We start from the raw sequence: 56005 nt of genomic DNA on the forward strand, positions 1-56005 counted from the left end.
TTTGCTCATGAGTGACGCGTAATTCACCAAAAGAGTATTGATCAGCCAGATCAGCAATGGCAAGCATCTGCGCAGTGGTCGCGTCACCTGGGGCAACAGTGCCATGGGGCTTGAGCGATAAAATCACGCTAGCATAGCCAGGTACTTGATGGGGTTTGACATTGCGCTCTAACCATCTTGCAAAGGCTGTTTTATCTGCTTCACTTGCAATGTTGATCACTTGCTCATTGGTGAGGGCGGTCAAGCTCTTATACGCAGGCTTAGTAAAGTGTTTGGCAACGCGATCCCATTCCGCTTGGGTGAAATTGTCATCACCATTTTTGATGTGCAACCACTCACCTTCAACCTGGCGCGCAAATTCTTCAGGGCCTAAAGCCTTCACTAAAATCTTGATACGGGCTTTGTAGAGATTGTCTCTGCGGCCAAAGCGGTTGTAGACGCGAAGTAGGGCAGTAAGATAGCTTGGCAATAACTGCCACGGCAAATCAGTCTGAATCAGAGACCCCAAAATCGGGGTGCGGCCCATGCCACCGCCGGCATAGATATCAGCCGTGAGCTCACCATTATTAACAGCTTTGTTTTTCTTCAGTTCAATGCCTACGTCATGACATAGCAATACTGTGCGGTCTTCTTTGGCGCCATTGACGGCAAACTTAAATTTGCGTGGAAGATGTGCAAACTCTGGATGAAGAGTAGACCATTGACGGAGTAATTCACAAACAGGGCGAGGATCGACGTATTCATCACCGGCAACCCCAGCAAAAGCATCACTTGTAATATTACGAATACAGTTGCCTGAGGTCTGAATGGCATGCATTTCAACTTTGGCGAGCTCGGCCAAAATATCGGGAGTGTCTTCTAAGGTGACCCAGTTGTATTGAATATTTTGACGGGTAGTGAAGTGGCCATAACCGCGGTCATATTTTTCGGCAATGAGTGCCATGGTGCGCAGTTGCTTGGAATTAAATAAGCCATAAGGGATGGCAACCCGCAGCATATAAGCATGGCGCTGGTGGTAAAGCCCATTTTGCAGACGGAGGGGGCGAAACTCTTCTTCGGCTAAGGTGCCATTGAGACGTCGGGCAACTTGGTCCCTAAATTGGGCAACCCGTTGATCTACCAGGGTTTGGTCAATATGGTCATATTTATACATAACGGACGATTGTCATGGATTTTCAATATTGCTACAAATACTCAAAAGTCTGCGCTATATAACTATATTGATATATAGATGCAATTTATACCCTGGATCTTCTGTTAAGTTTTTAGATCAAGATCTATAGGACATCGACCATATTTTGCGCTACCTCAAAGAAAAGTAACCGCTTACCTCTTTAAAGCCCAAATTCCCGATAGTGCCTATACAGATTGGCAATTGAGGCAAAGCCCAGGGCAACAATCAGAATAGCAAAGACGTAATCGATCGTCAGATAAGTAAAGACCCCCAATTGAATGAGGATTGCTGCCCCAACAAAGCTAGCAATCGAACCAAAGGCAACTAACTTAAAGTTCGGAATAAACGCCCCCAAGGTGATCGCAATAAACACGATATAGAGATCAGAGACGAGTTGATCCGCTGTCACAAAAACCGTGTTTGTAAATTCTGGTTTGATCAATTTCCCCAAAACAGCAAACAGCAAAATGGCTGCGAGAATTGCAAAGTTCAGCTTTGCTTTATCTAAGATGGCTTTGAGTTGATCGTTCATGCTGCTCGATAGTTTCTTACAATGCGTTTTTTATGAAGCCGCACTGCCGTTGAATACGAGACTCATACCAATCCATAGCAGTACAAATGCAACTAAGATCGTTGAGCCAATTTTCTTGAGAAAGTATTCAAGGGTATCCATATAGGCTTCATCTCCCCTGCCAAAGTATTGGTCAAAGCGTTTCCAGACAAGTCGACCCACAACAACGGGTAGGAGTATGGCAACAATGCCAAGAATGACGGTAAGCGTGTTATCCATGAGGGGTGTCTTTCTAAATTCAATACCCAATGCTATTGGTGTATTTGCTCATTTGTGAAGGGTAAAGAATACCCTTTTTTCTAGTAATCCCTATTGGCAGTTTCTATGAAGGCTGATTTGTCTGTTGAAACCCGGATTCGGCCATTGATAGGGGGTTTATTGATACAGTAGAGGCTTCTAAGCAAATTCACCCTCTAGAGAGCCCCAATATGACTGAACTCGATGCCGCACAAATCAATGAAATTCGTAGCAAGGTATTGGGGGCTGCAGCTAAAGTTCCTGGCGCCCTCATTGGTTTGGGTATTTTATTGATCATACTGGGGATGATTGGCATTGCAGGCCAGACACTATTTTCTTTTGTCTCAGTGAATGTACTCGGTATTTTTCTATTTGCTGGTGGTGTACTCCAAGGAGTTCATGCATTTCAATCGAGCGGCTGGAAAAGCCTTGCCGTTCAGATTGTTTTTGCTATTTTGTACATAGCAGCAGCACTTTATGTTTGGGCATTCCCTATTCCAGCGCTTGAGGCAATTACTTTATGGCTCGCAGCAATCTTTTTTGTCACTGGTGTATTGCGTTTAATTTCTGCATTCCAGCATCGTCATTTCAGTGAGTGGATTTGGATGGTACTTTCTTCTGCGCTCTCCATTTTAATGGGCGCCCTCATCCTGAATGGCTATCCAGAGTCTAGTTTGTGGTTACCAGGTTTATTGATTGCGATTGAACTGCTCTTACAAGGTTGGTCTTTGCTCTTCTTGGGTTTAGCAGCACGTTCGCTAACTAAGTAAACAGCCGCATAGGCACTCAGCGCGGAGAGCTCTTCTGATGACAATGAAAAAAACCGACCTGTACAAAAACTTAGCCTTGGCTACTGCGCAACGGATGAAAAATGCTACCAAAACCCCAAAGTTAACGGCAGCTGATAAGGCTAAATCTAAAAAAGAGTTGGCAGAGGCAAACCCTTTATTGGCTTCTTTAATGGGTAAGAAAAAAGCGAAGTAGTGCAGTCAAAAAACCATTTTCTTCTTGTCGATTTCTTAAAAACCTTTGCTGCTGTAGCGATCATTCTGCATCATCTATCAAATTATGGTCAGATTGCTGAGGATGCTCGGCAACTTCTACCAGGCATCATGGATTTCTTGTTTGAGTATGGTCGCTACGCTGTGCAAATCTTTTTGGTGATGGGTGGATATTTAGCCGCTCAATCTTTGACTCGCTCTGAAAAACTAAAAAACTCCAGAGATGTCCTAAAGATAATTATTAACCGCTACTTAAGACTTTTTGCTCCCTATGTCGTTGCGCTACTAGTAACCATTGCATGCGCTTGGGTAGCACGCTTTTGGATCCAAGATGAATTTGTGGGTGAATCAGAAACACTGAGTCAGTTCTTGGCGCATCTGTTTTTCTTCCAGGGCTTTTTGGGCTTGGATGCGATTTCTGCAGGAGTTTGGTACGTTGCTATTGATTGGCAGTTGTACGCTATCTTGGCTTTATTGCTCGGCATGTTTCCAGGCTTTAGATCCTTAGTCTGGATATTGACGATATTGTCTGTGGCATCTTTGCTGTATTTCAATCGACTGACTGCTTACGAAAATTATTTTATTTATTTTATTGGCGCATATGGCCTGGGCGCACTTGCCCAGCTTTGTAAAAATTACCCAGATCAATTGGTAAATCGTATTGCCGTGATATGTATCGTACTAGCCGGCCTAGCCATCGCTGTTGCTAGCTTTCATCAATTCTGGCCACGCAATCTCTTGGCTTATGTAGTTGCTGTCACACTCATCTTTTTTGGCGATTTGGCATATAAAGATCAGGTACGGGTGCACAAACATATCCAGCCACATAAACTTGTCAATGCCATTTTATGGAGCAGTAGAAGATCTTATTGCGCCTTCTTATTGCATTTTTCTTGCATCTTGTTGGCTAACAGTCTTTATGTTGGCTGGGGTATGAGTCACTTGCATGATGGCGCTCTGGCGCTAGCACTTATGTTGATGGCCTTTGTTGCGAGTTGGGGCGCTGCCAACTACCTGTATCGCTGGGTTGAAGTGCCCTCTAGAAGAATAAAGCTTTAAAGCCCCATATCCTTTAACACACGGAAGATCTCGCGATAAGCCTTCGGTGGTTTATTTTGCTCTTTCTCTCTACGCGCATTGCGAATGAGGGTGCGCATATTCTGAATATCCATATCAGGATATTGTTCAATCATCTTGGTGAAGGCCTCATCATTGTTCACTAGCCTATCGCGATAACTTTCTAAAAAATGCAGCTTAGCTGTTTCAGCTTTGCTTACCCCCTGAATGGCATCTAAACGCTTTTGAATGGCATCAAGTTCTTCTTCATCTAAAAAGCGCATGAGTTTGCCAAGATATTGTTTATGGCGCCGAATTGCTTCAAAACTTTTGATCTTGTTGGTTTCTGCAATCGCTACTTTGATGGCTTCATCTAGAGGGATGGTTTTGAGGGCATCGCTGCTCAACGCTGCTAAGACTTCTGCCAATTTCTGGCGTTCTGTCATTTGGCGCTTAAGCTCAGACTTGCTGGGGCCTTCATCAACCTCGACTAGCTTAGGAGTGCGATTCTTCTCATTAATGTGCATGTCCTCATTTTAGACGGGTATTAGGCTATTCTGAGTAGATGCCGATTTTCTAGCTTTAGTAAATAATAGACAATCAGGTGAATACCGCCTTATCTGAAGCAAAAAACATGACACAAGCAAACACCTACGACTACATCATTATTGGGGCAGGCAGCGCCGGTTGTATGTTGGCCAAGCGTTTGACAGAAAATCCTGCAAAAAAGGTGTTGCTAATCGAGGCTGGTAAGAGTGATCACTACATCTGGATTCACATTCCGGTGGGTTACCTGTACTGCATTGATAACCCTAGGGCGGATTGGCGTTTTAAGACTGTTGCAGAAAAAGGCCTGAATGGCCGTTCTTTGCTTTATCCGCGCGGCCGTGTTTTGGGTGGCTGTTCTTCGATTAACGGCATGATCTATATGCGTGGTCAAGCGGGAGATTATGAGTCCTGGGTGCAGGCAACTGGTGACGATGCATGGTCTTGGGAAAATGCCCTAGCTCGCTACAAAAAGTTTGAGGATTATCACGGGCCCGCCAATGAATGGCATGGCAAAGGCGGTGAGTGGACTGTCTCTCGGCAACGCTTACGCTGGCCCATCATGGATAAGTTTAGAGAGGCTGCTGTGCAGGCAGGGATTCCGGCATCAGATGACTTTAATCGTGGCGATAACTTTGGCGTAGGCTACTTTGATGTCAGTCAGCGTGCCGGTTGGAGATTAAATACTTCTAAGGCATTTTTAAGAGATGCAGTCAAGCGCAGTAATCTCACGGTGATTACTGAGGCAGTAGTGACAAAACTCAATATTGATCCTGCGACCAAAAATTGCTACGGGGTGGAGTATTTAAAAGACGGCCTTGCTAATGAAGCTTTATGTGCACATGATCAAGGCGGCGAAGTTTTACTTTGTGCCGGCGCTATTGGTAGCGTACAAATTTTGGAGCGATCTGGTATTGGTGCTGCCGCCCATCTCAATCGATTAGGTATTCCCGTGATGGCTGACTTACCTGGCGTTGGTGAGAATCTCCAAGACCACCTACAGTTACGGATGGTCTATAAAGTAAATGGTATTAAGACTCTAAATACTAAAGCGAATTCTTGGTTTGGCAAGATGATGATTGGCCTCGAGTATCTCTTTAAGCGCTCCGGCCCTATGTCCATGGCGCCTTCTCAGTTGGGGGCATTTGCTTATAGCTCACCAGAGCAGAAAAGTGCGAATGTGGAATATCACGTGCAACCGCTCTCATTAGAAAAGTTTGGCGAAGACTTGCATGCTTTTAATGCCTTCACTGCAAGTGTTTGTAATCTCCGCCCAACATCGCGTGGCAGCATCCATATCCATTCTATCGATCCTGAAGCGCCACCAGTTATTCATCCAAATTATTTGTCGACCGCGCAAGATCGCAAGATTGCCATCGAGTCATTAAAACTAACGCGCCAGATTGTGCAAAGCCCAGCGCTTGCGCCGTATTCCCCCGAGGAATATAAACCGGGCGCGCAGTATCAAACTGAGGAAGACTTAGTGAAAGCTGCAGGCGATATTGGTACAACCATCTTTCATCCGGTGGGTACCTGCAAGATGGGGCGTGCTGATGATCCAATGGCAGTGCTAGATTCACAATTACGGGTGAGAGGTATTCATTATTTGCGCGTAGTGGATGCTTCAGCTATGCCCGCGATCACCTCAGGCAATACTGCCGCGCCTACGATGATGATTGCAGAGCGCGTTGCGGAGTTAATCACTAGTGCATAGTCCCCACAAAAGCAATCAACTGCCTGCAAGTCATCTTCTGCTAGCCTTAGCGATTGTGGCGGTGTGGGGCACCAACTTTGTGGTGATCAAGCTTTGTTTGGCTTCGTTTCCACCATTTTTATTTGCAGCACTTCGTTACACCTTTGCATTTTTACCTTTGGTATTTTTCATCCCAAGACCTAAAGTCCCCTGGAGCAATCTTTGCACCTATGGTGTAGCAATTGGAGTTGGGCAATTCGGTATTTTGTATTTCGCTATTGATGGCCGCATCTCTCCGGGTTTGGCTTCCTTAGTCATTCAGACGCAAGTTTTCTTCACAATTGGCTTTGCAATGTTCTTTGCTAAAGAGCGCTTAAGACTTTACCAAGTGGTTGCGGTTTCAGTAGCGATGACTGGTCTAGCAATCATTGCGCTCCATACCGATGCAAACACCTCATTTTTGGGGTTGGCTTTAGTAGTCTTTGCAGGTCTGTCATGGGGTGTGGCGAATACTGTTAGCCGGCGCGCTGGCTCAATCAATATGTTGTCATACGTTGTTTGGGCAAGTGTATTTTCACTTCCACCCCTCTTTCTAATTTCTTGGATTTTTGAGGGCGGCTGGGAGCATATCAGCGCTTCTCTTAGTTCCGCCCCTCTCGGTGCGTGGGCAGGAGTGCTTTGGCAATCTTGGGGCAATACACTATTTGGTTATGCCGCCTGGGCCTGGTTGCTATCTAAGCATCCCGCTGCGGCTGTAGCGCCTGCACCATTATTAGTCCCAATCTTTGGCATGGGGGCCTCGGCTTATTTCTTGAGTGAGTCTTTACCTTTGTGGAAAATTCTGGCAGCAGGCCTCGTGATTGCTGGTCTAATCGTCAACCTATTCTGGCCAAGTCTAGAAAAGTGGCTCAGAAAGGGAAGCGGATAAGCATTTTTTAGTCTCACAAGCTAGCCTAGGGGCTAATGTAAACCCTAAGGAGAGCGTGTTTTTTGCTACTGCAATCATAGTAAGATTACGCTTCGTTATCTGTAGTGCCTATAAAAAGTATTTATTTCATTAGTAATTTTTAGTCATGGAGACTTTATGAATATTCGTCGTCATATTTTTGCAGTAGCTGCCGCTGCAATGCTTACAACCGGTGCTTACGCTGCCGATATTAAAGTGGGCGTTATTGGCCCATTCACAGGTGGCTCATCCTCAATGGGTGTCAGCATGCGTGATGGCGTTCGTCTTGCTGCAAAAGAAATTAATGCTGCTGGCGGTGTTAATGGCAATAAGCTCGTATTGATTGAGCGTGATGATGAAGCTAAAAACGAGCGCGGCGTACAAATTGCGCAAGAATTTATTAATAATGAGAAAGTCGTTGCTACTCTCGGTTACATCAACACTGGTGTTGCATTGGCTTCACAGCGTTTCTATCAAGAAGCTAAGATTCCAGTCATTAATAACGTTGCTACCGGTTCATTGATTACTCATCAATTCCCAAATGCAGCAGAAAACTATGTTTTCCGTACCGCTGCTGCTGACAATATTCAAGCCCCGATGATTGCTAAAGAGGCAGTTGAAAAACGTGGTTTGAAAAAAGTGGCTATTTTGGCTGACTCAACAAACTACGGTCAATTGGGTCGCGAAGACTTGGAAAAGGCTCTGAAGTCTTATGGCGTAACCCCTGTAGCGGTTGAGAAGTTCAATCTCGGCGACGTTGATATGACTTCACAATTACTTAAAGCAAAGAATGCTGGTGCTGAAGTAATTTTGACTTATGCCATCGGACCAGAGTTGGCGCAGATTGCTAACGGCATGGGTAAATTGGGTTGGAAGAAGCCAATGATCGGTAGCTGGACATTGTCTATGGCTAGCTTTATTGATACCGCCGGTAAGAACGGTGATGGCGCAACAATGCCTGAAACTTATATTCAATCTCCATCTACAACTGCTAAGCGCAAGGCTTTCCAAGAAGCTTACCTAAAAGAGTTCAAGCCAAAAAATAACAATATCGCTTCTCCGGTTTCTGCTGCCCAAGGCTACGATTCTGTGTACCTATTGGCTGCGGCGCTCAAGCAAGCAAATAGCACTGATGGCCCAAAGATTTTGGCTGCATTGCAAGACCTCAAAACTCCAGTAGATGGCGTTGTAATGACTTATAACAAGCCATACACAGCAACTGACCATGAGGCAGTTAAAGCAAAAGACGTTGTCATGGGTGTGGTTGAGGGTGGCCGTGTTCAGTTCTTGAATGCTGAGGATGCAACTCCGAAGAAGAAGTAATTTACCTCAATGGTGGGCGGGCTCTAGAATTATCCCGCACTGCAACATTGGTATCCCCAAAACGCCGCCCCCAAAGCGGCGTTTTGCTTACAATGGCGGATTCGTCAATTAAACAGTTTTAAGTATATTTAGGTCAACACAATGGAAATGCTTGCACAAATCCTCTCGAGCGGTATAGCAGTGGGGATGATCTATGCTGTTATCGCCTTTGGATTTCAGCTTACTTTTGCCACTTCTGGCACTCTAAACTTTGGTCAGGGCGAGGCCCTCATGTTAGGCGCTCTCGTCGGATTGACCTGCGTAGATACCTTTGGTATGAACTACTGGATGATGATTCCAGTGGTCTGTATTTTTGGCATGATCCAAGGTAGCTTCGTTGAGCTCATCGGTGTGCGACCAGCAATCAAAATCAAATCTGAGTTTGGTTGGATTATGTCCACTATCGCTCTTGGAATTATTTTTAAGAACGTTGCCGAAAATATCTGGGGTCGTGATGCATTACCATTCCCATCCCCTTTGCCGATGGAGCCAATGAGCTTCTTAGGTGCCAATATTCTGCCAATGGAAATCTTGGTGGTCGTTGGCGCACTTGTCATGATGTTGTTAGTGGAGTTCTTTAACCGTAAAACTATTTACGGTAAAGCAGTTGTAGCGACTGCAAACGATCGCGACGCGGCTGGCTTAATGGGCATCAATACCAGCGTAGTCATTACCTTCTCTTATGCTTTGTCATCATTGACTGCTGCATTTGCTGGTGTATTGATTGCGCCTCTCACATTAACTGGCGCAACGATGGGCGGCGCTTTAGGCTTGAAGGCTTTCGCGGTGGCCATTATTGGCGGCTTATCGAGCGGTCTCGGAATTATTGTTGGCGGCTTGATCCTTGGCATCGTAGAAACAGCAACGGGTTTCTATATCTCTACAGGATATAAAGATGTCCCCGGTCTGATCTTGTTATTGCTGGTATTGGCATACAAGCCATCTGGTCTCTTCGGCAAATCTGCAATTAAGAAAGTTTAATGATGAAATTGAAGTCTCTATTACCTCTATTAATTGCAATCCTAGGGTTATTTTGTTTACCCCTATTTATTCATAACCCTTATTACATTCACTTAGCTGAAACAATTCTGATCTACACCATCTTGTTGTTTGGTTTGGATATCGTAGTTGGCTATGTAGGACAGGTATCTTTGGGTCATGCTGCTTTATTTGGTATTGGCTCTTACACCGCAGGTATTTTATTTTTCCACCTCGGCTTGCCAATTTGGGTAACGATTCCAGCTGCTATTGTGGTGACAGCAATTTTCGGCGGCATTTTGGCCTTGCCGGCTTTAAAAGTGATCGGACCATATTTGGCGATGGTGACCTTGGCGTTTGGAACCATTGCACAGATTCTGATTAATGAAATGACTTGGTTAACTGAAGGCCCATTGGGAATTAAGTTAACTCGCCCAGAACTCATGGGTGTGCCAATGACTAAGGCTGAGTATTTCTGGTTAGTTTCTGCAATAACTATCCTTGCCCTGATTGTTGTAGACCGCTTTGTTAAATCCCAAATGGGTCGTGCTTTTGAGGCTTTGCGTGATAGCCCGGTGGCTTGTGACTGTATGGGTGTTTCTGTGTATCGCTTTAAGGTGATCGCATTTGTCATTAGTGCAGGCTTTGCTGGTTTAGCTGGTGCCTTATACGCTTATTCAGAGCAATACATTTCACCAAACACGTATAACAACGAATTAGCGGTTCTATTTTTGCTCGGCATCATTATGGGTGGACGCAAGTCGCGCTTGGGTGCTGTGATTGGTGCAGCAATTATTGTGTTGTTGCCAAAACTATTGGACGATATTCATTTATTCCGTATCGTAGCTTCATTGATTGCCATCGTAGTGGTGGTGGGTGCAGGCTTGGCTTTGTCCAAGCAAGTAACTACTCCAAAACGTGTAGCTATTCCTGTTGCTGGTGTAGTGGGCTTAGCGGCCTTCTCATTCTGGCTTGATAGTATTTCTGACTGGCGCTTGAGTATTTTTGGCTTCATGATTTTGCTAGTGGTGTACTACTTGCAAAACGGTATCGTTGGATTTGCTAAGAGCTTTTATCAATCGATAGCTGGCAAAGCAAAAACCACTCGCGGTGAAGAAGCTGAAGTAGTGGATGACTCGATTAGCTTTATTAGCACTGTTGCCAACCAAAATGCTGGTACTGAGCTGTTGAAAGTTGACTCTGTATTGATGCAGTTTGGTGGCTTAAAAGCGTTGAACAATGTTGATCTGAGCATCAAGCGTGGCACCATTCATGGCTTGATTGGTCCTAATGGTTCCGGTAAGAGCACCATGATGAACGTGTTAACCGGTATTTATGTGCCTACCGCTGGTAATGTTTTATATGCTGGTGAGAGCGTAGTTGGCAAGACTTCATCCGACATTGCCTTGTCAGGCATTGCGCGAACATTCCAAAACGTGCAACTCTTTGGTGAGATGACTGCCATCCAGAATATTTTGGTTGGTTTGCATCACACCTTTAAATCCAATATGGTTGAGATTGCCTTGCATCTGCCACGCTACAAAAAGGAAGAGGCTGAGGCACATGCTCGTGCATTGGCGCTTCTCAAATTTGTTGGCTTGGATGACTTAGCAAATGAAGAGGCGCGTAACTTGCCATACGGTAAGCAGCGTCTCCTGGAAATCGCCCGTGCCTTGGCGCTGGACCCTGAGTTGCTGTTGTTGGATGAGCCGGCAGCGGGTTTAACAGCTCCTGATATTAAAGAACTCTTGCGCATTATTCGTAAGATCCGCGATAGTGGCATTACCTTCATTCTCATTGAGCATCACATGGACGTGGTGATGTCAGTTTGCGATACCGTCTCTGTATTGGACTTTGGTCAGAAGATTGCAGAAGGTAAGCCGGCTGAAGTTCAGGCAGACGAGAAGGTGATTCATGCCTACTTGGGTACTTAATCACTAGAACATATTGAATCGGTAAATACCATGTTATCTATTAAAAATCTTGAAGCCGGTTACGGCAAAGTTAAAGTCCTTCATGGCATCAATATTGATGTTCCTAAAGGGCAAGTGATCACCTTGATTGGCTCTAACGGTGCAGGTAAAACGACCACGATGCGCGCTATCACTGGCATGATTAAGCCAACTGCTGGTGAAGTGACGCTTGGTGGTGAAAAAATTGATGGCTACGATTCTCATAAGATCGCCCGCCTTGGCTTGGCCCACAGCCCCGAAGGTCGTCGCGTTTTTACGACTATGTCTGTGACTGACAATTTATTGCTTGGCGCATTCCCTCGTTTTACGGGTAGCCGCCCTAAGGGCGATATCAAGAGCGATCTTGAAAAGTCTTTAGAAATGTTCCCGCGCCTTAAAGAGCGCCGCAATCAATTAGCGGGTACTTTATCTGGTGGCGAACAGCAAATGTTGGCAATGGCTCGTGCAGTGATGTTAAATCCAGAAATCATTCTTTTAGATGAGCCATCAATGGGCTTGGCGCCGATCTTGGTTGAAGAAGTCTTTAAGATTATTTCCAATCTCAAGTCACAGGGCGTCACGATGTTATTGGTGGAGCAGTTCGCAGCCGCAGCTTTGAATGTCGCTGACTATGGCTACGTGCTTGAGAACGGCAAGATTGCTACTCATGGACCAGCTGCAAAACTTAAAGATGATCCAGCCGTGAAGGCTGCTTACTTGGGCGGTGCTGGTGGGCACTAACTATCAAGCTTGCCGCAAAAGAAAAAGCCCTTAGCAGTAAGGGCTTTTTTCATATGGTGCTCAGACCTTTGATAATCAGGCCAATAGCGACGACAAATACGAGTACAGAGAAAATCTGCTGCAATCTGGGCCCACTGAGCTTCTTGCCAAACTCCCTACCAATAAGCAGGCCAACTAAGGCTCCCAGAGAGTAAGGTGCAGCAACCAATACATTCATATTGCCTGAGGCAATTGAGAATAGGGCGCTCCCACTAGCAATTATTGCAAGTACTCCTAGAGAAGTTGCCACGATCGACTGTGCGGATAGATCGGTATAGCGCTTTAGAAAGGGCACAATCACAAAGCCACCACCAACCCCTAGAAGCCCAGATAAAAAGCCTGCTAAGCCCCCTGAAAACATCAATGCTCTTGCGCAGGGGATATTCCAGTCTAACTTGCCTTTATCTGGATTGATGAGGCAAGGCGGCGGCTTTCTTTCGACTGACGGCATTCCAAGGATTTCTCTTCCGGCTCGAATAAACAGAGTGATTGAGACATAAAACAGAGTGCAGCTAAAGAGAATTAATAACGGTGCATTGGGGATTCGTTGAGCTAGCCAGAGTCCAACGGGTGAAAGTAACAAACCAAAAATTGCCATAAAGCCAGATGCTTTGTAGCGCAGAATTTTATTCTTTAAGCCTAAGATAGCTCCGACTGAAGAGGCGATTGCAATCGCCAAGAGTGAAATAGGTGCTGCCTCGGCCACACTAAAGTGCATCACAAAAATTAACAGGGGGACAGATAGAATTCCGCCACCGGCACCAGTTAAGCCCATGAGGATTCCAACAAGAATCCCCAAGGAGGGGCTGATTAATATTGAGTAGTCCATGGAGCCATTTTATGGGGCAAGTACCGAATTCAGTCAGTGTACCCCTCGGCTAGCTCATGGGCTCGAATATTGTATTTTTCTTAGTCCGTGTAATAAAAAGATTGCAAAGAATATCAGTCCAACCATCCAATGAGTGCTCACAACACGATCTCGAATTTCTTCTGGACCGTAATACAGTAGGACTCCTGAAATTAATAAGATCGCTAGAAAGCTCAGTTGGCTAAACCCGCTAATCCATTTCTTTTTGGATTTAATACCTGCTTTTAAATGAAAGGGTAGTACTGACCCTAGGGCTAAAGTGGCCAAGATTGCTGCAACTCCGTGAGCAGCCAAAATAGAATGAGTTCCCAAGGTTGTTCGTTGAATATGAAACTCATGGCCAAGCAGATACAAGCTCCCGCTAATGGAGCAAGCAAGCATGCCGCTAAGTACAAATAATCTTTGCCAGCTAGGCATTTTTCCCAAACGGCTCATGCAGCAATCCGAATGGCTTGTGCTGAGAAGTGGCGAAAGCATGGGTGATCATGCCTGCCTGAGAGCGCAAGTACCTTAGTAAGAGCATCTGCGTAGACGCATTCATGGGCCAGAATGGAATAAGAGTCCGGGACATTCACATGCGCTTCAGAGGCATCTTGCGCCAAAGGATTAATGATGTGACTGAGATGCTGATCTCTATTGGCAAAGTACAAGCCACTTGTCGCGATAGCCCCGTTTTGTAATGAGCCGATATCAATTAATTGTCTGGGTTTATTTGGATTCCGAATTTGGACTGATCGGGGGTTATCGCCAAATACTCGAAGATCGCCTCCCGCATTTACGCAGCCAGATTGGACTCCGCTGACCATTAAGCTTTCCACCGCTTTATCCACCGCGAAGCCTTTAGCAATTCCGCCAAGGTCTAAGCAGATGGGTTTAGTGGAGGTGATGACCTGTGGCTCTATAAATTGGATGTCTTGAATGCCACCAAACTCATATTGAGATAGGTCAATATGAATGGGTAATAATCCAGCAGCCACTAGTCGATTGCCAATGCCGCAATTAAATAAACCATTCGATTGCTCATAAACATTGATGGCAATTTGGAGGATTTGCGCAGTCCAGGGATGAACTTCCATAGCCACTAGATGCGCCCATCGATTCATTTGAGTGAGCTCACTTAAAGGGTTGTGAAAGCTCATTAGATTCTGAACCTGTTTTACTGTACTAAATGCACTACCTATCGCCTGTTCATCATCTTGATCAATTGAGATTTCAATAAATGTTCCCAGAAGAGCTTTGCAGCGCGTCGTCATTTTGTTTTAAGTGCTAAATCATGTAAGACTGCCACTCTCTTCACGCCATCAGTAATGTGCTTGCAAGAAAGTGTGGCGCCACCAATGTTCTGAATATCTTGATTCAGTTTGATGGGGTCCTTTGCAGTCTTGCCAACAAACTGTTTACGCCACTGCGCTTCTTCTACTTCATAGCCATAAGACTCGACATATTCCAAAATCTCAATACCTAAAATGCTGCCATTGGGTGCAATCCCGACAGCATAGGTAATCATTTCGTGTTTGCCGACTACCTCATCGATGACAAGCCAGCCGCCATCGGTAGTCTTCCAGATGCGGTCTCCTTGAAAAGGGTGACGAATGCTAGATGCCGCCCGCATTTTTTCTTGTAAATCGTCAGTAATGATGATGGGTGCTCTTGTGAGCTGCTTATTAGGAAAGAGAATTTTCTGTGCTTGCTCGGTAGTGGCATATATTTTTGCGTGAGCAATGATGGGTGAACTCACCATTGCCAGCCCAACAATCGCAAAGGGATTAGGTTTCCAGTTCATTTAATTTCTTGCTCCTTAGTTCAGTGGAAAGCCAACTTTGACAATGAATTCATTGATGGTATGACTATCCCAAACACGAGCGTTCGAACATTCAGCTTCACCGCCACCCATGCAGTTGCCACCTGCTAATTGATAGCGCCAGGCCCCAGTTACCCACCAGTCCTTAGCGGCATAGTGCATGTTGGGACCAACAAAGGTGGCGCGTTGTACTTGGTTGCGTAGATTTAATTCTGAATAATCGTTGTGAAAGCGAGCCTCTACTCCTGCAGACCATTTTGGAGCAAAGCGATAACTAGCGCCCACTAAAAAATCGAGCATAGACTCAGGGACATTGCCATTCTCAATAAATTTCAAGCGTTCATTTGCCACTACGACGTTGCCAGCAAGCACTAAGCGATCGTCAATGAAATTGGATTGCAATAAAAGCCTTGCTTCAAGCTCATCTTTATTTCTGCCCCAGGTAGGTTCGAGATAGAAACCAACTCCAACAGGAGATGTCACTGGATTGGTGAGTCGATAAATGGCTTCGAGTGAGCCACCTTCAATGCCGCTCTTTCGGTATGGGGTGGCAGGATCATGCGAGGAGGGTACCGCATAGCCACCGGTACAAGTGGGCTCTTCTCCGCATGCCTCAGGGTTGGTGTAGTTCTGATTGGCATTGGTGTAATAAGAATTGATATAGCCCGCAATTTGCAAATCATTCGTAAGGCCATATTCCAATTCGGATCTAGCAGTCCATGCTTCATATGTGCCCGCTGCCTGCTGTTGATTTAACTGCAGGCGTTGTTCAAATTCCAACTTGCCTTTAGGTTGAAGATCAAGCGTATAGATCCAACCAAACACTCCTTCGCCTGCATGGGCAAAAGAGAAATGAAGGGCGGTTGCAAGAATAAAACTAAAGGCGATCAGTCTTTTGATGGTCAATTTCATAGTCATATCAGGTTGGTGGTTAAAAAAATATAAATAAGAATGGTTCTCAATATAGCATCAAATGAGAATCATTCTCAAATAGAAAAATGACCACTTTCTAATAAATGGTGGAATTTATGAGGCTTTTCGTTTTTGCTTGTAAGATTTCTCTCACATGAATGCAGAAGCCCTCGAAAAACTGGTCTTAATAAAAATGCCCTTTGGTAAACATGCTGGGCGTGCATTGGCAGACCTGCCAGGAAATTACTTGGCTTGGTTTGCGCGCGAGGGATTTCCTAAGGGAGAGCTGGGCCAGTTGCTAGAGTTGATGCACACGCTTGACCACAATGGATTACGTGGACTTTTGGCGCCCATCCAAAGAGCGCATGGTCAAGAAGAGCGCTAACTTTATTTTGTGCGAACGATTGCAATAACCCGATTGCGCTCATAAGTCACTATTGCAGTATTCGGAGGACTACTTTGAATAAGAGTGGGAATGAATGAGGTCTGAGTTTCAAGCTGACCTCCAATTTTCTTGGCTAGATCACTATTTTGGTCATACTGAATCTGAATGCTGGCTACCCGACCTTCTTTGATGTTTTGAATAAGTTGATCAAGCTTAGTCTGAGAGTAATGATCAAAAAATATGGGATACCAGCCACCGATGATCCTGCCGTCCTTGGGCTCTGAGGATGTTGCTTTAGGGGTGGTGGCCATAGCATTCAGCGGCAAATGAAAATCAATGCCAGTTTTTTTAACCAAGTCTTGGTAAGAGATTGGCGGAGTCATATTGGCTTCATTGGTATTTTCAATCCAATAGGCCCATGCCAAATTTTTACTGGGGTCATAAACCAATTTAAATAGATGGGTAGGAATAGTGACTCGGCTGCTGCCAATACTGCCGCTATTACCAGTGGATCCAGTAAACACATAAACCTCACCAGCAGCTCTTTTGACATAGAGCCTTGTCGGCTCCTCTACATTCTTAGCCCAAATACCCTGATTATTTTGTCTCGCCTGGGGCATCATGTTTGCCAATGAAAAGGACTGGGCCATTGACCTTTCATTACTCATATCCCCGGCTGGGGCGTTGTGGCCTCGGTCATACCCACTTCCGCGGTAGTCTGAGAGTAGGGCCCGCTCTGCAAATGGCAGCCTCGCTTCCTCATAAAACCGATTGCTTCTTTTGGGGTGAGGGGTCGATAGGCGTTCTCGACTGAGCTTCTCGACTGTATAGATAGGCTTCTTCTCTATAGGCGAGTAGTAGATGGCATAGCTATCGAAGCACAAATCTCGTCCTGTTTGTTGGGTGCTGGGGGCTTGCTGCTGCGGGAAAAGGTCTTGGCATTCCTCGAATATGGCGAAGGCGCTAATGGGGTTGAGTAGGCATAGGCTTAATGCCAGGACAAGAATCTGACGAAGAATGTTCATAGGATCTTAGTGTAGGGGGAGGCGTAAGCCATTGCCCATTTTTTAATCCAAACTAGCTGCAGAGCGAATCAGAAATTCAGCTCACCAAGTGGCTTGCTTGAAAGTCAACGCTTCATTTCACCCGAAAATACTTTAAAAATAATGCCTTGCAGCAATTATGGAAGTGCTACTACCGGTAGAAATTTGGGTTACACAAAACACTAGATGTATGGTTTTTGAGGTAATTTTTTTCGATGAAATCGTAAAAAAGTCTGATTTTGACCATTTTTTTACAGTATGAAATTAGTATTTCCTAACTTGTATAACTGATTGATTTAAATGAATAAATTATCAATAACAGAAGACGCATGTGAGAGATCCGGTATTTCGAGACTGGAAAGTTATGGAAATGACTTTCTTTATGCTTGACTTGATATAAGAACCTTCTTAGGATTACCCATGTTTTATAAATATTGCAGTGCAACAAAAATCTGTGATGCAGATTTTCGGGGTGCGCAAAAAATTAGATGAATAAATGGATTACCTACAATTTAGATGATACGCAAGATCGGCAACCAGCGATTCTGGCTGCAAAAGATTTGCTGTCACAGGCGATGGCTCCAGTCTACCGAGTCATCAATGGCGTGCTCGTGATGGCTGTATTTGTGGTTGTCAGCCTTTGGCTTTCGGGTAACGGTACGAATGCTGGTGCCTTTGACTTGGCCCGCATCTTAGTGCCGGACGAGGCTCGTAATATGGTTTGGAGTAATGGCTTTGGCATGCTGGAGCAATATAAGGCTTCAAATGACAGTGCTGCCCAGACAGCCGATTCAGAAATTGCTGCGGTGATCTACAACAAATCCAACCCGATCTCAACGGGCTTGGGCGGTCCCAAGCAGCAGACAGTTGCATTGCTGATGCCTTCTGTAGCGCAGGTGCAAGTGAAGTCGATTTCTCATTTGGCTGATCGCATCCCAACATCGAAGATTGACCCGCAAGCGCTTGATAGCAATTTAATGGGCTCGATTCAAAATCAACGTGCCGTTGCTGATTTCTTCGAGAAGAAATACAAGCTAGATCGCGCTAAGATCGAAGAATACGTCTCAAACACAATTTTGGTTGCAAAAGAAGTCAAGATTGATCCAGTGCTTTTATTGGCCGTGATTTCAGTTGAATCAAACTTCAATCCAACTACCCGGAGTGAGGCTGGTGCTGAAGGCTTGATGCAGGTAATGACTTCAGTGCATAAAGATAAATACGCGTTGTATGGCGGTACCACACAGGCTGTTAAGCCTGAAGTAAATATTCGCGTCGGTGCTTATATATTGAAGTATCTCATCGCCACCGCTGGTTCATTGCGCAACGGCTTGAAGTTTTACGTGGGTGCTGCTAATGCAGAAGATGATGGTGGTTATACGGATAAGGTGATGGCTGAAAGAAATCGCCTCATCAGCCTTTGTCAAACCCGCTCTACTAATCGCTTGACGCTAAATGGCAAGGATTTGCGTTCTTAATTGAGTAGCGCCTGGATCATAGAAGAAATAAAGGCCACCCTAGGGTGGCCTTTTGCATCCTGCCTAGTGAATAGGTCTGCTGGGGATTAATTGACCCCATGCAGTTCTACCTCGAATACCAGGGTTGCATTGGGTGGAATAACGCCGCCTGCACCACGAGGACCGTAGCCCATATCAGAGGGAATAATAAGAGTGCGTTTGCCACCGATTTTCATGCCCGCAACGCCTTCATCCCAGCCCTTAATCACGTGGCCAGCACCCAATGGGAAGCTGAACAATTGGCCGCGATCTAATGAGCTATCAAACTTCTGACCTTTATGGTCAGCCGCTTTTTCGTCATATAGCCAGCCGGTGTAATGCACGTCAACGTGATTACCAGCCACCGCTTCTTTGCCGTCGCCTACGACGGTATCGATTTTTTTGAGTTCACTCATGATGTTTTCCTATTTCACGAAAATTGATTGGCTAGTATATTCTGAGCCTTACAGATTCTGATGGTGAGCCTAATTTGGCTCGATGACATGATAAATTACTGGCCCAATTCCGCATACAACACCCTTTTAGTTAGCCCAGACCGACAGCTATTGGTCACAGACGACTTTTTGCGTACATATTTGCAAAGGCCTGAGCTCAGCTTGGTGCCAGAGTCCTGTGCGATTGAACAATCCTTGCATCAGCGTTTGCTTGAAAACCCCCGTGCCGAAATCGCTGAACCTGAAATTGCTGCCATGACGGATGAGGATATTCAGGAAAACTACCGAGTTTGGCTGCGCTACCGAAAGCGCCTATTGGCTGCAAGCTCTTTAGAAAGTTTTTATATGAGCCTGTTTAAGGGTGAGGGCGTTGATGTGCCACCCTTATTTGTTGCCCAACTAGCGCAGATCTTTGTGAGACACCTATTGGGAGATCAGCCTCATCCCTTAGAGGCGCGAATGGGTGAGTTGTTCTTTAGAACTCAGAAGATTACCGTGCTTGAAGATGCGGTTGTGATGGGGGCGGATGAAGAAGTCGTTGTTCGCAATGCCCAAGCCGGCGATACCGGAAACATCATGGATTTGCTCAAGGGTAAATCGATGACGATGAGGTCAGCTGACTTAGATGTCTTGTATGAAGAAAATGCTGCCGAGTACTGGGCGCGAAATGAGGACTTTGATTTCGCGGTACAACTGAACTTTGGGCATGAGCCTATCAACCACTTTTGCCGTGTCTTAGAGAAATGGATAGAGCATTTCTTGGGCGCAAGGGTGCGTATTACCCCCATGCAACAAATTAGTGATCCCAAGTGGTCTTGGCATGTTGGCTTGGATGCAGCAGCGACAGAGGTGTTGAATAAGCTTTATAACAAGGAATCCGTTGAGGCTGATGAGTTAGAAAAGGTGATTTGCCTATTCCGTCTAGACTTTATGGATGAGGCAGCAGTAGCTAAAGCTCAGACTGGTAAGCCGGTCTACATGGCAATTGCCATGAATGCACAGCAAGAGCTAAAGCTAAAACCCCAAAATCTCTTGTTTAATTTACCACTCGCAAAAGCCTCTTAAGCTTTATATATAGATGTGCTGATTCATCGGCAGTGGGATCTAACAAATAATCGGCTGAGGGTACTTGGTGGATTCCCTTAAATTGGGCATCCTCAAGGCCTTTAGATCACAAATGTGCCAATTTTGCCAAGCCCAATGATTTAAAATGAAAGACTCTCTGCATTGGCAATGGGTGCGCTAAAAGCGGCTTGCAAAATGCAGCTGTGAGACCGGCGGGTTAAAACCTGACCCTGTAAATTTTTCAATATTGAGGAAACGTTAATGGCTTCAGAGAAATCAAAGATTATTTACACGCTGACAGATGAAGCGCCATTCTTGGCGACTTGTGCATTTCTGCCGATCATTCGTACTTTTACAGCGCCTGCTGGTGTAGAGATCGTGACTAGTGACATTTCTGTTGCTGCCCGTATTTTGGCTGAGTTTTCTGATTGCCTAACAGCTGAGCAAAAAGTACCTGATAACTTAGCCGAGCTTGGCAAGATGACTTTGATGCCTGATACCAATATTATTAAGTTGCCTAATATCAGCGCTTCTGTACCTCAGTTGCTGGCAGCAATTAAAGAATTGCAGGCTAAGGGTTACAAAATCCCTCATTTTCCAGATGATCCTAAGAATGATGAAGAAAAAGCGATTCGTGCACGCTACTCCAAATGTTTGGGTAGTGCAGTAAACCCGGTCTTGCGCGAAGGTAACTCAGATCGTCGCGCACCCAATGCGGTGAAACAGTTTGCTCGTAAACATCCTCACTCTATGGGTGAATGGAGTCAGGCTTCCCGGACCCACGTATCGCATATGCATGGTGGCGACTTCTATGCCGGTGAAAAGTCAATGACGATGACTAAAGCCTGTGATGTGAAGATGGATTTAGTGACCCAAAGTGGCAAGACAATTGTTCTTAAGCCAAAAGTCTCTTTGTTGGCTGGCGAGATTATCGACAGCATGTACATGAGCAAAAAAGCGCTTTGCGAATTCTACGAAAAAGAAATTGAAGATGCTTACAAGACTGGCATGATGTTGTCCTTGCATGTGAAGGCAACCATGATGAAGATCTCTCATCCGATCGTCTTTGGGCATGCTGTGAAGATTTTCTATAAAGATGCTTTTGCTAAGCATGCCAAGTTGTTTGAAGAGTTGGGTGTGAATGCCAATAACGGGATGAGTAGTCTCTACGATAAGATCAAGACTTTGCCTGAATCTAAGCGCGAAGAAATCATTCAGGATTTACATGCCTGCCATGAGCACCGCCCTGCATTGGCAATGGTGGACTCTGCCAAAGGTATCACTAACTTACATTCCCCAAGTGATGTGATCGTGGATGCTTCTATGCCTGCCATGATTCGCGTTGGCGGCAAGATGTGGGGTGCTGATGGCCGTTTGCATGACACTAAAGCAGTGATTCCAGAAAGTACCTTTGCCCGGATCTATCAAGAAATCATTAATTTCTGTAAGACGCACGGTAACTTTGATCCAACCACAATGGGTACAGTACCTAACGTCGGCTTGATGGCGCAACAGGCCGAAGAGTATGGCTCACATGACAAGACTTTTGAGATTCCAGAAGCTGGCGTAGCCCGGATTGTTGCTGACGACGGCACTGTATTGCTCGAGCAGAATGTGGAAGAGGGTGACATTTGGCGTATGTGCCAAGCGAAAGATGCCCCAATTCGGGATTGGGTGAAATTGGCGGTAAACCGTGCCCGCCTCTCTAATACGCCAGCAGTATTTTGGCTAGATGAGTACCGCCCACACGAAGCCGAGTTGATTAAGAAGGTCAATACCTACCTCAAAGACTATGATCTCAAAGGTGTAGATATTCAGATCATGTCCCAGACTCGTGCAATGCGTTACACCTTAGAGCGTGTGATTCGTGGCAAAGATACCATCTCTGTAACGGGCAATATTTTGCGTGATTACCTCACCGACTTGTTCCCTATTATGGAATTGGGTACCAGCGCGAAGATGTTGTCTATTGTGCCCTTGATGGCAGGTGGCGGCCTCTTTGAAACGGGCGCTGGTGGTTCTGCTCCTAAGCACGTACAACAGTTAGTTGAAGAGAATCACTTGCGCTGGGATTCACTGGGTGAGTTCTTGGCTTTAGCAGTCTCACTAGAAGACATTAGCGATAAGACAAAGAATTCTAAGGTGAAGATTTTGGCTCGCACTCTGGATGAGGCAACGGGTAAATTGTTGGATAACAATAAGTCACCATCTCCGCGTACCGGCGAGTTGGATAATCGCGGCAGCCAGTTTTATTTGGCGATGTATTGGGCGGAAGCTTTAGCAGCTCAGACTGAAGATAAAGAGCTGCAAGCGTATTTCGCGCCTTTGGCCTCTGCCTTGCAGGAAAATGAGCAGAAGATTGTGAATGAGTTCAAAGCAGTTCAAGGCAAGCCAGCCGATATTGGTGGTTACTTTATGGCTGACCAGGAGAAGTGTGAGGCAGTGATGCGCCCTAGCGCTACTTTCAATGCAACCCTGAAAGCGGCTCATGCTTAATGGCTAAATCAGCATTGATGAGGTTAGATAATAAAAAGGCAAACCTTTGGGTTTGCCTTTTGCTTGTGGGTGCCAATAAAGAGCGGCAAGCAATAAATTCTCATCAGTAGCAAAATAAGATAATTACATTGATTGGGGTACGCCATGCGGTTTATCGATCAGACTATCTTTCCTAGCGATATTACCCCTCAAGCTGTTTTTGAAAATCGGCGCAATCTGATAAAGGCTGCAGCCGCAGGTAGTTTCGGAATGGCATTGGCTCCTTGGTTTTCAAGAGAGGCATTGGCGGCTAACCCAGAAAAGCTGAGTGCATTGCTCAATCAGGCTTATGCATCCAAGGATGACCTCACGCCCTATAAGTACGTCACCAGCTATAACAACTTTTATGAGTTTGGCACCGATAAGGCTGATCCAGCTGAGTATGCGAATACTTTGCAAACTCGCCCATGGACTATTGCCATTGAAGGCTTGGTTAAAAGGCCAATGAGTTTGGATATTGATGCTTTGTTAAAGCTTGCAGCAATGGAAGAGCGTATTTATCGTATGCGTTGTGTTGAGGGTTGGTCGATGGTGATTCCATGGGATGGCTACTCCTTATCCAAGCTCATTAATAAAGTAGAGCCATTAGGTTCTGCAAAGTATGTGGAATTTATCTCTCTGGCTGATCGTATACAGATGCCAGGAGTGAAAAGCAATATTATCGATTGGCCCTATCGCGAAGGCCTGAGAATGGATGAGGCCATGAATCCATTAACGCTACTGACTTTTGGTTTATATGGCGAAGTGTTACCCAAGCAGAATGGGGCGCCGGTACGCATCGTAGTTCCTTGGAAGTATGGATTTAAAAGTGCCAAGTCGATTGTGAAGATTCGGTTTACAGAAGAAATGCCCAAGACGAGCTGGAGTCAGTTTGATGCCCGCGAGTACGGCTTCTATTCCAATGTGAATCCCCTGGTAGATCATCCACGCTGGAGTCAGTCAACTGAGCGTCGCATTGGTGATGCAAAAGGTGTGTTTGCACCCAAAATAAAGACCCAGATGTTTAATGGCTATAGCGAGCAAGTTGCCAGTATGTATGCTGGTATGGATTTGAAGAAGTACTATTAGTCATGATGAAAATACAAGTTGCTTTAGTGAGCCTGCTACTCGCGGTTTGCTTGCCTGCTGATGGTCAAAGTGATACCCCAGTAAGAACGATTGCCTCTTTAGATGTTCCAAAGTATTTAGGTACTTGGTATGAGATTGCGAAATTCCCAAACTGGTTTCAGAAAAAATGTATTGGCAATACTAAGGCGGTCTATTCACTGAGGTCCGACGGTAATTTAAAAGTTCTCAATAGCTGCAAAACTGCTGATGGCGATATTTCTGAGGCCGAGGGTGAAGCGCGACAAGTGGGCGGAAAAGATTCACCGAGGCTAGAGGTACGCTTTGCTCCAGCATGGCTTTCCTTTTTGCCAATGGTATGGGGAGATTATTGGGTGATTGATCTAGACCCCCAGTACCAGCTAGCCATTGTCAGTGATCCTCGGCGGGAGTATCTCTGGATTCTTTCTAGAGTGCCGCAGTTAGATAAAAAAGTTTATGAAGATCTCTTGCAGAAATTGCAAATGCAGCAGTTTGATATTCGGAAGTTAGAAGTGACTGCGCAATCCAGCCCCAAGAATTAAAGTGCCCATCCATTTATTGCCTCCAGGAATTGAAGTCTTTGAAAGGGGCTGGCTATCTGCAAATAATATTTTTCATTTTGGCGATGAGAATGTTTCCCTGGTTGATAGTGGCTATTGCGCGCATGAAGGGCTTACTGTCGAGCTGGTGCGCAACGCCCTGGTGAAGCACTCACTGCCCGGTTTAAATACAGTCGTTAACACGCATCTGCATTCAGATCACTGTGGCGGCAATGCTGCTCTAGTCAAAGCATTTGATTGTGAAATCCTCATTCCAGCTTCTGAAGATCAAGCAGTGATAGATTGGGATGAAGATTTATTGAGCTATCAAAATCTGGGGCAAGAGTGCCCGCGTTTTGCGCATCACGGTTTGCTAGTTCCTGGGCAGGAAATTCTGTTGGGACGCTTTCTGTGGCAGGTCTTAGCAGCTCCTGGTCATGATCCTCATTCCGTGATGCTTTACCAAGCAGAGCATCGTCTTCTGATTTCAGCCGATGCACTTTGGGAAGAGGGATTTGGTGTTATTTTTCCAGAGCTTTGGGGTGAGCCTGGTTTTGAAGAGGTCGCACAGACCTTAGATTTGATTGAGAGTCTACCAGTGAGTCTGGTGATACCAGGGCATGGCAAGCCATTTACCGATGTGGCTGGATCTATTGCGATAGCGCGATCTAGATTAGATTACTTAGCCTCTGGTCCAGAGCGAAATGCCCGCCATGGCGCAAAAGTTCTATTGAAATACAAGCTCATCGAGTGGCGAGCAAAAGATATTGATTTGGTGGCTGATTGGATTGAGAATACGCCAGCACTAAGAAGCGCTGCGAAACAGCTTAATATGGATATGCCAGAGTTTCTGCAGTGGTTACCGAATGCTTTGGTCAAATCTGGTGCTGCTAAGTTAGAGGCGAACTCTTTAGTCGATGTTGCTTAATAGGGCTCTAAGCTCTAGAAGGTAAAAGAGAGTTTGCTGTAAACCGACCAATCATATTGTTGATAGGTTTGCACTACTTGTTTAGCTGCGCCTATGGCAAATAAGAAATGTGGATTGACGCGATGCGTCACCATAGCATCGATTGGTACAAACCAACCTCCGCCCGCTGTGTTGTAATTGATGCTGTTCTCATCCCAAAACCGAATTTGAGTATTGGCGCTAAGATTGAATCCCAGTGTGGGGTAAAGCTCTAAGCGCCGTATTAAAGCCGGCGTTGTTGAGCCGGGAGCGGTTCTAGGACTAAAGCCATAGAGGTAACGCGTCAAAGGTGAGAAATCAGAAAATATATTTGTCTCCGTATAGCTGGGTCTAAACGAAGTGCTTAATTGCGGACCAGCAGCCCATTGACCTTGATTTTGTAGCGGCGCAATTACACGCCCACCTGCATTGCCAAACCAAGTCGGTAGGCCTCCCCAAACGGTGAGCATGGCGGTGTTGGGAGTGTAGGCTCCAGTTGATTGATTGGTCTGCTGTGGACCGTAGTTAGCAAGATACGATGTGTCTAGCCTGGCTGTTCCATGCCAGTCACCAATATTGAGTGGGTTGTAGTAGCGCAGCTTGAGGGTGTCGCTATAGTTTTGCGAGCCCTGGTAGTCGTGATATCCCCAGAATTCTAGGACACGGTCTTTGGAGCGTTCTTGTGAGATATTTACAAGACCAAAGGGTAGGGCGCTGGACGTTTCATTGGCACAGACCCAGTATCCCTGGATGAGCAATAGAAAAAAAGTGAGTGTGCGCAAGAATGCCATATAAGCATTAATATTACATGACTAATCCCATTTATTTGAAATTCGTAGAGGAAGTATGGAACATACCGTTTTAGTAACTGGCGCTACTGCCGGATTTGGTGAAGCAACTGCGAGGCGCTTTTTAGCACATGGTCACAAGGTTATTGCTGTGGGTAGACGAGTGGAGCGCTTAGATGCCCTCAAGGCATCGCTACCTGCAGATCAACAGAAGAAGCTTCATACGATGGCAGTAGATGTATGTGATAGCGCCAAAGTGGATTCTCTGGCAGCATCTTTGCCTGCAGAGTTCGCCAAGGTCACCGTTCTCGTGAATAACGCAGGGCTTGCATTAGGTCTTGAGCCGGCGCATAAAGCCTTCCTCGAAGACTGGGATCGTATGATTGATACCAACATCAAAGGTTTGGTGCATATGAGTCGTGCTTTTTTACCTGGTATGGTGGATCGCAAAGTGGGGCATTTCATTAATCTGGGGTCTGTTGCTGCCAACTATCCTTACCCAGGTGGCAATGTGTATGGCGGTACTAAAGCATTTGTAAAACAATTTAGCTTAAATCTCAGGGCTGATTTATTTGGCACTCCAGTGCGTGTTACTTGTATTGAGCCGGGTATGTGTGCTGGCACAGAGTTTTCAAATGTGCGCTTTAAGGGTGATGACAATAAAGCTGAACAGGTTTACACCGGTGTCAAGGCATTAAGTGCAGATGATGTTGCTGAAGCCATTTACTGGTCAGCAAATTTGCCTAGTCACATGAACATCAATGTTCTAGAGGTGATGCCTGTACAGCAATGCTTTAATGCTTTCAACGTACACCGTGGAGAGTTCTAAACTTACTTTTTCCACTGATAAAACTTGGGATAGACGCGCATTACCACTGGGCCGTCGAAATCCCAAGACTTACAAGCCCCCAAATATAAAGGCGGCTTGTTTTCATCGGGGTCAAACAGTGCACCCGGAATGGATTGATAGGCTGCAGTAGCAATATTGTTTAGTAGCTCGCGTAAGTGCGTGCAGCCTTTAATTCCGCCTAGGTGCATCTCAATCGTTTTACGCCAACCTTTGCCAATGCGCTCTCCAATTAATGCATCCATAGGCGGGATGACCAAAGTACATTCTGGGTGAGGATGACCGTCCATTACCACTTCAATCGCTTTGATGGTGAGGTGGTTGTCTAATGTAACTCGTACCCACATATCGTGAATTGCTTCTCCAGGCGACCAAGTTCTTGAGCCCGTCACAAAGGGATGGGACTTTGTGTCTTTCAAGTGACCCTCGATGTCCCATAGACCATCCTCTCTCGCATAGCCATAGAATGTGACTTCGCGTTGATGGAGTGGTGAGCGTGGTTTTGGGTCTGAAAGCATGGGAGTAGTGTGTGATCGGTGGGGATGCTCAATCATAATCAATTGAGGCTGAAGGCGGTGAGACTACTAAAATAAAGGCCCTCTATAGTATTCTGTACGGCATATGGCAAAACCCATCTCTTTAGAAAAAATCCTCTTTAGCCAAGGCTTCGGAACGCGTCGCTACTGTAGTGATCTGGTGTACGCCGAGCTAGTGAAAATCAATGGTGTTTTGGCTGAGGATCCCGAAGAGCGCATGACTACCGAAGGACTAGTTCTAAATGTCGAGGGTCAAGACTGGGAGTATCACGAAAAGGCTTATATTGCATTTAATAAGCCACCCAATTACGAGTGCTCCCATAAAACAACGCATCATCCTAGTATATATAGTTTGCTACCCTCCCCATTTGTGGAGCGTGGCTTGCAATGTGTCGGTCGCCTAGACTTTGATACTACCGGCCTCTTATTGATCTCGGATGATGGTCAGTTCATTCATAAAATGACTACGCCTAAAAAGAATATTGGTAAGGTCTATGAAATTACTACACCTGATCCCATTACATCGACTCAAATAGAGCACCTCTTAAAGGGCGTTGTCTTGGATGATGATCCAAAGCCTTGTTTTGCAACCGCATGTAAGCAGCTTTCAGAAAATGTACTTGCCATGACCATCGTTGAGGGGCGTTATCACCAGGTTAAACGCATGATGGCTGCAGTGGGTAATCATGTTACTAAACTACATCGAGTCGAAATCGGTGCCTATACAATGCCTGTAGATCTTGCAGATGGCGAATGGCTCTGGTTGTATCCGGATGACTTAAAAAAACTTTCGCAAAGCGTTCATTCTTAAATGAAGCACACATTATGAAACAGACTTTATTGCCCAGTGACTTTGACTTTCAGAAAAGCATCCCATTGTGGGTACTCGATGAATCTAAAAATACTATCTATCGCGAATTTAGATTCATCGACTTCAAACAAGCATTTGCGTTTATGACCTTGTGCGCACAGTATGCCGATCAGATCGATCATCACCCAGACTGGTCAAACTCCTGGAATACGGTAGCGGTAGCCTTGACTACCCATTCGAGCAAAGGGCTGACCGACTTGGATATTCAGATGGCTCAAGCCATGGATCAATTTGCACTACAAGTCTAAGTCAAGCGCTGCTAATTAATGTTCGTCACCTTCGTGGTCTTCTTCGTTAATACTCATTAAGATTGTGGCGAGCAGGCCGTAAACTACTTCGGTGGAAATCATGCCATCTTCATCGAGTTCGTCAATTAAGTCATTCAAACAATCTTCCGTTGGCTCATTGAGCAAAGTCATTGCGCATTCGCAGCCATAGTCAAAATCTTCATCATTTTCAGTTTGAGCGTTGTCAGTCATAGTTATCCTTAATTGAGCTTTAAGGATAGCAAATTCAGGTTAAATTCGGTGGTTTTTGGTGGATCCGGTGATGGCCCCCTGCTGAGCATGGCTCTTAAGGTGTTATAGCTTTTCATTTAGTGAAATTCTTGTGCGACTGCAGCAAGTAAATAATCATTTATAGTGATTTCAGAATGAAAAAATAGGAGGCAGCATGCAGCTTAATGTGAATGGTCAAATTCATAATATTGATGTCGAACCCAATATGCCCTTGTTATGGGCGATTCGTGAAGCCGTTGGCCTGACTGGCACCAAGTACGGATGTGGTGTTGCCCAGTGTGGTGCCTGCACTGTCTACCTCAATGGTGAGCCAGTGCGCTCCTGTTCAATACCGGTTTCTGCAGTTGACGCTGCCAAGATCACGACGATTGAAGCCCTTTCTAAAGACAATTCACACCCAGTTCAAAAAGCCTGGATTGCGCTAGACGTTCCACAGTGCGGCTATTGCCAATCTGGACAGGTGATGGCTGCCGCTGCTTTATTAAAAAGAATTCCGAAACCGAGCGATGCAGATATTGATAGTGCCATGGCTAATGTTTGTCGTTGTGGTACTTATCAAAAGATCCGCGATGGTATTCATGTTGCTTCTGGCCAGAAGAAATTAGCAGATGTTTTGGCGCAATATGATGTTACCCCTGCAACGCGTAGTTAAGGAGATCAAGATGACATCTCACAATAAAAATATTGCATTAGAAAACCTTGCGCGGCGGGATTTCATTATCAAAGGTACGCTTCTTGGCGGCGGATTGATGCTGGGAGTCGGCGCTATCCCGGATTTGGCTTATGCTGCCGGCGTTCAATATGATCCAAACACGCCAACCATGTATGGTGATGCTGAAGTGAATGCGTGGGTCAGCATTACTCCTGATGAAACTGTTTACATCAGAGTTGCCCGTTCAGAAATGGGGCAGGGTACTCGTACTGGTTTGGCCCAACTCGTGACCGAAGAGCTGGAGTGCAACTGGAAAAAAGTAAAAACGCAATCCGCCACACCTGGCCAGAGCCTAGCTCGCAAGCGCGTCTGGGGAGAGCATGGTACCGGTGGTAGTCGTGGTATCCGAATTTCAGAAGACTATGTGCGTCGTGGTGCGGCAGCGGCTCGCATTATGCTGCTCGAGGCTGCAGCGAAGCAATGGAATGTTCCAGTGGGTGAACTCAAAGTGGATAAGGGTGTCATTACCCATATTCCAACAGGGCGCAAAACAACTTATGGCAAGGTTGCCCAATTAGCATCTACTTTGACTCCGCCGGATCCTAAATCGATTACTTTGCGTGATCCTAGGGAGTGGAAAGTGGCTGGACAGCCCTATGCCCGTATCGATACTGTCAACAAAGTCAATGGCACAAAGGTATACGGTATTGATTTACAGTTACCCAATATGCTGTGTGCCTCGATTAAAGCTTGCCCCGTCTTTGGTGGCAAGTTAGTAAGTTATGACGAAGCCAAAATCAAAGGCATGCGTGGCGTGAAGGGGGTCGTTAAAATTGACGACAGTACACTTGCCGTAGTTGCAGACACCTGGTGGCGTGCCAATACAGCGCTCAATGCTTTGCCAATTGTTTGGGATGAGGGTAAGGGCGCCAATACTTCGCAGGCTGGCATTGAAAAGATGCTGCGTGATGGCTTAGATGAACAAGGAGACTTTTGGCAGCGCAAGGAGGGTGATGCACCTGCGGCCATCAGTAGCGCCAGTAAAAAGGTAGAGGCAATTTATTACACTCCCTTTAGGGCGCATGTCACGATGGAGCCCATGAATGCCACTGTAAAAATTACGGGCAATCGTGCAGAGGCTTGGGTTCCAACACAAAATGGTGAAGGATCGCATGCCGCCCTATCGGAAGCAACAGGTATACCGCTGGCTAATTGTGAAGTCTATAAACTAGATTCTGGATGCGGCTTGGGCCGTCGTGGCTCTACGCAAGATTTCACTACCTTTGCTGCTAAGGTAGCGCAACAATATCCAGGCATCCCAGTGAAAGCGGTTTGGAGTCGTGAAGAGGACTTGACTCACGATTATTACCATCCGATTGCGATGGCGAAGATGACCGCTGGTTTGGATAATACTGGCAATCTGACAGGCATGCATGTCAAAGTATCCGGTCAGTCAATTAACGCCACTCTTGCGCCAGCTGCCATTAAGAACGGTAAAGATGAACGTCAGTTGCAGGGATTTTATGAGAAGGGTCCCGATGCACAGTTGGGTTATACCTTCCCAACTTTGCTAACAGAGTATGTGATGAAGAACACACATGTTCCTGTGGGCCCATGGCGTGGCGTGAATACCAATCAAAACGGTATCTTCATGGAATGCTTTATGGATGAGTGCGCTAAGGCTGCTGGTAAAGATCCGGTCCAATTTAGGCAAGCGCTGATGCAAAGCCATCCAAAACATTTAGGCGTATTAAATGCAGCTGCCAAAAAAGCCAATTGGGATAAGCCTCTGCCTGCAGGCACTTATCGTGGTGTTGCGCAGTTCATGGGCTACGCTAGTTATTCTGCTTGCGTCGCCGAGGTCTCGGTAAAAAATAATGTTGTCAACATTAGCCGTCTCGTCTTTGCATTAAATTGCGGTCATGTTGTCAATCCTTATTTGACACGTGAACAGATTGAAGGCTCTGTAGCTATGGCATTGGGCGCTATTTTTAATCCAGAGATCACTGTTGAGAATGGCCGCATCAAACAACAAAACCTCGATACCTATCCATTACTGAAGCTAGCCTCAACCCCCAGAATCGAAAGTGTTCTTGTACCCAGCTATGACTTTTGGGGTGGTGTAGGTGAGCCAACCATCTGCGTCGTTGGTCCGGCGGTTGCAAATGCTATTTCTGCAGCAATTGGCAGGCCAGTTCGAAACTTCCCCCTTGGTAAAGAAGGCTTGAGCTTGGCCTAGAGTAGTCGTGCTAGTGTAGTTTATGATGAAACGATCCATCCTTTAAATGGTGGGTCGTTTAATATGCGCTTATGAGCTATCTCAAGAGCGTGCTATTTTTTATTTCTCTATTGCCATTAGGGCGCTTGATATGGCTTGGCTTTTCTGATGATTTAGGCGCTAACCCAATTGAGTTTGCAACTCGCTCTACTGGTACCTGGGCGCTCATATTTTTATGCATCACTTTAGCAATGTCACCGCTGCGCATGCTCACTGGTTGGGTCACATGGATTAGGTGGCGTCGAATGTTTGGCCTCTTTTGCTTCTTCTATGCCTGCATTCATTTCTCAATTTGGTTTTGGCTGGATCAAAATTTAGATTTTCAGGCAATGTGGGCTGATGTACTGAAGCGCCCCTTTATCACAATGGGCTTTACAAGCTTTGCATTGCTAATCCCTTTAGCTGTGTCATCCAATAACTGGGCTGTGCGTACCTTAGGGAGGCGCTGGAGCTTGCTTCACAAGTTGGTTTATGTCATTGCCTGCACAGCAATCATTCATTATTGGTGGCATAAAGCGGGTAAGAATGACTTGCAGACTGTTTCTATCTACGGATCTGTAGTCTTGCTATTGCTGCTATGCCGCCTACCTTGGGTAAGGAGCCGTCTCTCCCATACAATGGCTCGATGAATACCTACCTAAGCATTGCTCTCTGTCTTATATTGATGAGTTGCTCAGTAACACCTCAAACTCCGCCACCCAAGGGGTCGCAGACTTCTCCTGTCTATACACCAGAGCAATTAAGAGAATTTAATAATCAACCCGTCGCTCTCAGTGAAGGGCCTTTTGGGCCTGTGGCTACACCACCTCCCACAAAGAGTCTGACCAAAAAGCCGCCTGGAAACTCGAAGTATTTTAGTCAGCCAGAGGGTGAGGAAGAGGCTGAGGCTATTGAAACCCAATCGTCCGATCCCTATACGCCAAGCACCCCCGTTTATCGGTTCTAGCCATAAGCAGCTGTTACCATTAAGGCTAATTTTTAGAAAGATCAAGCCCAATGAATTCATTCACCTGTTTGTTTATATCAGTGCGAAGCCCTCTATTGGCAGCCGCATTTTTATCGCTCGCATTTATTGGTAGCGTACATTCTCAACAAAGTGGCCTGCCGATCAATGCTGCCGCTTCTGTGAATGGAGCCATCATTACTAATGATATGGTGGAGCAGGGCATTCGGATGGCGACCTCACAAGGTCAGAAAGATAGTCCTGAGTTACGTCAAGCAGTTGTGCAGAAATACATTGAGGTATTACTTCTTTCGCAACGTGCTGAAAAAGATGGGTTAGCAAACTCTGAAAAAGCAAATACTCAACTCACATTGATCCGTCAAAATTATTTGGCAGATCTTGAGTTGTCTACTTTTATGGCGCAAAACCCAATTACTGACGCCGATGTTCAGGCTGAGTACAGCAGAGAAATTGCCTCACTTGGCCCACAAGGCATGCTGGTTGAGTACAAGGTGAGTGATATTGCGATTGCTACTGAAGCAGATGCGCAAGCGGCACTTGGTCGCATTAAAAAAGGGGAGTCATTTGATAAAGTGGCTAAGAGTGTTTCTCTTGCGCCCAATAGAGTGCAGGGTGGTGCAGTTGGCTGGGTGCAAGCTGGGCAGGTTGCACCGCAGATCTCAGCGGTATTGGTAAATCTCGGTAAGGGTCAGGTATCTCAAGCCCCGATTCAAATGCAACAAGGCTGGTATTTGGTAAAACTCGAGGATAAAAGAACTAGTAAGCCGCCCACATTTGAGCAAGCTAAAGCCTCGATTCGGAACGGCATAGCACAAAGAAAGCAATTTGAGTTTTTATCTCAGATCGCCAAAGAATCGAAGATTGTGATTCAGTAAATGATTTTGTAGCTATAAAAAAAGAGCTCCACGGAGCTCTTTTTGATTCATCCAATTGATTCCTATTTGCGCTCAAGCGTCACAAAATTAAATGTAATATCGCCTTCCGCTCCTGCAGTACGCTCCACTTCCCGCCAAGAGTCTAGATCTGGAACCTCAAAGAAGGTATCGCCATCATTGATATCGATATCAATTTCAGTGATGAACAGACGATCCGCTTTAGCAAAGGCCTGTTTAAAAAGTTGCTCTCCACCAATCACAAATACACGTGGCGTATCGCTTAGGTGTTCGAGAGCTTCGTCTAATGAGCCTGCAAGCTCCGCCCCCTCAATTTGGAATTGTGGATTGCGGCTCACTACGATATTGCGACGGCCAGGTAGTGGGCGACCAATCGATTCCCAAGTCTTGCGCCCCATGATGACTGGGTGACCCATGGTAACGCGCTTAAAGAATTGCAAATCAGCCGAGATCTTCCAGGGCATCTGGTTATCGCGACCGATGACATGATTGCGCGAGCGCGCAACAATCATGGAAATAGCAGGCTGTGTCATCAATTACCTTCTTGTTCTTAGATTGCTACTGGAGCTTTTATATGGGGATGCGATTCGTAACCCAGAATTTCAAAGTCTTCGAACTCGTAATCAAAAATAGAATCTGGTTTACGCAGAATATTGAGTTTTGGCAATGGGAAGAAATCCCTCGATAACTGAAGCTCAACTTGCTCTAAGTGATTGCTATATAAATGGCAATCACCACCAGTCCAGATAAAGTCACCAACTTCTAAATTGCATTGTTGCGCCATCATGTGTGTGAGTAGGGCATAGCTAGCAATGTTGAACGGCACACCTAAGAAAATATCAGCGCTACGTTGATAGAGCTGGCAGGATAACTTGTCATCAGCAACATAGAATTGAAAGAAGGCATGGCAGGGTGCTAAAGCCATGCGCGGGATGTCTGCTACGTTCCATGCGGAAACAATAATGCGGCGCGAATCTGGATTCTTTTTGATGGTTTCGACTACTTCAGAGATCTGATCAATGTGCTTGCCATTCGGCGCCGGCCAAGAGCGCCACTGGTAACCATAGATGGGGCCGAGCTCACCATCTGGAGCTGCCCACTCATTCCAAATGGATACACCGCGCTCTTTCAACCAGTTGTTATTGGTACTGCCCTTGAGGAACCAGAGTAGTTCATAGATGATGGATTTGAGGTGAAGCTTCTTGGTGGTCACCATCGGAAAGCCATCGGCCAAGTTAAAGCGCATTTGGTGCCCAAATACCGAGATAGTGCCTGTACCAGTCCTATCGGACTTTTGGACTCCCTTGGCAAGCACTTCTTTCATGAGATCGTGATATTGGCGCATATAAATATTGGTAAAAATGGGTTATGTGGGGTTAGCTTACTCGAATACGGGAGGACTCACCCCAAGAACCCTATGGAGCTTGGGTGAGGTGGTGGTGTACTGGAGTTGAACTTGTTTCTCAGGGTTTAAATAGGCTGCCGCTGCAAATGCGGCCAGAGCGGCTTCATGAAAGCCCGACAGAATAAGCTTTTTCTTGCCCGGATAAATATTGATATCTCCCACGGCATAAATCCCGGGGATGCTAGTCTGAAATTTTTCGGTATCAACACTCACTTGCTTACGATCAATATCTAAACCCCAATCAGCAATTGGGCCTAATTTAGGTGAGAGACCAAAAAAGATGAGGAGATCATCGACTGCGATCTCTTGATCCTTGCCATCAATCTCAGTCACTACTATTTTGGAGATCTGATCACGCTCCACTTCGTAGCTGCTAATTTGCCCAATCAAGAATTGCATTTGTTTGTTCTTACAAAGCTCGCGTATTTTGGCAACCGATGCTGGTGCTGCTTTAAAGTCATCGCGTCGATGAATTAGGGTTACGCTCGCAGCTTTATCTACGAAATGTAATGTCCAATCCAATGCGGCATCACCGCCACCGCAAATCACAATCTTTTTGCCAGTAAATTGTTCCGGATTTTTAACGCTATAGAAAACCTGCTGACCTTCAAAAGCCTCTATGCCATCAAGCTTGAGGGTGCGGGGCTGAAAGGCGCCCACGCCGGCAGCAATAAAAACAGTTTTACTTAAAAAATGTTTACCCTGGGAGGTGCCAATCAGAAAGCGCCCATCGGCTTGTTTCTCAAGCTGAGTAACCTCTTGCTCCAAATGAAACTGGGCATCAAATGGCTCGATTTGTTTCAGTAAATTGTTGGTTAACTCACGTCCAGTACAAACAGAGATCGCGGGGATATCGTAAATCGGTTTATCTGGATAAAGCTCAATGCATTGACCTCCAGCCTCTGGCAGAGAGTCAATCACATGTGTTTTGATTTCTAGAAGACCAAGTTCAAAGACTTGAAAGAGACCCACAGGGCCGGCGCCAATAATGACAGCGTCGGTTTGTATGGGGGAGTGCAACACAAATTCTCGAAAAGGGAGTTAGGAAATTACTTTACCAACTGCTCGAGTTTATTTTTAACGTCTTTCCACTCATCCGCATCAGGAAGGGCGGCTTTAGATTTCGTAATAGAAGTCCAAGAGGGAGATAGATCAGCATTCAGTTTGATGAATGCCTGTTGATCACCGGGGACATCATCTTCTGCATAAATCGCATTAACAGGGCACTCAGGAACGCAGACAGCGCAGTCGATGCACTCATCTGGATCGATCACTAAAAAATTAGGACCTTCACGAAAGCAGTCAACTGGGCAAACATCAACGCAGTCTGTGTATTTGCAGCGGATGCAGGATTCGGTAACAACGTAAGTCATGGTGTTTAATCTAAAGAGCCCCAAAACTGGGTCTGCTAAGTTATAAAAGCTCAATTTTAGCCGAAATAGCCAATTTTTCAGGTAAGCGCCTGATTTCCAAGCTTAAAGACCCTTTTGGTGACTTTGTAAAATGAGAGCTATCCTCATGGTTATAAATGAAGGAAAAAGAGCATCTACTATGAAAATACTGATTGTTGGGGCGGGTGGCATTGGGGGCTTCTTTGGGGCCAAACTTCATCAGGCTGGGGCTGATATTACCTATCTGTTGCGTGAGAAGCGCCAACAGCTTATTCAAGACCAAGGTCTGACAGTGGAGACCCCTAAAGGTAACTTCACAATCCACCCAAAGACACTCTTGGCTGATCAGCTGGAGCCCGTGTATGACCTGATCATTCTGACGTGCAAAGCCTTTGATTTAGATGACTCACTAAAATCTATTGCCAAAGCAAGCTCAAAAGGCATCATTCTTCCATTTTTAAATGGGCTCACCCACCTCAATACCTTAGATCGTCAATTTGGCAAAGAGCGTGTGATGGGTGGCGTGGCGCATATTGCGGCAACCATCTCCGAGTCAGGCTCTGTAAAGCAGCTAACCGAATTGGGTACATTGACGGTGGGTCCACGCACTCCAGGGCAGGAGGCGTTGAGCCAGGAACTTTTTACCTTGTGTAAAAAGACGGATTTCGATGCCTTTTATAAAGACAATATCGAGCAAGCACTGTGGGATAAATGGGTATTCTTGGCAACCTTGGCAGGTATGACCACAATCTGCCGCGGCTCGATTGGAGAGATTGCAGCTACACCTTATGGAAAAGACCTCAGTAAGCGCATGTTTGCTGAATGCTGCGCTATCGCTGCAAGCTGTGGGTATGCAATAGCGCAGAGCACCCAAGTAAGTTCTCAAGAAATTCTTACCAAGGAAGGGTCGCCCTTTACCGCCTCAATGCTGAGGGACTTGCTCGCAGGCAAAAGGAATGAGCATCAGCATATCTTGGGCGATTTGATTGGCTTTGCAAGCCCTGGGTCGATCGATTGCCCGTTGCTACAAATCGCCTATACCCATATGGCGGTAGAGAGTAAAAATAGCGCTTAACAAGGGCTTTCCCTAGGGCATTCCTTTTCTAAAGTCAAATCCCAATTGATTACACTTTAAGAATTGAAAGCAATAAACCCAACTACGAAAGAGTGGACCATGGAAGAGTATCGGCTGCAGATCGATAAAACAGCGAAACCATTATTGATTATTGATTACACCTTTGGGGGCGATCGAAATCTTGAGTTAATGAAATCCACCAACTTGCCTACCAGTTTACAAAACGCGAAGGTCAAGACAGAATTTGATTTAGCGCATGCATGGAGTGAATTCGCCCGCAAGTATTTAGAGATGACTAATGAGATCGCAGCCACCCCAATTTGCTGGCAGGGACATTACGATCAATTGGGTAGAGTCATGCTCGAAATGATGCGCTTGAGCCGTGATAAGCAGGAAATGGATGACAAAGAGGGTGTTTACGAGATGATTCCTAACCTTGAAGAAATTCCTTTTGTGAGTAAGCCCTCTGGCCTTGAGGACAAGATGTTTTGCCGTATCTGGCTTTCCTTGATTCGTCATCCAGCCTTTATTGAGATGGAGTTAGATGAAGATGAGTTGGCGGCATTCAACTACTGGCAAGGTTTATTTACCGTTGCCTTGGGGAAAACAAATAGCGAGCTACTGCAGCAGGCTGCTTAGTTCATCTCATTGGTAGGTATAAAAAAAGCGCTCCGTTGAGAGCGCTTTTTCTTTTACTAGAGTTACCTAAATTAACCTCCGTAGAGGAATCTTGGTAGCCACAATGTCATACCTGGCCAGATATACATGAAAACCATACAAGCGATCACGATGAACATGTAAGGCATCATGCCTGCAAAAATCTGGTTGAGCGTGACGCCTGGTGGTGATACGCCCTTAAGATAGAAGGCAGACATTGCAACTGGTGGTGACAAGAATGCCGCTTGCAGATTGACAAACACCAAGGTGCCCCACAAGAGTGGGTCGATATTGAAGTGAGCCAAAATAGGCAGGAAGATTGGGACGAAAATAACAATAATTTCAGTCCACTCTAAAGGCCATCCTAGGAAGAAGATGATCGCTTGAGAGAGCAGCATGAACTGAATTGGTGTTAGGTCTAGCATTAGCACCCATTTTTCGATGATCGATTGACCGCCCAAAATAGTAAACACAGCCGAGAAGAGCGCTGAGCCCACAAACAACCAGCACACCATTGAGGTTGTTTTTGCAGTCAAGAACACCGCCTGCTTGGTGCGCTCAAAGTCTAAGGTTCCAGCTTGAAGTGCCAGAATAAAAGCGCCCAGTGCGCCCACTGCTGCAGACTCAGTAGCAGTAGTGATGCCCAGGAGGATCACAGCTAGCACTAAGATAGTGAGAACACCCAAAGGCATCACCGACTCAATTAATAGTTTGAGAATTTCAAACTGCTCCTCATCTAGTTTGAGGTAGTAGTAAACCAATAGCAGGCCGAAGAGTACGCAAGTCAAGCCAAAATACAACTCGAAGTTTTCTGGCGGCCCATTATCAGCTTCTGCAACAGCCCCAGCTTCAATTGGGTCATCTCCAGACGCAGCATCGAGGGCAACCAAAGGCGCATCTTCTTCAACTTCTTTAGACTTGTTATTGTTCGATGTGGCGTCAATCGCTACGAGTGCATCATCTGCTGGCGCAGCAGTGCTAGTTGCCGTTGGTTTAGCAACTTGGGCGGCTACTGGAACATTCTGTGCGTCTTTTTCAGATTGCTGATGAATCATGACATACCACCACGCACCCCACATAGTGACTGCAACCAAAATAAATGGGGTTAATGCTGCCAATACATTCTTAACAATATTCTTGAAAGAGAGTCTTGCTTCAGTTGGTGCCTTCAGTAATTTGGATGGAGCGAACAAAGCCTTGAATGAGGCTAGCAACATATTCTTTGAATAGTGCTCTCCTAAAAAGCGAATCGATGCAGGAACTGGCACGATCAATTGGTCGGCTGGAAGCTTTGGCGCAACCTTAGGATTAATTAAAGCCCAGCCAATGATGTAGACCAAATACAAGAATGCGAGAAAGAATCCTGGCACCATCGCAGCGGCATAAAGCTTCACTACTGATTGGCCTGCAACAGCTGCGTACACAATGATCATGACTGAAGGTGGAATCAAAATACCCAGGGTGCCACCAGCAGTAATGACACCAGCAGCAAGGCGTGTGTCGTAGCCTGCGTTAAGCATCGGCTTCATGGCAATCACGCCCATGAGCACAACTACAGCGCCAACGAGGCCGCTTGCAATACCCCAGAAGGTACAAACAATCAGAGTAGCTACCGCTAAGGAAGCTGGTACACGACGGAAAGCCAGTTGGATGCTATAGAACATCTTATCTACTAGCGCCCCTCGTTCCATCACATACCCCATTAATACGAAGAGGGGAATTGATAGCAGGACATCGTTCGTCATACCGCCAAAAGTTCTTTGCACCATGAGGGTAAAGACTTTATTTGCAGCCCAGCTTTGCGATGGATCGTAGAAGGCTGCAAAACCAAACATCATGCCTAAACCCATGAGGGTAAAGGCTGTTGGGAAGCCCAGCATGATTACAACAATAATCAAGCCGAGCATGGCTAAGCCAAGAATTGGATCACTCATGATTTATCTCTTTAGTTTGGCCAATACGATGATGCGCTGCTTCATCGATTGTTTTGGCATTTTTGATGGCGAGTTGACGAGCTTCATCATCGACGTGAACTGAGGAAGCTAATTGCTGTTCAATTACATCGATTTCTTCGGCATCTTTTAAGCGTTCAGGCCATTCACCTGTTTTGAGGCAAACAATGCAACGCAAGATTTCTACAAAACCCTGCAACAGCACAAATGCTCCTGCAATTGGAATAATGGTTTTGAAGGGATATAGCGGCGGTCCATTAGCAATCTGGGTGGTGTGTTCACCAATACGCCAAGATTCTCCGGCATAGGTATAGCCGGCATAAACCAAAGCAGCGATTCCTGGTAAGAAAAAGGTGATGTACAAAATTAAATCCAGGGTTGCCTGTGTGCGCGGCTTCATTGATCCATAAAGGAAGTCACCGCGAACGTGACCGTTTTGCGCCAAAGTATATGCACCACACATCATAAACAGGGTGCCATATGCCATCACAGATAACTCACCAATCCAGGCCGATGGGGAATTAAATGCATAGCGTCTCACGACATCTGTAAAGACCATCAGCATCAATAGAACAACAAGCCAAGCAGCAGCCTTGCCAACGAAGGTGCTGATTTCATCTACTCTCAGCATGAATTTATCCATGAACTACTCTCCTAAAACAACTATGTATTTCTCAATCTAACTATGAAAAACCGGACGGGGTTACCGTCCGGTCATGATGCAAGCCATCACTAAAGAAGCTGCTTAGCCTTTAAAGTAATGGTCGTAAGCGATCTTCATGTCAACATTGACTAGCAAGTCCCAGCGAACTGCACGTTGGGCAAAGGCCTTTTGTGAATCAAGCACTTTCTTAAACATTGGGAGCTCAGAAGCCTTCTTCGCAATAATCTTGTCCCAAGCATTTAATTGGGCTACCAAGATAGATTTTGGAGTGGCGTAGAACTTAACCTTGTCTTTTGTTTGGAGCTCAGCAAAGTCCTTAGAGTAGCGATCAATTGCTTTCCATGACATATCTGCAGATGCTGCCTGGGTTCCGTATGAAAGAATGGCTTGGAGGTCTGCTGGCAAGGAGTTGAACTTCTTCTTGTTGAAGATAATTTCAAATTGCTCTGAAGGTTGATGGAAGCTTTGGAGCATGTTGACTTTGGATACGTCTGGGAAGCCCAAGATGCGGTCTGAAGTTGCATTATTAAACTCAGCAGCATCTAGAACGCCACGGTCCATTGCTGGGATGATTTCGCCACCAGGCAATGCTTGAACTGATGCGCCCATGTCTGTGAAGATCTCAATAGAGAGACCAACCGTACGGTACTTTAAGCCCTTCAAGTCATCGACTTTAGCGATTGGTTTTTTAAACCAGCCCAGTGGCTGTGTTGGCATTGGGCCATAAGGGAATGAAACCACGTCAAGCTTAAGATCGCTGTATATCTCATTCAATAGCTGTTGACCACCGCCATATTGGTTCCAAGATAGAAGGGTATTCGCATCCATACCAAAAGCAGGACCTGATCCCCAGAGCGCTAGTGCAGGGCTCTTGCCGTACCAATAAGCTAAAACGCCATGGCCGCCATCCAATGTTCCGCTAGATACAGCGTCTAACATATCAAAGGCTTTTACAACTGATCCAGCTGGTAGCACTTCAATCTTGAGTCGACCACCAGACATCGCATTTACTTTTGTTGCGTAGTCATTGGCGTACTCATGGAAAATATCTTTAGCTGGCCATGTTGATTGGAAGCGCAAATTAATCGTTTGCGCATTTGAAATCATTGGGAAGCCCATTGCAGCGGCGCCGGCAGTGCCAGCAGCAGCATTCTTTAGAAACTTACGGCGTGGGCTGGTGTTCTTGGTCTCAGACATCTAAATCTCCTATGATCGTTTTTTTATAAGTTCACTACTGGATGAAATAAATCCTTTCTAGAGGTTATTCCAAAATGGGGCAAATGGGATTGAGGGTTTCCCCTCGATCAGGGCGTATTTTTATTGTGCATTGCATCAATATATTGCCCTCATTATTTTCAAGATCAATTTAATATACGGGATTGCCAAAGAGCAGGTGATTAGATAAACACAAGGACAGATATGAGTAATAAACCGAAAGTTTTAGTGGCTAGAGCAATATTCCCTGATCTGCTTGCCAAATTAGAGGAGTCGTTTGAGGTCCGCTCTAATCAGGCTGATCAAGTCTTTACCCCCGAGGAATTACAAAAGGAGTTGTCAGGCGTGGCAGGTGCATTGGTCACTGGTAGCGAACGTATTGACGCAACTGCTTTGGCTAATGCCAAGAACTTAAAAATCGTAGCGAATATTTCAGTGGGCTACAACAATTTCGATGTGCCTTCAATCACTGCAGCCGGTGTTATGGCGAGCAATACGCCAGATGTATTGACAGATACCACAGCTGATTTTGGCTTCGCATTATTAATGGCCACGGCAAGGCGCATTACCGAGTCTGAGCGCTGGATTAGAGAAGGTCACTGGGATAAATGGTCCATTGTGACAAACCCATTGGGCATGGATTTACATCACAGTACTTTGGGCATTATTGGTATGGGCCGTATTGGGCAAGGCATTGCAAAGCGTGCCCTGGGCTTTGGAATGAATGTGATTTATCACAATCGCAGTCGTCTGCCTGAGGCTGATGAAAAAGCTTGCGGCGCAAAGTATGTCTCTAAAGAAGAATTACTTCGCACCGCTGATCACGTAGTCTTGGTATTGCCATACACAGCAGAAAATCATCACACTATTGGCGCCAAAGAAATTGCGCTCATGAAGCCTACTGCGACCCTGGTAAATATTGCCCGTGGTGGCATTGTGGATGATGCTGCTTTGGCGCAAGCACTTAAAGAGAAAAAGATTTTTGCTGCAGGCTTAGATGTATTTGAGGGTGAGCCCAAAGTCAATCCTGAATTACTGAAACTCAGTAATGTGGTGTTGGCTCCGCATATTGCTAGCGCAACCGAAAAGACTCGTAGAGCAATGATTGATTTAGCAGTAGAAAATTTACGTGCTGCAATTGCCGGTAAGAAGCCGCCAAGCTTGATTAATACAGAAGTATTTAAAGGCTAAAGCTGATTGCAAGAAACAATAAAGCCGAGCAATGCTCGGCTTTATTGTTTTATATCTTCTTAGGTTTTATTGATGTCTTGCGAATTACTCAGCTTCAATCTCTTCAGGCAGCTCGCGTAAGGCTAGTTCAATTCCACCAAATTTGCCAGCGACCCAGTTATACACCTTGCAAGCAATCCACAGTAAACCAAAGCCAAGGAGGGCATTCAGAATGAGGGCAGACAGCACGGTAAATCCTGGAATGGCGCCGTCACGAACAAAGGCAACAAATAAGGCCAACAAGACGATCGGAACAGAAAAACATAAATAAACCAAAACAAGTGTTTTGGCGGTGTGCATTGGGTCTAGGAAGACGAGTTCTTTTTTGCTAAGTTTCATAATGATGCAATCTTAAAGCAGTCCTTCAAAAAGCGCCACATCTACCCAGTCACCAGCAGCAATATTTCCTTGGTCGTGAGCGAGGATGACAAAGCAATTTGCTTCGCTCATTGAGCGCAAAATCCCAGCACCTTGGCTGCCGGTGAGTCTCACAGTCGGACGTCCTTCAGCATTACGCCCCAAGATGGCGCGTTGAAACTCTGTACGACCAGGTTTCTTTCGAATGGGGGCCTCAGAAATCGCTTGAGTCATTGGGGGCTCAGTCTGGTTAGAGCCGTTCAGTTGCAGGAGTGCAGCTCGAACAAATTGGTAGAAAGTCACCATTACGGCTACTGGGTTGCCGGGTAAGCCAAAGAACAATGTTTTGCGTTCAGAGGCTCCTGCAGTAGCTTTGAGGATGCCAAAGGCCATCGGGCGTCCAGGACGCATCGCAATTTTCCAAAAGCCAACATCACCTAACTCTTGCATGATCTGCTTGGTGAAGTCAGCTTCTCCAACAGAAACTCCCCCAGAGGAAATTAAGACATCCGACTTTGTGGCTGCATCAATAAATGCTTGCTTAAGTGCTGTGGGATCATCACGCACGATACCGCAGTCAATGATTTCGAGATTGAGGCGATTGAGTAAACCAGTGAGGCTATAGCGATTGCTGTCATAGATGCTGCCAGCATCTAATGTTTGTTCTAGTGATCGCAGCTCGTCGCCGGAGGACAGAATTGCTACCTTCAGTTTGCGCTTTACTTGAAGCGTGGAGATTCCCAATGATGCAGCTAAACCTAAATCAGAGGGGCGCAATAAACGACCGGCCTGAATCGCAGGTTTGCTTTGTTTTAAATCCTCACCACGCAAGCGACGATTCTCGCCAGGCTTTAATAGATTCTGCTTAAACTCAATCTGTGTTTCAGTTTGTGTAATGGTTAATTCCTGCGGAATGACTGTGTCGCAGTCAGCCGGCATCACAGCACCAGTCATGATCTTTAAGCACTCACCCTGATTGATCTTACCTTTATAAGGCTTACCTGCAAAAGCAGTGCCTACTATTTCCAGAGAGATATTGTTATCGCCTGTACCAAGGCATTTGCCATTGAAGGCATAACCATCCATTGCAGAGTTATCGGCCGCAGGAACATCAATTGGCGAAAGTAAGTCTTGAGCAAGAATGCGGTTGATGGCTTGATCTAGAGAAACTGTTTCGATATCTTTCGGATCATGAAGCGCCCTAGACTCTTCAATGAGTTCCTTAACTAACTGAGAAATGGCTTTACGAGCTTCATCCACGTGCAGCGATGAAGTGAGTAGAATTGGGCTATTGGGTGAGTGCTTCATACAGAGGCCTCTTCTAATGCTTTTAATTCTTCAGGAGTATTGACGTTGGCAAACGCTTGCGCATCATTAAACACCACAGTACTACTGCGAATTTCTTTAAACCATCGATCGATTTTGAGATCACCCTTTTGTAGAAAAGTTTTCAGTGACTCTTGAAGATTACTACGCATTAAACAAAAAACGGGTTGCGCCCAAACCTTGCCATCCGACTCACTACTAGAGGCATATACCAGCTGAAAGTCACCGCGGTTCATTTCGGCAGCTAGTTTTGTGCCTAGATCTATTGGCAATAAAGGTGAATCACAAGGGGTGGTCAGTAGGTAGGTAGTTTTGCAGACTTTGAGGCCTGCAGAGAACCCTGCCAATGGCCCTGAAAAATCTGGAGTTTCATCCATGATGACGGGGTGACCATAGCCAGCGTATTTTGTAATGTTGCGATTGGCATTAATGAGGATTGGACCAACCTGGTTCTTGAGTTGTGCAATGGTCGATTCAATCAGGGGTTTATTGTGAAAAGAAATTAACCCCTTATCAACGCCCCCCATGCGTTGGGCACGACCACCAGCTAAGATGAGACCAGTAATTTGCTCAGGGGAAATCATTAGCCGCCGATATAAGACATTTCGACCTTGCGATTGCTGGTCGATTGATTGATGGTATTCGAACCACGAATCTCAGAGTAATGATCATCGCGTGTTGCCCAAGTATTCATAATCGCATTTGCAATCTCTAGATCGCTTTTTCCTGAGCGCAATAGAGTCTTGAAATCAAACCCTTCATTTGCAAAGAGGCAGAGATACATCTGGCCATCTGTGGAGATGCGAGCACGAGTGCATTCATGGCAGAAGGTTTGGGTAACGCTGGAGATCACACCGACTTCACCCGAGCCATCGACATAGCGCCAGCGCTGGGCAACCTCACCGGTGTAATTGGCTTCAATTGCCTCTAAGGGATAGACTTCATTGATGCTGGCAATAACTTCTTTAGACGGCAGTACCTCTGCCATATTCCAACCATTTGAACTGCCTACATCCATAAATTCGATAAAGCGCAGAATGACGCCACTGCCTTTAAAGTGTTTTGCCATAGATACGATCTCGTGATCATTCGTACCTTTTTTAACTACCATATTCACTTTGATATTCCCAAAGCCAACTTCCTTAGCGGCAGCAATGCCATCTAAAACATCTGATACCGGGAAGTCCACATCATTCATTTTTCTAAAGGTGGCATCATCAAGACCATCTAAGCTAATCGTCAGTCTTTGTAAACCGGCAGCCTTTAATGCAGCAGCTTTTTTGCGAAGGATGCTGCCATTTGTAGTTAGAGTGAGATCGAGTGGTCTTCCTTCTGGCGTGCGCACCTCCGCCAACATTTCTATCAGTAGTTCTAAGTTCTTGCGCAGTAATGGTTCGCCACCAGTTAAGCGAATCTTCTCGACACCCAAGGTGGAAAAGATTGAAGTTAGGCGAGCAATCTCCTCAAAGCTCAATAGTTCTTTGTGAGATAGGTAGGGGTAGCTCTGATCAAAGACTTCCTTGGGCATGCAATAGGTGCAGCGGAAGTTACAGCGATCGGTGACTGAAATACGTAAGTCACGCAAAATGCGTCCACGAGTATCTTGGGTATTGCCGTGAGGCGTAATGAGTTGCGCCCCAATAGACGGGTCGAGACCTTTGCCTTCATCGATACGGATGGGGATCACTTTGGGGATGACTTTTTCAACCATATGCACAATTATGGCCGTGAAACGGTGTTTCTGCCAAACCGCCAAATATCCTTATGGGATAAATGACGGTCTGGAGAAAAACTGGAGTACGCGTTAAACCGTTTTTTCTTGTCCGCCGGTTTCAACTAGAACCATTGGACCTTCTGGCAGACTTGCTGCAGGTTTTGGCGCCCTACCTAAGCTACTTGCCTCAGGCTGAATCTGGCTTTGTGCTTCTGCATGTTTCGAGGCATCAGTAGCGACCCAGATCATGCCAGCAGATTCCACCACGCTGTGCAATGGAGTTTCTTCAAGCGCCTGAAAGGCAACCTTAGGAAGCTCCGGCGCAGGCTTGGCAATAACTTCAACAGTAGAAACTGCTGCTACTGCAACTGGGGTTACAGGAGGGGTGCTCAGAGTAGCTTGCGCCGAACGATTTGATTGACGAGGAGGGCGTGGTGCTCTTTCGGCCCTTTCTTGTTTTTCAGCAGCAGGTTTTGCATTACCAAAGCTATTAGAAAGATTCTGCATCGGCATAGATGCGGATGCACCAGCCATGCCGACTGGAGGACCAGAAAACGGAATCACTGATGAAGTTGCCACTTCTAAAGTACTTGCATCACCATTTTCTGCGCGCTCGCCACGATCATTTCTGTTACGACCACGGCCACGACGATTACGACCACGGCCACGACGCTCTTCACCATCAGTGCTCGGTGCTGCTTCTGAACCTGGTGTAGCTTCTGTGGCAGGAGTTACTGCAGCTGGGTTTGCTTGACGCTCTGGCTTTGGACCATTCTGGTTACGGTTGCCGTTACGGTTATTGCGGTTGCCGTTGCGGTTGTTATTGCTTTCAGAAGCGCCTTCGGCTGCAGTCGCTGTAGGACGCTCTGCGCGCTCACCATTGCGATCGTTGCGTTCGCCACGACGGTTGCGACCACGATTGCGATCGCCACCATTACTGTTGCCATTGCGCCCTTGATTGCGACCACGGGCATTGCTTGGGGCTGGTTTTTCTTCTACTGCAGGCGAGGAGGAGAATAGCTTCTTGATAAATCCAAATAAACCACCAGAGCTTTCAGCTTGTACTTGCTCGGTACGTGCAGGACGTGGTTGGCTGATCGGCGCAGGTTGTGTTGGGGTGATGCCCTTAACGGCTGCTTCAGGACGAGCTTTCACATCAGCGTCTTTGCGACTTACTGTAGTGTCAGTTTCGAGTTCGCGAGCAGCTTCTTCAGCCATCACATAGCTAGCTTTTTGATCATCCAGACGTGGATCATCATGACGTAAACGCTCTAGCTTGTAATGTGGGGTTTCTAAATGCTTGTTCGGAACCATTAAGACGTTTACTTTGAAGCGAGTCTCAATCTTGATCACTTCAGCACGCTTTTCATTCAAGAGGAATGCAGCCACTTCGACTGGCACCTGAGTATGAATCGCTGCCGTGTTCTCTTTCATTGCTTCTTCTTGGATGATGCGCAGAACTTGCAATGCAGAAGATTCGGTATCGCGGATGTGGCCTGTGCCGTTACAACGCGGGCAGGTTACATGGCTACCTTCAGAAAGGGCAGGGCGCAAGCGTTGGCGTGACATTTCCATCAAGCCAAACTTAGAGATTTTGCCCATTTGTACGCGGGCGCGATCATGACGCAGGGCATCGCGGAGGCGATTCTCAACATCTTTTTGAGCCTTGCTCGATTCCATATCAATGAAGTCAATCACGATCAAACCACCCAAGTCACGTAAACGTGCTTGACGAGCGATTTCATCGGCAGCTTCCAGGTTGGTGCGAGTAGCGGTTTCTTCAATATCCGAACCACGGGTTGCACGTGCAGAGTTCACGTCCACAGAAACCAGAGCTTCCGTGTGGTCGATCACAATGGCGCCACCAGATGGTAATGGCACGGTACGTGAGTAGGCAGTTTCAATCTGGTGTTCAATTTGGAAACGAGAGAACAAAGGCACATCATCTTGATAGCGCTTTACTCGTGGCAAATTGTCTGGCATCACTACTGACATAAATGCAGCAGCTTGTTCGTAGATGTCATCGGTATCAATGAGGATCTCGCCGATATCGGGCTGGAAGTAATCGCGGATTGCGCGGATCACTAAGCTGGATTCGAGATAAATCAGTAGGGGTGCTGAATTGCCTTTAGCGGCCTCATCAATCGCTTTCCATAACTGCATGAGGTAACTTAAGTCCCATTGCAGTTCTGTAGCGTCACGACCAATGCCAGCGGTACGAGCAATGATGCTCATGCCATCAGGTACTTCTAGTTGAGCCATTGCTTCACGCAGTTCTTGACGGTCTTCACCCTCAATGCGACGAGAAACGCCACCTCCGCGTGGGTTATTTGGCATTAATACCAAATAACGGCCAGCCAAGGAGATAAAGGAAGTTAAAGCGGCGCCTTTTTGGCCACGCTCTTCTTTTTCTACTTGAACAATGATTTCTTGACCTTCGCGCAAGGCATCTTTAATGGAGGCATTGCGAACGTCTATACCCTCTTTGAAATAAGTTCTGGCAACTTCCTTGAAGGGTAAAAAGCCATGACGCTCTTCACCATAGTTGACAAAACAAGCCTCTAGCGAAGGCTCAATGCGGGTAATCACACCTTTATAAATATTGCCTTTGCGTTGTTCGCGACCGGCAGCTTCAATATCAATATCAATGAGTTTTTGACCATCAACGATGGCAACTCGCAACTCTTCTTGTTGAGTTGCATTAAATAACATGCGTTTCATAACACTCTCCTATGGGGGAGGATGTCGTTGCGCGCTGCGTTAGGGGGACAAGTTTGATGCCGCAAAGGACTAAGCCGATGGCGGTATTTAAGTGTGGATCATGCAAATCTAGGCGCTTTTTGCCTAGTTCACCAAGTTAACTGTTGGTCAATTCGGTGCCACACTTGACGATCGCCGCAGAGACCTCCTTTAGGTCATCAATGCAGGCGCGCGCCTAAAAACTGTCTTCTAATCGCGGGTCGCGGCATACGGCACACCAACCCTGCGCCTCATTACAACGGGGGAGGGGCAACCCCGGGAGTCATTTAAAGGGCGACTCCAAGCTCCACGATTCAAACCTGACTTCAGGTTGGGATCAAGCCAATAAATTGGCTAGAGCGTTGATTATACGGCACAAGTTGAATGACAATGGGGTATTGTTGAGTCCCTTGTCATCCTCTACCGAGGTCGCAAGAGAGATAAATCATGAAATTCGACCCTATATTTAAGCCAAAAGTAGCTTCAGCCCCAGCGACAGTGCATCTACAGACTATCGGTCCGGAGGAGGCTGGACAGCGCTTGGATAACTATTTGCTCCGCTGGGCCAAGGGGGTCCCCAAAAGCCATGTGTACCGGATTATTCGCTCGGGGGAAGTGCGGGTAAATAAGAAGCGGGCCGAACCAACTACACGCCTGGTCGAAGGGGATATCGTACGAGTGCCACCCGTCAGAATTGCTGAGCCCGCCCAAATGGCTGCAGTCAATAGCGCTCAAACTAAATCTCGGGCCCACGGTTACTCAGACAAAATGCCAATCCTGTTTGAAGATGAGGCTCTCTTAATAGTAGATAAGCCTCCCGGTTTGGCAGTGCATGGCGGATCTGGAATTGCTTTGGGGGTGATTGAGACTTTGCGCATCACCCGCCCTGAATTGAAATTTCTGGAGTTAGTTCACCGTTTAGACCGAGATACCTCCGGCGTATTGCTGCTTGCCAAAAAGCGCAGTGCTTTAGTGGAGTTGCATCGCCAAATTCGTGAAGGTCAGACGGATAAGCGTTACTACTTGCTTGCCCATGGAGCAATTGAGCAGGGTGCTCAAGTGATGCAACTCAAATACCCGCTCCATAAATATCTTTTAGCCAATGGTGAGCGCAGAGTTCGAGTAGACCCCGAGGGACTACCAAGTCATACAGCTTTGCGCGTTATTAAGGTAATGAAACGTGAAGATGCTGCTATTACCCTGGCCGAAGCTCAATTGAAAACAGGCCGAACCCATCAGATCCGTGTGCATTTATTGAAGCTCGGTCATGCGATCTTGGGTGATGACAAGTACGGCTTTGAAGATCAAGATAAATTCATTAAATCGAAGCGTCTTTATTTGCATGCTCACCAAGCTGGGTTTACACATCCGCGTACTGGCGAGAAGATGCGGATTGAATCCCCGTTGCCAGCAGAGTTTGCGGCGATGATGAAGAATTTTCAACAAACAGAAGAGTCATAACAAGTGGATAAATCCAATCGCCGCTATGACCTGATTGTGTGGGATTGGGATGGAACCATTATGGATTCAACGCCAACCATCGTGCATTGCATTCAGCAGGCCTGTCGTGACTTGGGTTTTAAAGAGCCCGATGATGCATTAGCGAGCTCAGTCATTGGTTTGGGAATTCAGGATTCATTACGCAGAGCAGTTCCTTGGATTGAGCCAGTGCACTTTCCAAAATTGACGGATCGTTTTCGGTATCACTATTTAGCAAAAGATCATGAGCTCGATTTATTCGTGGGCATTCGTCAGCTCTTGGAAAAACTTCGAGCCGATCAATATCTATTGGGTGTGGCCACCGGTAAATCCAGGGTAGGCTTGGATCGCTCTTTAAAACACCACCAAATTGCTCATCTCTTTCATGAAACACGGACTGCCGACGAATCTTTTTCAAAGCCGCACCCAGGGATGTTGCTTGAGTTATCCGATGTAACCCAAGTGCCCACCCGTCGGATGTTGATGATCGGTGACACTACACATGATTTGGATATGGCAGCGAATGCTGGAGTAGATGCGGTGGCAGTGACGTATGGCGCGCATCCTCTCGGTACCCTAAAAACATCCCCATCATTGGCGTATGTAGATGATGTGGCACAACTGTCACAATGGCTCCAAGATAATCTGTAAATACGCAATACTAAGGAATTAAGATGGAAAATAATCCAACCCCAAACTGGGAACGTCAAGCTCTTGAGCATTTGCTCCTGGAGAACTTGAAAGAGAGTCGTAAAGCCCGTCGCTGGAAAGCTGTGCTGCGCGTACTGACTTTAGTGGCAATGATTGGAGTGATTCTTTCGGTGTTTGATTTTCATCTACCAGGGCGCGGCATGGGTGTAGAAAAGCACACCGCTATGGTTACATTAGAAGGTGAAATCTCATCAAGCTCCATGGCAAATGCTCTGGACATTAACTCTTCATTGGTTTCTGCTTTTGAGAATGAGCACAGTGCTGGCGTTGTTCTGCGCATCAATAGTCCTGGCGGTTCACCGGTGCAAGCGGGGATGATTAATGACGAGATTCATCGTTTGCGTAAGCTTTATCCCAACAAACCCTTTTACGTTGTAGTCGAAGATATCTGCGCCTCCGGTGGTTACTATGTTGCAGTTGCTGGTGATCAGATCTTGGTGGATAAGGCCAGCTTGGTTGGTTCAATCGGCGTGATCATGGAAGGTTTTGGCTTTACCGGTTTGATGGATAAGTTAGGCGTTACTCGTCGCATGATTACCTCTGGATCCAATAAAGGCATGCTTGATCCATTCAGCAAAGAAAACCCTAAGCAAGTGGAAATGGTGAAAACCATGATCGATGAGATTCATCAGCAATTTATTGCGGTGGTGAAAGAAGGTCGTGGCACGCGTTTAAAAGACGCACCAGATTTATTTTCTGGACGCATCTGGAATGGTGAGCAGGCCGTCAAGATTGGTTTAGTAGATGGTTACGGCACAGTAGAGTCGGTGGCACGCGACATCTTTAAAGCCCCGGATATTTTGGACTACACCATGAAAGAAAATTTTGCGGAGCGTGTGGCGAAACGTTTTGGTGCAGAGGCTGGCGCAGCTGCTGGCAAGGTTTTGGTGAAGACGCCAGACTTGAAATAAAAACAAATCAGCAAAACAAAGCTCTCAAGATCAGGCCAATAGTAGAAATACTGTTGGCCTATTTTGTAGTGAAGCGCATGCAGCTTCATTTGGGTAGCGTTTGCGCCAATCTGCAATCGATAGTGTTGCAATCATTTCTGTTGTGAGGCTGAGATCTACGCCCAAGCAAAGTAAAGATTGTGGGGCTAAAGAACTTAAGCAAGCCATGAGCATCGCTGTATTGCGATAGGGTGTCTCAATCCAAATCTGAGTTTGCTGTAATTTGCGAGACTCCGCCTCCAACAGCTTGAGTTTGGCACTACGCTCATGCGTATCGTGAGGCAGGTATCCCTGAAAGGCAAAACGCTGGCCATTGAGACCGCTGGCCATTAATCCTAGCAAGATTGAGCTAGGACCGACTAATGGCTTCACTTGTGCTCCGAGTTGGTGTGCCGCTAAGACCAGCTCGGCACCAGGATCGGCAACACCTGGCACGCCGGCTTCAGACATTAAGCCCATATCATTGCCGGCAACTAGTGGTTTGAGTAAATCTGCAGGCTTCACAGCATCACCATACTTGGCGTTACGAGCTGCGCCTCGCCATTCGCTCATGTGCATTTCTTGAATAGTGCAAGCCAATGGAGAAATGCTATCGACTGCTTTTAATAAGGCGCGTGCTGTTTTGGCATCCTCAACAATCCAATGCTTTAGTTTGGCAGTTTGCAAAAGTGTTTCGCTGGGGAGCACCCATGGCAATTGGTCGGTGCGTGCATCATCGCCCAATGTATTGGGGACTAAAAAGAGTGTGCCTAGCTTTGCCATGATTCATTTTTCGTTGGAATGCTAAATCCAGCATCACGCAATAAACCCGTTAGAGCAATCAGTGGCAAACCAATGAGGGCGGTCGGGTCGTCGCTCCTAATGGAATCGAGAAGGCTAATGCCAAGGCCTTCAGACTTGGCGCTACCAGCGCAGTCATAAGGCTCTTCTGCAAGTAGATAGCTTTCTAAAACATCATCAGAGAGTTTACGAAAAGTAACTTCAGTCGGCACGTTTAATGTCGTTTGGTTATTGCCATTCATTAAACAAAGTGCTGTATGAAAAGTCACTGTCTGGCCGCGCATGACTTGGAGTTGGGCTAAGGCCCTTTCAAAATTACCAGGCTTGCCAATTGCGGCGCCACATAAATCGGCCACTTGATCAGAGCCAATTACCCATGCATTGGGATGCTCTTTAGCAACCGCCGCTGCTTTTGCAGCTGCAAGACGTAATGCCAATTCGAGAGTGCTCTCGCCAGTGAGCGGTGTTTCATCGACTTCAGGAGAAACAACTTTAAAAGGAATGCGCAAGCGTTCTAAAAGCTCGCGGCGATATGTCGAGGTGGATGCCAAGATGAGGGGTGGATTGCTTAAGTTGCTCATTGCTGCTGACTTTCGAGGATGTCTTGATTTAGACTGATGCCATGAATCGTAATCAAGTTTTACCTCAAGTCCAGTTATCGGCCGAACCTCATGCCTTAAAAAGGGTCGATTTATGTGCCCCTCAGTCCTATCAGGGCGCTGGTTTTTTGGCTATTTCTGATATGCCCAGGCTTGCTGAGGAGGCTTCAAGCATTAATCCCGGCGATGGCTTTGAATGGCAAATGAAGACCCACTTCGAAGATTCGCCGGGTAGTGAGCCCCGCCAAATCCTGGAATTAGCCTTAAAAGGCCGTCTACACCTGATTTGCCAGCGTTGTTTGCAAGACTGCGCCTTGGATTTGGATGAAAAAAGGCGCTTCGTTCTCCTGGCATCGGAGGCTGAGGCTGATGAGTACCCCATGGAAGACGAGGAGCAGGACCCTTTAGTGGCAAGTCAGCATTTCAACCTCTTGGAGACAATTGAGGATGAGGTTTTACTATCTTTGCCCTTGATTCCAAAGCATCCAGAGGGTTTTTGTGAACCCCACAGCTCAGTTTTTGGGCTGGAGGAGGGTGATGAGGGGGTTGATGAGCTTGAAAATCCCTTTAACATATTGAAAAATATCAAGAAAAACTGATAAATGGGCTTTTACGCCCCCCTGTTGTTTTCAGTAGTCTCTATTGATAAATCAAGCATTTAGACGCTTTTCCATGCTAGAATGTCGCCTTGCTTAGGAGTTCAATATGGCCGTTCAACAAAACAAAAAATCACCTTCCAAACGTGGCATGCACCGTGCGCACGACTTTTTGACCGCACCTGCTACGGCTGTTGAAGCCACAACTGGTGAGGCTCATTTGCGCCACCACATTTCACCAAATGGCTACTATCGTGGCCGTAAAGTTGTTAAAACTAAAAACGACTAATTTTTTTTAGTCTAAATAGATCGAAGCGGCTCCCTGAAAAGCCGCTTTTTTCTTAGATAAATCACTTGCAGCAATCAATGAGTTTATGAGCGTTACTCTAGCTATTGATGCCATGGGCGGAGATCATGGGGTCGTCGTTACGGTTCCTGCCGCCTGCGATTTCCTAGAAAAACACGCTGATGTGAAGATTACCCTCGTGGGTGATCCTGATTTAATCAAACAAGTCCTGAGTAGGTCGCCAAACGTTCCGATGGAGCGTATTCAAATTATTGCTGCAAGCGAAGTGGTATTGATGGATGACCATATCGAAGTTGCTTTGCGTCGTAAAAAAGATTCCTCCATGCGTGTAGCCATCGAGCAGGTAAAAGAAGGTGCTGCGGATGCTGTGATTTCTTCCGGTAATACTGGCGCACTCATGGCGATTTCTCGCTATATTTTAAAAACCCTTGAGGGCGTTGACCGCCCAGCTATTGCAACTGCCATTCCTAATGAGCTAGGAGGCGGCACAACCATGCTTGATCTGGGTGCAAATGCTGACTGTGAGCCTATGCATCTTGTCCAGTTCGCGCAAATGGCAAACGTCATGGTTCAGGTTGTAGATGGTAAGCAAAACCCATCGGTTGGCCTGCTAAATATTGGCGAGGAAGTTATTAAAGGGAATGATGTGGTTAAGCAAACCAGTGAGTTACTACGTCAGACCAATTTGAATTTTTACGGGAACGTTGAAGGTAATGACATTTTCAAAGGCACTACCGATATCGTGGTGTGCGATGGATTTGTGGGTAATGTGGTTTTGAAGGCTAGCGAAGGTTTAGCAAAAATGATGAGCGGCATGATTCGTGAAGAATTTAAGCGCTCACTCATGACTAGGTTAATGGCGTTTTGTGCCATGGTGCCATTACTTCGTGTACGTAAGCGTGTTGATCATCGTCGTTATAACGGTGCGGTATTGTTGGGTTTGCGCGGTTGTGTGATTAAGAGTCATGGCTCGGCAGATCGTTTTGCATTTGGTTTTGCATTAGATCGCGCTTATGAAGCTGCCAAGAATCGCATGGTTGAGCGCATTGCCGCTGCCTTTGTAGTGGAGACAAAAGAATGAGTATTT

General features: G+C 46.1%; 61 protein-coding genes (2 of these 61 running past the window's edge). 33 read left to right on the forward strand and 28 right to left on the reverse strand.

Annotated features, from left to right (window positions below):
* The 3 genes from C2740_RS01830 to C2740_RS01840 all read right to left on the reverse strand — a co-directional run.
* Positions 1-1153 carry the 5' portion of a nitrite/sulfite reductase gene (locus tag C2740_RS01830; RefSeq protein WP_215293718.1) on the reverse strand. Its footprint begins 566 nt before the window's first position, so only the first 1153 of its 1719 coding nucleotides appear in the window; the start codon lies at positions 1151-1153; its stop codon lies beyond the left edge, outside the window.
* A gap of 181 nt (positions 1154-1334) precedes the next feature.
* Positions 1335-1706: a hypothetical protein gene (locus C2740_RS01835; protein ID WP_215293719.1), complete on the reverse strand. Its 372-nt coding sequence runs from the start codon at positions 1704-1706 to the stop codon at positions 1335-1337.
* Between the two features lie 30 nt (positions 1707-1736).
* Positions 1737-1964, reverse strand: a complete 228-nt coding sequence (locus C2740_RS01840) for a hypothetical protein (RefSeq protein ID WP_215293721.1) — start codon at positions 1962-1964, stop codon at positions 1737-1739.
* A gap of 209 nt (positions 1965-2173) precedes the next feature.
* Between C2740_RS01840 and C2740_RS01845 the strand changes: the two genes are divergently transcribed.
* Genes C2740_RS01845 through C2740_RS01855 form a run of 3 tightly spaced genes read left to right on the forward strand, consistent with a single transcriptional unit; the run spans position 2174 to position 4042 of the window.
* On the forward strand, positions 2174-2752 hold the full coding sequence (locus tag C2740_RS01845; protein ID WP_215293722.1) for an HdeD family acid-resistance protein: 579 nt from the start codon (positions 2174-2176) through the stop codon (positions 2750-2752).
* 37 nt (positions 2753-2789) lie between these two features.
* A complete protein-coding gene (locus tag C2740_RS01850) occupies positions 2790-2966 on the forward strand; it encodes a hypothetical protein (protein WP_215293723.1) in 177 nt (58 codons plus the stop codon).
* Positions 2966-4042 (forward strand): acyltransferase, encoded by a 1077-nt coding sequence (locus C2740_RS01855; protein ID WP_215293724.1) that lies wholly within the window; start codon positions 2966-2968, stop codon positions 4040-4042. The genes C2740_RS01850 and C2740_RS01855 overlap by 1 nt, the downstream gene beginning before the upstream one ends.
* Here C2740_RS01855 and yjgA read toward each other — a convergent pair.
* Positions 4039-4566 (reverse strand): ribosome biogenesis factor YjgA, encoded by a 528-nt coding sequence (gene yjgA, locus C2740_RS01860; RefSeq protein WP_215293725.1) that lies wholly within the window; start codon positions 4564-4566, stop codon positions 4039-4041. The two genes, C2740_RS01855 and yjgA, sit on opposite strands and share 4 nt — an antisense overlap.
* A gap of 107 nt (positions 4567-4673) precedes the next feature.
* Here yjgA and C2740_RS01865 point away from each other — a divergent pair, with 107 nt between their 5' ends.
* From C2740_RS01865 to C2740_RS01890, 6 genes are all read left to right on the forward strand, one after another.
* Positions 4674-6299, forward strand: coding sequence for a GMC family oxidoreductase (locus tag C2740_RS01865; protein WP_215293726.1), 1626 nt, complete (start codon positions 4674-4676; stop codon positions 6297-6299).
* 19 nt (positions 6300-6318) lie between these two features.
* Positions 6319-7206 carry an EamA family transporter gene (locus C2740_RS01870; protein ID WP_215294266.1) on the forward strand — a complete coding sequence of 296 codons (888 nt, stop codon included), beginning with the start codon at positions 6319-6321 and terminating at the stop codon, positions 7204-7206.
* A gap of 156 nt (positions 7207-7362) precedes the next feature.
* Positions 7363-8547 carry an ABC transporter substrate-binding protein gene (locus tag C2740_RS01875; RefSeq protein ID WP_215293727.1) on the forward strand — a complete coding sequence of 395 codons (1185 nt, stop codon included), beginning with the start codon at positions 7363-7365 and terminating at the stop codon, positions 8545-8547.
* 141 nt (positions 8548-8688) lie between these two features.
* Entirely contained in the window at positions 8689-9567 is an 879-nt protein-coding gene (locus tag C2740_RS01880) for a branched-chain amino acid ABC transporter permease (RefSeq protein ID WP_215293728.1), read from the forward strand.
* Between the two features lie 2 nt (positions 9568-9569).
* Positions 9570-11498 (forward strand): ATP-binding cassette domain-containing protein, encoded by a 1929-nt coding sequence (locus tag C2740_RS01885; protein WP_215294267.1) that lies wholly within the window; start codon positions 9570-9572, stop codon positions 11496-11498.
* A 30-nt stretch (positions 11499-11528) separates the two neighbouring features.
* Positions 11529-12257 carry an ABC transporter ATP-binding protein gene (locus C2740_RS01890; protein WP_215293729.1) on the forward strand — a complete coding sequence of 243 codons (729 nt, stop codon included), beginning with the start codon at positions 11529-11531 and terminating at the stop codon, positions 12255-12257.
* 49 nt (positions 12258-12306) lie between these two features.
* Here C2740_RS01890 and C2740_RS01895 read toward each other — a convergent pair whose 3' ends face one another.
* The 5 genes from C2740_RS01895 to C2740_RS01915 are packed head-to-tail and all read right to left on the reverse strand — an operon-like array spanning position 12307 to position 15877.
* Entirely contained in the window at positions 12307-13125 is an 819-nt protein-coding gene (locus tag C2740_RS01895; RefSeq protein ID WP_215293730.1) for a sulfite exporter TauE/SafE family protein, read from the reverse strand.
* Positions 13126-13179: 54 nt separating this feature from the next.
* Positions 13180-13599, reverse strand: coding sequence for a hypothetical protein (locus C2740_RS01900; RefSeq protein WP_215293731.1), 420 nt, complete (start codon positions 13597-13599; stop codon positions 13180-13182).
* A complete protein-coding gene (locus C2740_RS01905; RefSeq protein WP_215293736.1) occupies positions 13596-14417 on the reverse strand; it encodes an FAD:protein FMN transferase in 822 nt (273 codons plus the stop codon). The genes C2740_RS01900 and C2740_RS01905 overlap by 4 nt, the downstream gene beginning before the upstream one ends.
* Positions 14414-14947 carry an FMN-binding protein gene (locus C2740_RS01910; RefSeq protein ID WP_215293737.1) on the reverse strand — a complete coding sequence of 178 codons (534 nt, stop codon included), beginning with the start codon at positions 14945-14947 and terminating at the stop codon, positions 14414-14416. Before C2740_RS01910 ends, C2740_RS01905 begins: the two co-directional genes overlap by 4 nt.
* Positions 14948-14962: 15 nt before the next feature.
* Entirely contained in the window at positions 14963-15877 is a 915-nt protein-coding gene (locus tag C2740_RS01915; protein ID WP_215293739.1) for a DUF6662 family protein, read from the reverse strand.
* Between the two features lie 154 nt (positions 15878-16031).
* Here C2740_RS01915 and C2740_RS01920 point away from each other — a divergent pair, with 154 nt between their 5' ends.
* On the forward strand, positions 16032-16262 hold the full coding sequence (locus C2740_RS01920; RefSeq protein WP_215293741.1) for a DUF3820 family protein: 231 nt from the start codon (positions 16032-16034) through the stop codon (positions 16260-16262).
* Positions 16263-16264: 2 nt separating this feature from the next.
* Here the strand turns inward: C2740_RS01920 and C2740_RS01925 are convergent, their stop codons facing one another.
* Positions 16265-17287, reverse strand: coding sequence for a DNA/RNA non-specific endonuclease (locus C2740_RS01925; RefSeq protein WP_215293742.1), 1023 nt, complete (start codon positions 17285-17287; stop codon positions 16265-16267).
* A gap of 506 nt (positions 17288-17793) precedes the next feature.
* On the opposite strand from C2740_RS01925, the gene C2740_RS01930 reads away from it, so the two are divergent.
* Positions 17794-18780, forward strand: coding sequence for a transglycosylase SLT domain-containing protein (locus tag C2740_RS01930; RefSeq protein ID WP_215293744.1), 987 nt, complete (start codon positions 17794-17796; stop codon positions 18778-18780).
* Between the two features lie 86 nt (positions 18781-18866).
* Here C2740_RS01930 and C2740_RS01935 read toward each other — a convergent pair whose 3' ends face one another.
* Positions 18867-19214 (reverse strand): FKBP-type peptidyl-prolyl cis-trans isomerase, encoded by a 348-nt coding sequence (locus C2740_RS01935; RefSeq protein WP_215293745.1) that lies wholly within the window; start codon positions 19212-19214, stop codon positions 18867-18869.
* Between the two features lie 87 nt (positions 19215-19301).
* Here C2740_RS01935 and C2740_RS01940 point away from each other — a divergent pair, with 87 nt between their 5' ends.
* The 5 genes from C2740_RS01940 (at position 19302) to C2740_RS01960 (ending at position 25406) form a co-directional block, all read left to right on the forward strand.
* A complete protein-coding gene (locus C2740_RS01940; protein ID WP_215293746.1) occupies positions 19302-20318 on the forward strand; it encodes a DUF6352 family protein in 1017 nt (338 codons plus the stop codon).
* 261 nt (positions 20319-20579) lie between these two features.
* A complete protein-coding gene (locus tag C2740_RS01945; RefSeq protein ID WP_215293747.1) occupies positions 20580-22814 on the forward strand; it encodes an NADP-dependent isocitrate dehydrogenase in 2235 nt (744 codons plus the stop codon).
* Between the two features lie 144 nt (positions 22815-22958).
* The gene (gene msrP / locus C2740_RS01950; RefSeq protein ID WP_215293748.1) at positions 22959-23921 is read left to right on the forward strand and encodes a protein-methionine-sulfoxide reductase catalytic subunit MsrP; all 963 of its coding nucleotides are present in this window, start codon (positions 22959-22961) and stop codon (positions 23919-23921) included.
* Between the two features lie 2 nt (positions 23922-23923).
* The gene (locus C2740_RS01955) at positions 23924-24481 is read left to right on the forward strand and encodes a lipocalin family protein (RefSeq protein WP_215293749.1); all 558 of its coding nucleotides are present in this window, start codon (positions 23924-23926) and stop codon (positions 24479-24481) included.
* Between the two features lies 1 nt (position 24482).
* Positions 24483-25406: an MBL fold metallo-hydrolase gene (locus tag C2740_RS01960; protein ID WP_251369667.1), complete on the forward strand. Its 924-nt coding sequence runs from the start codon at positions 24483-24485 to the stop codon at positions 25404-25406.
* A 14-nt stretch (positions 25407-25420) separates the two neighbouring features.
* On the opposite strand, the gene C2740_RS01965 is transcribed toward C2740_RS01960, so the two are convergent.
* On the reverse strand, positions 25421-26206 hold the full coding sequence (locus C2740_RS01965) for a hypothetical protein (protein WP_251369668.1): 786 nt from the start codon (positions 26204-26206) through the stop codon (positions 25421-25423).
* A gap of 64 nt (positions 26207-26270) precedes the next feature.
* On the opposite strand from C2740_RS01965, the gene C2740_RS01970 reads away from it, so the two are divergent.
* Positions 26271-27041 carry an SDR family NAD(P)-dependent oxidoreductase gene (locus C2740_RS01970; RefSeq protein WP_215293750.1) on the forward strand — a complete coding sequence of 257 codons (771 nt, stop codon included), beginning with the start codon at positions 26271-26273 and terminating at the stop codon, positions 27039-27041.
* Between the two features lie 2 nt (positions 27042-27043).
* Here C2740_RS01970 and C2740_RS01975 read toward each other — a convergent pair whose 3' ends face one another.
* Positions 27044-27577, reverse strand: coding sequence for a DUF2889 domain-containing protein (locus C2740_RS01975; protein WP_215293751.1), 534 nt, complete (start codon positions 27575-27577; stop codon positions 27044-27046).
* Positions 27578-27680: 103 nt separating this feature from the next.
* Here C2740_RS01975 and C2740_RS01980 point away from each other — a divergent pair, with 103 nt between their 5' ends.
* Together C2740_RS01980 and C2740_RS01985 are read left to right on the forward strand one after the other, a co-directional pair.
* Complete coding sequence (locus tag C2740_RS01980; RefSeq protein WP_215293752.1) at positions 27681-28406, forward strand: pseudouridine synthase; 726 nt, start codon at positions 27681-27683, stop codon at positions 28404-28406.
* Positions 28407-28420: 14 nt separating this feature from the next.
* A complete protein-coding gene (locus C2740_RS01985) occupies positions 28421-28714 on the forward strand; it encodes a 4a-hydroxytetrahydrobiopterin dehydratase (protein ID WP_215293753.1) in 294 nt (97 codons plus the stop codon).
* Positions 28715-28729: 15 nt separating this feature from the next.
* Here C2740_RS01985 and C2740_RS01990 read toward each other — a convergent pair whose 3' ends face one another.
* Positions 28730-28945 (reverse strand): hypothetical protein, encoded by a 216-nt coding sequence (locus C2740_RS01990; RefSeq protein ID WP_215293754.1) that lies wholly within the window; start codon positions 28943-28945, stop codon positions 28730-28732.
* Positions 28946-29138: 193 nt separating this feature from the next.
* On the opposite strand from C2740_RS01990, the gene C2740_RS01995 reads away from it, so the two are divergent.
* The 4 genes from C2740_RS01995 to C2740_RS02010 all read left to right on the forward strand — a co-directional run bounded on the left by C2740_RS01995 (position 29139) and on the right by C2740_RS02010 (position 33753).
* Positions 29139-29636, forward strand: a complete 498-nt coding sequence (locus C2740_RS01995; RefSeq protein WP_215293755.1) for a (2Fe-2S)-binding protein — start codon at positions 29139-29141, stop codon at positions 29634-29636.
* 10 nt (positions 29637-29646) lie between these two features.
* Entirely contained in the window at positions 29647-31875 is a 2229-nt protein-coding gene (locus tag C2740_RS02000; protein WP_215293756.1) for a xanthine dehydrogenase family protein molybdopterin-binding subunit, read from the forward strand.
* A 71-nt stretch (positions 31876-31946) separates the two neighbouring features.
* Positions 31947-32543: a protein-methionine-sulfoxide reductase heme-binding subunit MsrQ gene (msrQ, locus tag C2740_RS02005; RefSeq protein WP_215293757.1), complete on the forward strand. Its 597-nt coding sequence runs from the start codon at positions 31947-31949 to the stop codon at positions 32541-32543.
* Positions 32544-32940: 397 nt separating this feature from the next.
* Positions 32941-33753: a peptidylprolyl isomerase gene (locus C2740_RS02010; protein ID WP_251369669.1), complete on the forward strand. Its 813-nt coding sequence runs from the start codon at positions 32941-32943 to the stop codon at positions 33751-33753.
* A gap of 62 nt (positions 33754-33815) precedes the next feature.
* Here C2740_RS02010 and C2740_RS02015 read toward each other — a convergent pair whose 3' ends face one another.
* The 4 genes from C2740_RS02015 to fdxA are packed head-to-tail and all read right to left on the reverse strand — an operon-like array spanning position 33816 to position 36549.
* A complete protein-coding gene (locus tag C2740_RS02015; RefSeq protein WP_215293759.1) occupies positions 33816-34304 on the reverse strand; it encodes a dihydrofolate reductase in 489 nt (162 codons plus the stop codon).
* Positions 34305-34321: 17 nt separating this feature from the next.
* Positions 34322-35116: a thymidylate synthase gene (locus C2740_RS02020; protein WP_215293760.1), complete on the reverse strand. Its 795-nt coding sequence runs from the start codon at positions 35114-35116 to the stop codon at positions 34322-34324.
* Positions 35117-35152: 36 nt separating this feature from the next.
* Complete coding sequence (locus C2740_RS02025; RefSeq protein ID WP_215293761.1) at positions 35153-36199, reverse strand: NAD(P)/FAD-dependent oxidoreductase; 1047 nt, start codon at positions 36197-36199, stop codon at positions 35153-35155.
* 26 nt (positions 36200-36225) lie between these two features.
* The gene (fdxA, locus tag C2740_RS02030) at positions 36226-36549 is read right to left on the reverse strand and encodes a ferredoxin FdxA (protein WP_215293762.1); all 324 of its coding nucleotides are present in this window, start codon (positions 36547-36549) and stop codon (positions 36226-36228) included.
* Positions 36550-36727: 178 nt separating this feature from the next.
* Here fdxA and C2740_RS02035 point away from each other — a divergent pair, with 178 nt between their 5' ends.
* Together C2740_RS02035 and C2740_RS02040 are read left to right on the forward strand one after the other, a co-directional pair.
* Positions 36728-37642, forward strand: a complete 915-nt coding sequence (locus C2740_RS02035; protein WP_215293763.1) for a 2-dehydropantoate 2-reductase — start codon at positions 36728-36730, stop codon at positions 37640-37642.
* 99 nt (positions 37643-37741) lie between these two features.
* The gene (locus tag C2740_RS02040; RefSeq protein WP_215293764.1) at positions 37742-38281 is read left to right on the forward strand and encodes a hypothetical protein; all 540 of its coding nucleotides are present in this window, start codon (positions 37742-37744) and stop codon (positions 38279-38281) included.
* Positions 38282-38352: 71 nt separating this feature from the next.
* Here C2740_RS02040 and C2740_RS02045 read toward each other — a convergent pair whose 3' ends face one another.
* The 3 genes from C2740_RS02045 to C2740_RS02055 all read right to left on the reverse strand — a co-directional run bounded on the left by C2740_RS02045 (position 38353) and on the right by C2740_RS02055 (position 42112).
* Positions 38353-40233: a TRAP transporter large permease subunit gene (locus tag C2740_RS02045; protein WP_215293765.1), complete on the reverse strand. Its 1881-nt coding sequence runs from the start codon at positions 40231-40233 to the stop codon at positions 38353-38355.
* Positions 40226-40894: a TRAP transporter small permease subunit gene (locus C2740_RS02050; protein ID WP_215293766.1), complete on the reverse strand. Its 669-nt coding sequence runs from the start codon at positions 40892-40894 to the stop codon at positions 40226-40228. Before C2740_RS02050 ends, C2740_RS02045 begins: the two co-directional genes overlap by 8 nt.
* A 102-nt stretch (positions 40895-40996) precedes the next feature.
* The gene (locus C2740_RS02055; protein ID WP_215293767.1) at positions 40997-42112 is read right to left on the reverse strand and encodes a TRAP transporter substrate-binding protein; all 1116 of its coding nucleotides are present in this window, start codon (positions 42110-42112) and stop codon (positions 40997-40999) included.
* Positions 42113-42334: 222 nt separating this feature from the next.
* Between C2740_RS02055 and C2740_RS02060 the strand changes: the two genes are divergently transcribed.
* Positions 42335-43321 carry a D-glycerate dehydrogenase gene (locus tag C2740_RS02060; RefSeq protein WP_215293768.1) on the forward strand — a complete coding sequence of 329 codons (987 nt, stop codon included), beginning with the start codon at positions 42335-42337 and terminating at the stop codon, positions 43319-43321.
* 84 nt (positions 43322-43405) lie between these two features.
* Here the strand turns inward: C2740_RS02060 and C2740_RS02065 are convergent, their stop codons facing one another.
* The 5 genes from C2740_RS02065 to C2740_RS02085 all read right to left on the reverse strand — a co-directional run bounded on the left by C2740_RS02065 (position 43406) and on the right by C2740_RS02085 (position 49478).
* Positions 43406-43699: a hypothetical protein gene (locus C2740_RS02065; RefSeq protein WP_215293769.1), complete on the reverse strand. Its 294-nt coding sequence runs from the start codon at positions 43697-43699 to the stop codon at positions 43406-43408.
* 12 nt (positions 43700-43711) lie between these two features.
* Positions 43712-45025 (reverse strand): gephyrin-like molybdotransferase Glp, encoded by a 1314-nt coding sequence (glp, locus tag C2740_RS02070; RefSeq protein ID WP_215293770.1) that lies wholly within the window; start codon positions 45023-45025, stop codon positions 43712-43714.
* Positions 45022-45627 (reverse strand): molybdenum cofactor guanylyltransferase MobA, encoded by a 606-nt coding sequence (gene mobA / locus C2740_RS02075; protein WP_215293771.1) that lies wholly within the window; start codon positions 45625-45627, stop codon positions 45022-45024. Before mobA ends, glp begins: the two co-directional genes overlap by 4 nt.
* On the reverse strand, positions 45627-46754 hold the full coding sequence (gene moaA, locus C2740_RS02080; RefSeq protein ID WP_215293772.1) for a GTP 3',8-cyclase MoaA: 1128 nt from the start codon (positions 46752-46754) through the stop codon (positions 45627-45629). Before moaA ends, mobA begins: the two co-directional genes overlap by 1 nt.
* Positions 46755-46847: 93 nt before the next feature.
* On the reverse strand, positions 46848-49478 hold the full coding sequence (locus C2740_RS02085) for an Rne/Rng family ribonuclease (protein WP_215293773.1): 2631 nt from the start codon (positions 49476-49478) through the stop codon (positions 46848-46850).
* A gap of 465 nt (positions 49479-49943) precedes the next feature.
* On the opposite strand from C2740_RS02085, the gene C2740_RS02090 reads away from it, so the two are divergent.
* From C2740_RS02090 to sppA, 3 genes are read left to right on the forward strand one after another with little or no spacing between them, the layout of a single operon-like run.
* Positions 49944-50957, forward strand: a complete 1014-nt coding sequence (locus C2740_RS02090) for an RluA family pseudouridine synthase (protein ID WP_215293774.1) — start codon at positions 49944-49946, stop codon at positions 50955-50957.
* 3 nt (positions 50958-50960) lie between these two features.
* The gene (locus C2740_RS02095; protein ID WP_215293775.1) at positions 50961-51626 is read left to right on the forward strand and encodes an HAD-IA family hydrolase; all 666 of its coding nucleotides are present in this window, start codon (positions 50961-50963) and stop codon (positions 51624-51626) included.
* 23 nt (positions 51627-51649) lie between these two features.
* Complete coding sequence (gene sppA / locus C2740_RS02100; RefSeq protein WP_215293776.1) at positions 51650-52597, forward strand: signal peptide peptidase SppA; 948 nt, start codon at positions 51650-51652, stop codon at positions 52595-52597.
* Positions 52598-52627: 30 nt separating this feature from the next.
* Here sppA and C2740_RS02105 read toward each other — a convergent pair whose 3' ends face one another.
* Positions 52628-53398, reverse strand: a complete 771-nt coding sequence (locus C2740_RS02105) for an SAM-dependent methyltransferase (RefSeq protein ID WP_215293777.1) — start codon at positions 53396-53398, stop codon at positions 52628-52630.
* Positions 53386-53997, reverse strand: coding sequence for a Maf family nucleotide pyrophosphatase (locus C2740_RS02110; protein WP_215293778.1), 612 nt, complete (start codon positions 53995-53997; stop codon positions 53386-53388). The genes C2740_RS02105 and C2740_RS02110 overlap by 13 nt, the downstream gene beginning before the upstream one ends.
* A 41-nt stretch (positions 53998-54038) precedes the next feature.
* On the opposite strand from C2740_RS02110, the gene C2740_RS02115 reads away from it, so the two are divergent.
* From C2740_RS02115 to C2740_RS02130, 4 genes are all read left to right on the forward strand, one after another.
* Positions 54039-54614 (forward strand): DUF177 domain-containing protein, encoded by a 576-nt coding sequence (locus tag C2740_RS02115; protein WP_215293779.1) that lies wholly within the window; start codon positions 54039-54041, stop codon positions 54612-54614.
* Positions 54615-54720: 106 nt separating this feature from the next.
* A complete protein-coding gene (gene rpmF, locus C2740_RS02120) occupies positions 54721-54900 on the forward strand; it encodes a 50S ribosomal protein L32 (protein ID WP_011902241.1) in 180 nt (59 codons plus the stop codon).
* An 85-nt stretch (positions 54901-54985) separates the two neighbouring features.
* A complete protein-coding gene (gene plsX / locus C2740_RS02125) occupies positions 54986-55999 on the forward strand; it encodes a phosphate acyltransferase PlsX (protein WP_215293780.1) in 1014 nt (337 codons plus the stop codon).
* Positions 55996-56005, forward strand: the beginning of a protein-coding gene (locus C2740_RS02130; RefSeq protein WP_215293781.1) for a beta-ketoacyl-ACP synthase III. 977 nt of this gene lie beyond the right edge of the window; only the first 10 of its 987 coding nucleotides appear in the window; the start codon lies at positions 55996-55998; its stop codon lies beyond the right edge, outside the window. The genes plsX and C2740_RS02130 overlap by 4 nt, the downstream gene beginning before the upstream one ends.

The organism is Polynucleobacter sp. MG-5-Ahmo-C2 (assembly GCF_018687735.1).
Taxonomy (GTDB): Bacteria; Pseudomonadota; Gammaproteobacteria; order Burkholderiales; family Burkholderiaceae; genus Polynucleobacter.

Excerpts from the sequence above, each read along its gene's own strand:
- C2740_RS01835 (WP_215293719.1), bottom strand. The coding sequence starts at position 1,706 with ATGAACGATCAACTCAAAGCCATCTTAGATAAAGCAAAGCTGAACTTT.
- C2740_RS01840 (WP_215293721.1), bottom strand. The coding sequence starts at position 1,964 with ATGGATAACACGCTTACCGTCATTCTTGGCATTGTTGCCATACTCCTA.
- C2740_RS01845 (WP_215293722.1), top strand. The coding sequence starts at position 2,174 with ATGACTGAACTCGATGCCGCACAAATCAATGAAATTCGTAGCAAGGTA.
- C2740_RS01850 (WP_215293723.1), top strand. The coding sequence starts at position 2,790 with ATGACAATGAAAAAAACCGACCTGTACAAAAACTTAGCCTTGGCTACT.
- yjgA (WP_215293725.1), bottom strand. The coding sequence starts at position 4,566 with ATGCACATTAATGAGAAGAATCGCACTCCTAAGCTAGTCGAGGTTGAT.
- C2740_RS01865 (WP_215293726.1), top strand. The coding sequence starts at position 4,674 with ATGACACAAGCAAACACCTACGACTACATCATTATTGGGGCAGGCAGC.
- C2740_RS01875 (WP_215293727.1), top strand. The coding sequence starts at position 7,363 with ATGAATATTCGTCGTCATATTTTTGCAGTAGCTGCCGCTGCAATGCTT.
- C2740_RS01880 (WP_215293728.1), top strand. The coding sequence starts at position 8,689 with ATGGAAATGCTTGCACAAATCCTCTCGAGCGGTATAGCAGTGGGGATG.
- C2740_RS01885 (WP_215294267.1), top strand. The coding sequence starts at position 9,570 with ATGAAATTGAAGTCTCTATTACCTCTATTAATTGCAATCCTAGGGTTA.
- C2740_RS01890 (WP_215293729.1), top strand. The coding sequence starts at position 11,529 with ATGTTATCTATTAAAAATCTTGAAGCCGGTTACGGCAAAGTTAAAGTC.
- C2740_RS01895 (WP_215293730.1), bottom strand. The coding sequence starts at position 13,125 with ATGGACTACTCAATATTAATCAGCCCCTCCTTGGGGATTCTTGTTGGA.
- C2740_RS01900 (WP_215293731.1), bottom strand. The coding sequence starts at position 13,599 with ATGAGCCGTTTGGGAAAAATGCCTAGCTGGCAAAGATTATTTGTACTT.
- C2740_RS01905 (WP_215293736.1), bottom strand. The coding sequence starts at position 14,417 with ATGACGACGCGCTGCAAAGCTCTTCTGGGAACATTTATTGAAATCTCA.
- C2740_RS01910 (WP_215293737.1), bottom strand. The coding sequence starts at position 14,947 with ATGAACTGGAAACCTAATCCCTTTGCGATTGTTGGGCTGGCAATGGTG.
- C2740_RS01915 (WP_215293739.1), bottom strand. The coding sequence starts at position 15,877 with ATGAAATTGACCATCAAAAGACTGATCGCCTTTAGTTTTATTCTTGCA.
- C2740_RS01920 (WP_215293741.1), top strand. The coding sequence starts at position 16,032 with ATGAATGCAGAAGCCCTCGAAAAACTGGTCTTAATAAAAATGCCCTTT.
- C2740_RS01925 (WP_215293742.1), bottom strand. The coding sequence starts at position 17,287 with ATGAACATTCTTCGTCAGATTCTTGTCCTGGCATTAAGCCTATGCCTA.
- C2740_RS01930 (WP_215293744.1), top strand. The coding sequence starts at position 17,794 with ATGAATAAATGGATTACCTACAATTTAGATGATACGCAAGATCGGCAA.
- C2740_RS01935 (WP_215293745.1), bottom strand. The coding sequence starts at position 19,214 with ATGAGTGAACTCAAAAAAATCGATACCGTCGTAGGCGACGGCAAAGAA.
- C2740_RS01940 (WP_215293746.1), top strand. The coding sequence starts at position 19,302 with ATGATAAATTACTGGCCCAATTCCGCATACAACACCCTTTTAGTTAGC.
- C2740_RS01945 (WP_215293747.1), top strand. The coding sequence starts at position 20,580 with ATGGCTTCAGAGAAATCAAAGATTATTTACACGCTGACAGATGAAGCG.
- msrP (WP_215293748.1), top strand. The coding sequence starts at position 22,959 with ATGCGGTTTATCGATCAGACTATCTTTCCTAGCGATATTACCCCTCAA.
- C2740_RS01955 (WP_215293749.1), top strand. The coding sequence starts at position 23,924 with ATGATGAAAATACAAGTTGCTTTAGTGAGCCTGCTACTCGCGGTTTGC.
- C2740_RS01970 (WP_215293750.1), top strand. The coding sequence starts at position 26,271 with ATGGAACATACCGTTTTAGTAACTGGCGCTACTGCCGGATTTGGTGAA.
- C2740_RS01975 (WP_215293751.1), bottom strand. The coding sequence starts at position 27,577 with ATGCTTTCAGACCCAAAACCACGCTCACCACTCCATCAACGCGAAGTC.
- C2740_RS01980 (WP_215293752.1), top strand. The coding sequence starts at position 27,681 with ATGGCAAAACCCATCTCTTTAGAAAAAATCCTCTTTAGCCAAGGCTTC.
- C2740_RS01985 (WP_215293753.1), top strand. The coding sequence starts at position 28,421 with ATGAAACAGACTTTATTGCCCAGTGACTTTGACTTTCAGAAAAGCATC.
- C2740_RS01990 (WP_215293754.1), bottom strand. The coding sequence starts at position 28,945 with ATGACTGACAACGCTCAAACTGAAAATGATGAAGATTTTGACTATGGC.
- C2740_RS01995 (WP_215293755.1), top strand. The coding sequence starts at position 29,139 with ATGCAGCTTAATGTGAATGGTCAAATTCATAATATTGATGTCGAACCC.
- C2740_RS02000 (WP_215293756.1), top strand. The coding sequence starts at position 29,647 with ATGACATCTCACAATAAAAATATTGCATTAGAAAACCTTGCGCGGCGG.
- msrQ (WP_215293757.1), top strand. The coding sequence starts at position 31,947 with ATGAGCTATCTCAAGAGCGTGCTATTTTTTATTTCTCTATTGCCATTA.
- C2740_RS02015 (WP_215293759.1), bottom strand. The coding sequence starts at position 34,304 with ATGACACAGCCTGCTATTTCCATGATTGTTGCGCGCTCGCGCAATCAT.
- C2740_RS02020 (WP_215293760.1), bottom strand. The coding sequence starts at position 35,116 with ATGCGCCAATATCACGATCTCATGAAAGAAGTGCTTGCCAAGGGAGTC.
- fdxA (WP_215293762.1), bottom strand. The coding sequence starts at position 36,549 with ATGACTTACGTTGTTACCGAATCCTGCATCCGCTGCAAATACACAGAC.
- C2740_RS02035 (WP_215293763.1), top strand. The coding sequence starts at position 36,728 with ATGAAAATACTGATTGTTGGGGCGGGTGGCATTGGGGGCTTCTTTGGG.
- C2740_RS02040 (WP_215293764.1), top strand. The coding sequence starts at position 37,742 with ATGGAAGAGTATCGGCTGCAGATCGATAAAACAGCGAAACCATTATTG.
- C2740_RS02045 (WP_215293765.1), bottom strand. The coding sequence starts at position 40,233 with ATGAGTGATCCAATTCTTGGCTTAGCCATGCTCGGCTTGATTATTGTT.
- C2740_RS02050 (WP_215293766.1), bottom strand. The coding sequence starts at position 40,894 with ATGGATAAATTCATGCTGAGAGTAGATGAAATCAGCACCTTCGTTGGC.
- C2740_RS02055 (WP_215293767.1), bottom strand. The coding sequence starts at position 42,112 with ATGTCTGAGACCAAGAACACCAGCCCACGCCGTAAGTTTCTAAAGAAT.
- C2740_RS02060 (WP_215293768.1), top strand. The coding sequence starts at position 42,335 with ATGAGTAATAAACCGAAAGTTTTAGTGGCTAGAGCAATATTCCCTGAT.
- C2740_RS02065 (WP_215293769.1), bottom strand. The coding sequence starts at position 43,699 with ATGAAACTTAGCAAAAAAGAACTCGTCTTCCTAGACCCAATGCACACC.
- glp (WP_215293770.1), bottom strand. The coding sequence starts at position 45,025 with ATGAAGCACTCACCCAATAGCCCAATTCTACTCACTTCATCGCTGCAC.
- mobA (WP_215293771.1), bottom strand. The coding sequence starts at position 45,627 with ATGATTTCCCCTGAGCAAATTACTGGTCTCATCTTAGCTGGTGGTCGT.
- moaA (WP_215293772.1), bottom strand. The coding sequence starts at position 46,754 with ATGGTTGAAAAAGTCATCCCCAAAGTGATCCCCATCCGTATCGATGAA.
- C2740_RS02085 (WP_215293773.1), bottom strand. The coding sequence starts at position 49,478 with ATGAAACGCATGTTATTTAATGCAACTCAACAAGAAGAGTTGCGAGTT.
- C2740_RS02090 (WP_215293774.1), top strand. The coding sequence starts at position 49,944 with ATGAAATTCGACCCTATATTTAAGCCAAAAGTAGCTTCAGCCCCAGCG.
- sppA (WP_215293776.1), top strand. The coding sequence starts at position 51,650 with ATGGAAAATAATCCAACCCCAAACTGGGAACGTCAAGCTCTTGAGCAT.
- C2740_RS02105 (WP_215293777.1), bottom strand. The coding sequence starts at position 53,398 with ATGGCAAAGCTAGGCACACTCTTTTTAGTCCCCAATACATTGGGCGAT.
- C2740_RS02110 (WP_215293778.1), bottom strand. The coding sequence starts at position 53,997 with ATGAGCAACTTAAGCAATCCACCCCTCATCTTGGCATCCACCTCGACA.
- C2740_RS02115 (WP_215293779.1), top strand. The coding sequence starts at position 54,039 with ATGAATCGTAATCAAGTTTTACCTCAAGTCCAGTTATCGGCCGAACCT.
- rpmF (WP_011902241.1), top strand. The coding sequence starts at position 54,721 with ATGGCCGTTCAACAAAACAAAAAATCACCTTCCAAACGTGGCATGCAC.
- plsX (WP_215293780.1), top strand. The coding sequence starts at position 54,986 with ATGAGCGTTACTCTAGCTATTGATGCCATGGGCGGAGATCATGGGGTC.